Annotated in this window: 54 protein-coding genes and 1 tRNA gene (2 of these 55 only partly in view); 18 read left to right on the forward strand and 37 right to left on the reverse strand. The window is 60.3% G+C overall.

Going from position 1 to position 56,899, the window contains the following annotated elements:
• The 11 genes from GYM47_RS16315 to salA all read right to left on the reverse strand — a co-directional run.
• Nucleotides 1-39: the 5' portion of a Rieske 2Fe-2S domain-containing protein gene (locus tag GYM47_RS16315; RefSeq protein ID WP_139525922.1), read on the reverse strand. It extends 1,329 nt beyond the left edge of the window; only the first 39 of its 1,368 coding nucleotides appear in the window; it begins with the start codon at nt 37-39; its stop codon lies beyond the left edge, outside the window.
• 82 nt (nt 40-121) lie between these two features.
• Nucleotides 122-1,096 (reverse strand): catechol 1,2-dioxygenase, encoded by a 975-nt coding sequence (catA, locus tag GYM47_RS16320; RefSeq protein WP_139525923.1) that lies wholly within the window; start codon nt 1,094-1,096, stop codon nt 122-124.
• 503 nt (nt 1,097-1,599) lie between these two features.
• Nucleotides 1,600-2,847: a benzoate/H(+) symporter BenE family transporter gene (locus GYM47_RS16325; RefSeq protein ID WP_139525924.1), complete on the reverse strand. Its 1,248-nt coding sequence runs from the start codon at nt 2,845-2,847 to the stop codon at nt 1,600-1,602.
• Nucleotides 2,848-2,921: 74 nt separating this feature from the next.
• A complete protein-coding gene (gene benD, locus GYM47_RS16330; RefSeq protein ID WP_231125687.1) occupies nt 2,922-3,722 on the reverse strand; it encodes a benzoate diol dehydrogenase BenD in 801 nt (266 codons plus the stop codon).
• Nucleotides 3,719-4,744 (reverse strand): benzoate 1,2-dioxygenase electron transfer component BenC, encoded by a 1,026-nt coding sequence (gene benC, locus GYM47_RS16335; RefSeq protein WP_139525925.1) that lies wholly within the window; start codon nt 4,742-4,744, stop codon nt 3,719-3,721. Before benC ends, benD begins: the two co-directional genes overlap by 4 nt.
• A gap of 24 nt (nt 4,745-4,768) precedes the next feature.
• Nucleotides 4,769-5,257, reverse strand: a complete 489-nt coding sequence (gene benB / locus GYM47_RS16340; protein ID WP_096921910.1) for a benzoate 1,2-dioxygenase small subunit — start codon at nt 5,255-5,257, stop codon at nt 4,769-4,771.
• A 32-nt stretch (nt 5,258-5,289) separates the two neighbouring features.
• Nucleotides 5,290-6,657: a Rieske 2Fe-2S domain-containing protein gene (locus GYM47_RS16345; RefSeq protein WP_139525922.1), complete on the reverse strand. Its 1,368-nt coding sequence runs from the start codon at nt 6,655-6,657 to the stop codon at nt 5,290-5,292.
• Between the two features lie 82 nt (nt 6,658-6,739).
• Nucleotides 6,740-7,714, reverse strand: coding sequence for a catechol 1,2-dioxygenase (catA, locus tag GYM47_RS16350; protein WP_139525923.1), 975 nt, complete (start codon nt 7,712-7,714; stop codon nt 6,740-6,742).
• 63 nt (nt 7,715-7,777) lie between these two features.
• Entirely contained in the window at nt 7,778-8,068 is a 291-nt protein-coding gene (gene catC, locus GYM47_RS16355; RefSeq protein ID WP_044630238.1) for a muconolactone Delta-isomerase, read from the reverse strand.
• A 48-nt stretch (nt 8,069-8,116) separates the two neighbouring features.
• A complete protein-coding gene (locus GYM47_RS16360; protein ID WP_139525926.1) occupies nt 8,117-9,232 on the reverse strand; it encodes a muconate/chloromuconate family cycloisomerase in 1,116 nt (371 codons plus the stop codon).
• Nucleotides 9,233-9,571: 339 nt separating this feature from the next.
• A complete protein-coding gene (gene salA, locus GYM47_RS16365; RefSeq protein ID WP_139525927.1) occupies nt 9,572-10,870 on the reverse strand; it encodes a salicylate 1-monooxygenase in 1,299 nt (432 codons plus the stop codon).
• A gap of 203 nt (nt 10,871-11,073) precedes the next feature.
• Between salA and GYM47_RS16370 the strand changes: the two genes are divergently transcribed.
• Complete coding sequence (locus GYM47_RS16370) at nt 11,074-11,979, forward strand: LysR family transcriptional regulator (protein WP_139525928.1); 906 nt, start codon at nt 11,074-11,076, stop codon at nt 11,977-11,979.
• Nucleotides 11,980-12,019: 40 nt separating this feature from the next.
• On the opposite strand, the gene GYM47_RS16375 is transcribed toward GYM47_RS16370, so the two are convergent.
• Nucleotides 12,020-12,907, reverse strand: a complete 888-nt coding sequence (locus tag GYM47_RS16375; RefSeq protein ID WP_139525929.1) for a LysR family transcriptional regulator — start codon at nt 12,905-12,907, stop codon at nt 12,020-12,022.
• Between the two features lie 167 nt (nt 12,908-13,074).
• Between GYM47_RS16375 and GYM47_RS16380 the strand changes: the two genes are divergently transcribed.
• The 3 genes from GYM47_RS16380 to GYM47_RS16390 are packed head-to-tail and all read left to right on the forward strand — an operon-like array spanning nt 13,075 to nt 16,055.
• Nucleotides 13,075-13,287: a DUF3311 domain-containing protein gene (locus tag GYM47_RS16380; RefSeq protein ID WP_139525930.1), complete on the forward strand. Its 213-nt coding sequence runs from the start codon at nt 13,075-13,077 to the stop codon at nt 13,285-13,287.
• On the forward strand, nt 13,280-14,734 hold the full coding sequence (locus tag GYM47_RS16385; protein ID WP_139525931.1) for a sodium:solute symporter family protein: 1,455 nt from the start codon (nt 13,280-13,282) through the stop codon (nt 14,732-14,734). Before GYM47_RS16380 ends, GYM47_RS16385 begins: the two co-directional genes overlap by 8 nt.
• A gap of 19 nt (nt 14,735-14,753) precedes the next feature.
• Entirely contained in the window at nt 14,754-16,055 is a 1,302-nt protein-coding gene (locus tag GYM47_RS16390) for an amidohydrolase (protein WP_153843748.1), read from the forward strand.
• Between the two features lie 70 nt (nt 16,056-16,125).
• Here the strand turns inward: GYM47_RS16390 and GYM47_RS16395 are convergent, their stop codons facing one another.
• The 3 genes from GYM47_RS16395 to GYM47_RS16405 form a co-directional block, all read right to left on the reverse strand.
• A complete protein-coding gene (locus tag GYM47_RS16395; RefSeq protein WP_139525933.1) occupies nt 16,126-16,527 on the reverse strand; it encodes a nuclear transport factor 2 family protein in 402 nt (133 codons plus the stop codon).
• Nucleotides 16,528-16,565: 38 nt separating this feature from the next.
• Entirely contained in the window at nt 16,566-17,387 is an 822-nt protein-coding gene (locus tag GYM47_RS16400; RefSeq protein WP_139525934.1) for a 3-oxoadipate:acetyl-CoA acetyltransferase, read from the reverse strand.
• Nucleotides 17,388-17,498: 111 nt separating this feature from the next.
• Nucleotides 17,499-19,016, reverse strand: a complete 1,518-nt coding sequence (locus tag GYM47_RS16405; protein WP_331272617.1) for an SLC13 family permease — start codon at nt 19,014-19,016, stop codon at nt 17,499-17,501.
• A gap of 672 nt (nt 19,017-19,688) precedes the next feature.
• Here GYM47_RS16405 and GYM47_RS16410 point away from each other — a divergent pair.
• A complete protein-coding gene (locus tag GYM47_RS16410; protein ID WP_044630232.1) occupies nt 19,689-19,961 on the forward strand; it encodes an antitoxin in 273 nt (90 codons plus the stop codon).
• Between the two features lie 158 nt (nt 19,962-20,119).
• Here GYM47_RS16410 and GYM47_RS16415 read toward each other — a convergent pair.
• Nucleotides 20,120-20,196 (reverse strand) — tRNA-Arg (locus GYM47_RS16415).
• Between the two features lie 154 nt (nt 20,197-20,350).
• On the opposite strand from GYM47_RS16415, the gene GYM47_RS16420 reads away from it, so the two are divergent.
• Genes GYM47_RS16420 through GYM47_RS16430 form a run of 3 tightly spaced genes read left to right on the forward strand, consistent with a single transcriptional unit; the run spans nt 20,351 to nt 23,129 of the window.
• Nucleotides 20,351-21,349 (forward strand): TRAP transporter substrate-binding protein, encoded by a 999-nt coding sequence (locus GYM47_RS16420; RefSeq protein WP_139525937.1) that lies wholly within the window; start codon nt 20,351-20,353, stop codon nt 21,347-21,349.
• Nucleotides 21,349-21,870 carry a TRAP transporter small permease gene (locus GYM47_RS16425; RefSeq protein WP_139525938.1) on the forward strand — a complete coding sequence of 174 codons (522 nt, stop codon included), beginning with the start codon at nt 21,349-21,351 and terminating at the stop codon, nt 21,868-21,870. Before GYM47_RS16420 ends, GYM47_RS16425 begins: the two co-directional genes overlap by 1 nt.
• Nucleotides 21,867-23,129 (forward strand): TRAP transporter large permease, encoded by a 1,263-nt coding sequence (locus GYM47_RS16430; protein ID WP_153843747.1) that lies wholly within the window; start codon nt 21,867-21,869, stop codon nt 23,127-23,129. Before GYM47_RS16425 ends, GYM47_RS16430 begins: the two co-directional genes overlap by 4 nt.
• 26 nt (nt 23,130-23,155) lie before the next feature.
• Here GYM47_RS16430 and GYM47_RS16435 read toward each other — a convergent pair whose 3' ends face one another.
• A complete protein-coding gene (locus GYM47_RS16435; protein ID WP_231125647.1) occupies nt 23,156-24,169 on the reverse strand; it encodes a GlxA family transcriptional regulator in 1,014 nt (337 codons plus the stop codon).
• A gap of 85 nt (nt 24,170-24,254) precedes the next feature.
• Nucleotides 24,255-25,331 carry a substrate-binding domain-containing protein gene (locus tag GYM47_RS16440; protein ID WP_139525941.1) on the reverse strand — a complete coding sequence of 359 codons (1,077 nt, stop codon included), beginning with the start codon at nt 25,329-25,331 and terminating at the stop codon, nt 24,255-24,257.
• Between the two features lie 138 nt (nt 25,332-25,469).
• Here GYM47_RS16440 and GYM47_RS16445 point away from each other — a divergent pair, with 138 nt between their 5' ends.
• Genes GYM47_RS16445 through GYM47_RS16465 form a run of 5 tightly spaced genes read left to right on the forward strand, consistent with a single transcriptional unit; the run spans nt 25,470 to nt 31,501 of the window.
• Complete coding sequence (locus tag GYM47_RS16445; RefSeq protein WP_139526236.1) at nt 25,470-25,964, forward strand: formate dehydrogenase subunit gamma; 495 nt, start codon at nt 25,470-25,472, stop codon at nt 25,962-25,964.
• Nucleotides 25,961-27,517: a formate dehydrogenase beta subunit gene (locus tag GYM47_RS16450; protein ID WP_139525942.1), complete on the forward strand. Its 1,557-nt coding sequence runs from the start codon at nt 25,961-25,963 to the stop codon at nt 27,515-27,517. The genes GYM47_RS16445 and GYM47_RS16450 overlap by 4 nt, the downstream gene beginning before the upstream one ends.
• Nucleotides 27,514-30,399 (forward strand): formate dehydrogenase subunit alpha, encoded by a 2,886-nt coding sequence (gene fdhF / locus GYM47_RS16455; RefSeq protein WP_153843746.1) that lies wholly within the window; start codon nt 27,514-27,516, stop codon nt 30,397-30,399. The genes GYM47_RS16450 and fdhF overlap by 4 nt, the downstream gene beginning before the upstream one ends.
• Nucleotides 30,324-31,244 (forward strand): formate dehydrogenase accessory sulfurtransferase FdhD, encoded by a 921-nt coding sequence (gene fdhD / locus GYM47_RS16460; RefSeq protein ID WP_231125646.1) that lies wholly within the window; start codon nt 30,324-30,326, stop codon nt 31,242-31,244. Before fdhF ends, fdhD begins: the two co-directional genes overlap by 76 nt.
• 11 nt (nt 31,245-31,255) lie before the next feature.
• The gene (locus tag GYM47_RS16465; RefSeq protein ID WP_139525944.1) at nt 31,256-31,501 is read left to right on the forward strand and encodes a formate dehydrogenase subunit delta; all 246 of its coding nucleotides are present in this window, start codon (nt 31,256-31,258) and stop codon (nt 31,499-31,501) included.
• Between the two features lie 73 nt (nt 31,502-31,574).
• Here the strand turns inward: GYM47_RS16465 and GYM47_RS16470 are convergent, their stop codons facing one another.
• The 6 genes from GYM47_RS16470 to GYM47_RS16495 form a co-directional block, all read right to left on the reverse strand.
• Complete coding sequence (locus GYM47_RS16470) at nt 31,575-32,525, reverse strand: D-2-hydroxyacid dehydrogenase family protein (protein ID WP_139525945.1); 951 nt, start codon at nt 32,523-32,525, stop codon at nt 31,575-31,577.
• Nucleotides 32,525-34,480 carry a TRAP transporter permease gene (locus tag GYM47_RS16475; RefSeq protein WP_139525946.1) on the reverse strand — a complete coding sequence of 652 codons (1,956 nt, stop codon included), beginning with the start codon at nt 34,478-34,480 and terminating at the stop codon, nt 32,525-32,527. Before GYM47_RS16475 ends, GYM47_RS16470 begins: the two co-directional genes overlap by 1 nt.
• 97 nt (nt 34,481-34,577) lie before the next feature.
• The gene (locus GYM47_RS16480) at nt 34,578-35,555 is read right to left on the reverse strand and encodes a TAXI family TRAP transporter solute-binding subunit (protein ID WP_139525947.1); all 978 of its coding nucleotides are present in this window, start codon (nt 35,553-35,555) and stop codon (nt 34,578-34,580) included.
• Between the two features lie 202 nt (nt 35,556-35,757).
• Nucleotides 35,758-36,666, reverse strand: a complete 909-nt coding sequence (locus tag GYM47_RS16485; protein WP_139525948.1) for a LysR family transcriptional regulator — start codon at nt 36,664-36,666, stop codon at nt 35,758-35,760.
• Nucleotides 36,663-37,388, reverse strand: coding sequence for a haloacid dehalogenase type II (locus GYM47_RS16490; RefSeq protein WP_139525949.1), 726 nt, complete (start codon nt 37,386-37,388; stop codon nt 36,663-36,665). Before GYM47_RS16490 ends, GYM47_RS16485 begins: the two co-directional genes overlap by 4 nt.
• Complete coding sequence (locus GYM47_RS16495; RefSeq protein WP_139525950.1) at nt 37,385-38,296, reverse strand: LysR family transcriptional regulator; 912 nt, start codon at nt 38,294-38,296, stop codon at nt 37,385-37,387. The genes GYM47_RS16490 and GYM47_RS16495 overlap by 4 nt, the downstream gene beginning before the upstream one ends.
• A 182-nt stretch (nt 38,297-38,478) precedes the next feature.
• Here GYM47_RS16495 and GYM47_RS16500 point away from each other — a divergent pair, with 182 nt between their 5' ends.
• Genes GYM47_RS16500 through GYM47_RS16510 form a run of 3 tightly spaced genes read left to right on the forward strand, consistent with a single transcriptional unit; the run spans nt 38,479 to nt 42,621 of the window.
• On the forward strand, nt 38,479-39,675 hold the full coding sequence (locus GYM47_RS16500; protein ID WP_139525951.1) for a CaiB/BaiF CoA transferase family protein: 1,197 nt from the start codon (nt 38,479-38,481) through the stop codon (nt 39,673-39,675).
• A 12-nt stretch (nt 39,676-39,687) separates the two neighbouring features.
• Nucleotides 39,688-40,596, forward strand: a complete 909-nt coding sequence (locus GYM47_RS16505) for a hydroxymethylglutaryl-CoA lyase (protein WP_139525952.1) — start codon at nt 39,688-39,690, stop codon at nt 40,594-40,596.
• A gap of 60 nt (nt 40,597-40,656) precedes the next feature.
• Nucleotides 40,657-42,621 carry an aconitate hydratase gene (locus GYM47_RS16510; RefSeq protein ID WP_139525953.1) on the forward strand — a complete coding sequence of 655 codons (1,965 nt, stop codon included), beginning with the start codon at nt 40,657-40,659 and terminating at the stop codon, nt 42,619-42,621.
• On the opposite strand, the gene GYM47_RS16515 is transcribed toward GYM47_RS16510, so the two are convergent.
• The 8 genes from GYM47_RS16515 to GYM47_RS16550 form a co-directional block, all read right to left on the reverse strand.
• Complete coding sequence (locus GYM47_RS16515; protein ID WP_139525954.1) at nt 42,618-44,405, reverse strand: methyl-accepting chemotaxis protein; 1,788 nt, start codon at nt 44,403-44,405, stop codon at nt 42,618-42,620. The two genes, GYM47_RS16510 and GYM47_RS16515, sit on opposite strands and share 4 nt — an antisense overlap.
• A gap of 307 nt (nt 44,406-44,712) precedes the next feature.
• Nucleotides 44,713-45,345 carry an urease accessory protein UreG gene (ureG, locus tag GYM47_RS16520; RefSeq protein WP_139525955.1) on the reverse strand — a complete coding sequence of 211 codons (633 nt, stop codon included), beginning with the start codon at nt 45,343-45,345 and terminating at the stop codon, nt 44,713-44,715.
• A 27-nt stretch (nt 45,346-45,372) separates the two neighbouring features.
• On the reverse strand, nt 45,373-46,086 hold the full coding sequence (locus tag GYM47_RS16525) for an urease accessory protein UreF (protein WP_153843749.1): 714 nt from the start codon (nt 46,084-46,086) through the stop codon (nt 45,373-45,375).
• Nucleotides 46,076-46,606 carry an urease accessory protein UreE gene (gene ureE, locus GYM47_RS16530; protein WP_139525956.1) on the reverse strand — a complete coding sequence of 177 codons (531 nt, stop codon included), beginning with the start codon at nt 46,604-46,606 and terminating at the stop codon, nt 46,076-46,078. The genes GYM47_RS16525 and ureE overlap by 11 nt, the downstream gene beginning before the upstream one ends.
• Nucleotides 46,607-46,754: 148 nt before the next feature.
• Nucleotides 46,755-48,470, reverse strand: a complete 1,716-nt coding sequence (ureC, locus tag GYM47_RS16535) for an urease subunit alpha (RefSeq protein ID WP_139525957.1) — start codon at nt 48,468-48,470, stop codon at nt 46,755-46,757.
• A gap of 111 nt (nt 48,471-48,581) precedes the next feature.
• Nucleotides 48,582-48,890, reverse strand: a complete 309-nt coding sequence (locus tag GYM47_RS16540) for an urease subunit beta (protein WP_139525958.1) — start codon at nt 48,888-48,890, stop codon at nt 48,582-48,584.
• Between the two features lie 23 nt (nt 48,891-48,913).
• On the reverse strand, nt 48,914-49,216 hold the full coding sequence (gene ureA / locus GYM47_RS16545; RefSeq protein WP_139525959.1) for an urease subunit gamma: 303 nt from the start codon (nt 49,214-49,216) through the stop codon (nt 48,914-48,916).
• 34 nt (nt 49,217-49,250) lie between these two features.
• Nucleotides 49,251-50,135 (reverse strand): urease accessory protein UreD, encoded by an 885-nt coding sequence (locus GYM47_RS16550; protein WP_139525960.1) that lies wholly within the window; start codon nt 50,133-50,135, stop codon nt 49,251-49,253.
• A 341-nt stretch (nt 50,136-50,476) separates the two neighbouring features.
• On the opposite strand from GYM47_RS16550, the gene GYM47_RS16555 reads away from it, so the two are divergent.
• Together GYM47_RS16555 and GYM47_RS16560 are read left to right on the forward strand one after the other, a co-directional pair.
• Nucleotides 50,477-50,848, forward strand: a complete 372-nt coding sequence (locus tag GYM47_RS16555; RefSeq protein WP_168444475.1) for a DUF2946 family protein — start codon at nt 50,477-50,479, stop codon at nt 50,846-50,848.
• 126 nt (nt 50,849-50,974) lie between these two features.
• Entirely contained in the window at nt 50,975-52,336 is a 1,362-nt protein-coding gene (locus tag GYM47_RS16560; RefSeq protein WP_139525962.1) for a PepSY-associated TM helix domain-containing protein, read from the forward strand.
• A 29-nt stretch (nt 52,337-52,365) separates the two neighbouring features.
• Here GYM47_RS16560 and GYM47_RS16565 read toward each other — a convergent pair whose 3' ends face one another.
• From GYM47_RS16565 to urtC, 5 genes are all read right to left on the reverse strand, one after another.
• Nucleotides 52,366-52,899 (reverse strand): copper chaperone PCu(A)C, encoded by a 534-nt coding sequence (locus GYM47_RS16565; RefSeq protein ID WP_139525963.1) that lies wholly within the window; start codon nt 52,897-52,899, stop codon nt 52,366-52,368.
• Between the two features lie 45 nt (nt 52,900-52,944).
• Nucleotides 52,945-54,318: a diguanylate cyclase gene (locus tag GYM47_RS16570; protein ID WP_139525964.1), complete on the reverse strand. Its 1,374-nt coding sequence runs from the start codon at nt 54,316-54,318 to the stop codon at nt 52,945-52,947.
• Nucleotides 54,319-54,493: 175 nt separating this feature from the next.
• Nucleotides 54,494-55,201 carry an urea ABC transporter ATP-binding subunit UrtE gene (urtE, locus tag GYM47_RS16575; protein WP_139525965.1) on the reverse strand — a complete coding sequence of 236 codons (708 nt, stop codon included), beginning with the start codon at nt 55,199-55,201 and terminating at the stop codon, nt 54,494-54,496.
• On the reverse strand, nt 55,201-56,037 hold the full coding sequence (urtD, locus tag GYM47_RS16580; RefSeq protein WP_139525966.1) for an urea ABC transporter ATP-binding protein UrtD: 837 nt from the start codon (nt 56,035-56,037) through the stop codon (nt 55,201-55,203). The genes urtE and urtD overlap by 1 nt, the downstream gene beginning before the upstream one ends.
• On the reverse strand, nt 56,034-56,899 hold the 3' portion of the coding sequence (urtC, locus tag GYM47_RS16585) for an urea ABC transporter permease subunit UrtC (protein ID WP_139526239.1). The gene runs 280 nt beyond the window's last position; the window shows 866 of its 1,146 coding nt (coding positions 281-1,146); its start codon lies off the right edge, out of view; its stop codon occupies nt 56,034-56,036. Before urtC ends, urtD begins: the two co-directional genes overlap by 4 nt.

The following is a 56,899-nucleotide window of genomic DNA, read 5'->3' on the forward strand; positions in this document are numbered from 1 at the left end:
GCGCACGCGGGCTTCGAGTTGATCAAGCTGTGTGGTCATGATCGCTCTCCTCGTTAGGATGTCACGCTGTTAGGGCGTCAAGGCGGGCCAAGGGGAAGGTCCGCCTCTTGAACAGGGGGGGTTATACCTTGGCCGTTCCGGCCAGTTGACTGGCCAGATCCTGCTCGTCTTCCTTGGCGCGGGGGCGGGCGTGGCGTACCTGCAGCTCGGCGGCGTCGGTGGGCGCTAACTCGACATCGAACACCACATGGGCGAAGGGGCCGTCCAGGTCGCGTTGGGCGATCTCGGTGGGATCGTCGATGCGCTCGGCGGGCACCACCAGCTCTTCGCGCGTGGCAAAGGCGAAGTCATCGAAGGTGTAGGGGTCACCGGCGAGGTTGATCTGAGTCGTCAGGTGTTGATGGCCGGGGGCCGAGACGAAGTAGTGAATGTGCGCCGGACGCTGGCCGTGGCGGCCCAGCGATTTGAGCACGACGTCCGTGGGGGCGCCTTCGGGCACACCGTAGCCCGACGGGACGATGCTGCGGGCGGTGTAGCGGCCGTCGCGGTCGGCATAGATCGTGCGGCGCATGTTGTACTCGTCCTGGGAAGGGTCGAAGAACGAGTAGCCGCCTTTGGAGTTGCAGTGCCAGATCTCGACCTTGGCGCCGGGGATCGGCTGGCCGTTCACGTCGCGCACTTGGCCGGTCAGCCACATGGTCTCGCCGTCGGGATCGCTGCCGTCGTCCATCCGGGCGAAGCCGTCAGCTTCCGGGGCGCCGGCCACGTAGAGCGGGCCTTCAATGGTGCGCGGGGTGCCGCCGGTGCGCTTGGCTTCGGCGTCGATGGCGTCGTGGCGCATGTCGAGGAAGTGGTCGAACCCCAGCCCCGGCGAGAGCAGGCCGAACTGGGTCTGGCTACCCAGCGCGTTGAGCAGGTTCACGGCGGCCCAATACTCTTCTTCGGTGACATCGAAGTCGTCGATCAGTTTGAACAGGTCACCTACCAACCGATGCACGATCTGCTTGGCGCGGTCATTGCCGCCTGCCTGATCCAGGCCGGCCACGGCGTTGAGAAAGTCTTGAACCTCGGGCGTGTCGAAGATTTTTACGGTCATGGTTAAAGCCTATTGTTAGTTTTATCGTTATTTATCTCCCAATCACCGAATGGACGTTTGTCGATGAAGTGATTGAGTATCTACTTAGGACATGAGGACACTGTGTCTCTGTACTCTTCACGACAATATCGAACAAACACCCATTAACAGACCAATATCGTTTGAGTTCTCACCCATACTTCGAAGGTATCTCAAGCAGCGTTCGTTTTTTGTGCGGTCGCACACAGGACATCACACGAAAAGCACAACCTTTTGTTTTTATTTAATAAAAAACCAAACACAAGGATAGCAAGCTAACAAATAAACCCACCTCTCAACGCATTATCGAGTATATCCCGTCGCGCAGGTAAGGATGGGCTAGGAACGGCCAACACACTCTGTCCAAAGTCGGGGTGGGATACGACCAAAGCACAAAGGTCTCAACGGGCATCCATAGAAAAAAGCCCGCACTGCCTAAGCATGTACGGGCCAAACGCATCAAAAGAGTAACAAAGCAGAACTTGCTATCCGCTATGTTTCTGGGCCGCTCTACGCGTAAACATGACGTCAAAATCTTTGGTTTCAAAAATGGCCGATACTACCACTCCAAGGACCAGGGCCCAGAACGTTGCGCCGATTCCCAATATTTGAATACCGGAAGCGGCAATTAAAAAGGCGAACAGCGCTCCTACTTCGTGTTTCTTGCCCGCAAACGCAATGGTCATGGAGGACGTGATGACACGCATCAGCGCCAAGCCAGCGATGATGGTGATGAAGTAGCGAGGCGTGGCTTCCAGCAGGCTGACCACATAACCATAGAAAGGCGCCGCCACGATAAAAATAGCCCCGGCAATGACCGCTGCGACCCAGCGTTTGTCATGGGCACCGGCCTCCGGTGAGGCGCATACCCCGGTCATGGGTGCCGCGATGCAAGTACTGTGTAGATTGAAGAACGATGACACGATGGTTCCGATGCCACCCACGGCCGTGATCGCGTTCGCGGGCGCGTCCTTATAGCCCATTCCTTTGACCAAGCCCACGCCTGCCGGCGTCTCCATCCCAACCAGAATAATCGCGAGCGGCAACCCATAGGTGAGAAACGCCTCCAGAGTGAACGTCGGCAGAGTGAACTCCGGAAACCGGATGGTCGCTTGGATTCCCGAAAGATCCACTCCGGTGACTGTCAGGTAAGCAAGCCCTGCCGCCATGGCGATGATGAGCGGGGGAATTTTGCGAAAGACTCTCGCCGAGATAAAGAAAGCCAACATCATGATCGCGGCTGGCACCATCGCGTTTTCCAGCGGCTTGACCATGTTGAGCCCAAAGCTAAGCAGCATACCGCCGACCATGCCCATCACGATTGGCATCGGTATCAACCGCATCACGATGCCCATGACACCGGTCACGCCCGCTATCAGCGTAATGATGCCAGCGATAAGACCAGCGCCCAAGGCCGCTTCTAGCCCGATCACCGGAATGACCGCGGCAAACATCAGCGCACCTGGAATGGAGTTTGCCATCGGCAGCGGTAGACGGTAGTAAGCGGGCATGAACAGCCCAAACAAACCGTTGATCATCAAATAGCTGATGACCCAGATCATGATGAAGGAGGGGTCGAGACCTGCTGACGTGCCCGCACTGATATGGACGACGCCAACGCTGAGACCTAAGATGCCGGCGACTAACCCAGTACTGGCATTCTCAGCATTGAGGTCACGTAGAAAATCGCGAGGCGCATGCAGTAAGCTCACGCCTTTTTCTATATGTTTCACGGTGTGCTCCAGGGGTTTTTGTAGTATTTAGCGTTATTTTGACAACGGGTTTACGACGATGGCTAACGGTTCGATTAGCCTTGATCACCCCCACCGACCGGTAGAACGCTCCCTGTGATGTAGCTCGCCTCATCGGACGCCAGAAACAGAATGGGGGCGGCCATCTCATCGAGCGTACCGTAGCGCTTCATGAGGCAGCTTTGCTTGGTCTGGTCGATGTGGGCTTGGAACCAAGCGCGCTCGGTGTCATTACTGGGCTCGGGCGTTCCACGAGAGATGCGGCGCGGTGGCGCTTCGGTGCCGCCAATGCCCGCCGCCACGACACGAATGCCCGCCTCAGCGTACTCAAAAGCCAGCGACTCAGTGAGTGCGTTGACACCGCCCTTGGCCGCCGAGTAAGGGATACGATGAATCCCTCGTGCCGCCACGGAAGAGACGTTGACGATCACACCCGCGCCCTGGGACACCATCGTTGGCAGCGCCGCGCGGCAGCACCATAGCGTCGGCATCAGGGAGCGGGTGATCTCTGCGGAAATTTGCGCTTCGCTAAACTCCGTGAAGGGTTTGAAATTGATGGCGCCCCCCACGTTATTGATCAAAATATCGATACGCCCAAACGCGGTGACCGCCGACTGCATCGCCTGCTCGGCACCTGCCCAGGTCTCCAGGTCTGCTTGTACCGCCACCACCTCACGACTGCCCTGACGGATGTCTTCCACGACCTCGTGGATATAGTCAGAGCGGTCTACCAGCACCAGGCGCGCGCCTTCCATCGCCGCACGTTCGGCCACCCGCCGCCCAATCCCTTGAGCGGCCCCGGTGACGATCATTACTCGGTCCTGAAATCGAGCCCTATCCAAACGTTGATCGCTCATGCTGACGCTCCCGCCTGGTTAGGCGTAAACTTTTCATAGTGGAAGCTTTGCGGTTCGATGCCTTCCGTGTCGAAATGCTTGAGCACTGCGTCGACCATCGGAGGCGGCCCACACAAGTACACATCCACATCCCCGTCATGCATCACGGCGGCATCCATATGGTGGGTCACATACCCTTTTCGCGGGTGCTCGCTGGCCTCGTCCACCACCACGGTGGCGTAGCTAAAGCTGGGCAGCTTCTCCGCGATCGCCTCCAAGGCATCGATTTTTACCAGATGATCGTCTTTATTGACACCGTAAATCATGTGGATGGACGCGTCACAGCCCTTCTCGACCAGCTGCGCTAGCATGGACAAAAAGGGTGCCAGCCCCGTACCGCCTGCCAGCATCAGTATCGGGCGCGTGACTTCACGTAGGTAAAAGCTGCCTAACGGGCCTGTCAGTGTAAGCTTGTCACCCACGGCGGCACGGTCGGTCAGATAGCCACTCATCACCCCATTGGGGATATTGCGAATCAGGAACGTGGCCCGCTGATCGCCTGGCTGAGAGCTAAAAGAGTAAGAGCGATGCAGCTCCGTGCCAGGCACGTCGATATGGATGTACTGGCCAGGCAAAAAGGCAAGCTCCTGACCCTCCTCCAGTTCGACTACCAGCTCGATGCTGTCTTCGGAGAGCTGCTCGACGGCAGCGACCGTTCCCTCGACCTTGCCCACCTGGGTTTTACACATCGTAGACGCGACGGGCACTTGGATAACGCAGTCTGAAGAGGGCACCATCTGGCAGGTCAGCACTTGGCCTTCGGCCGCTTCCTCATCAGAGAGCGCCTCCTCCAGATACTCGTCGCCCATATCGAACTCGCCCTGCTCGCAGTGGCCTTTGCAGGTGCCGCATACGCCGTCGGAACAGTCCATCGGAAGATTCACTTTCTGGCGGTAAGCCGCGTCAAGAACGGTTTCCCCTTCTTTACAGCCGATGAAACGCGTCACGCCGTCTTCGAAGTTGAGGGCAATGGTATAGCTCATGATGAAATCTCCTCTCCCATCGAGTCACACGTGATACACGTCGATGACTTGATGGATGTAGTCGTTGTTCAACTGCACGACTTTTCTTGTGATTAGCGGGCGCTCGCCCGAGACGTCCAGGGTGTAGAAGCTCGTGCCGAAGAAGCTGTCCGTCTTCTTGTAGCGGTGGCTCAGCGTGTGCCAGTTGAACCGCAGCTCGGCCGTCTGGTCGTCTTGCGACAGGATTTCGAGGTTGGTCACCTGGTGCGTGGTGCGCGGCTCCGGCGTGCTCGCCCCGCTGCGCTCGGTCTTGATCCGGTAGACCCGATCTTCCAGCCCTTCGCGGTTGGGGTAGTAGATCAACGAGATCTCGCTGTGCGGATCGCGGGTGAGCTGATCATCGTCGTCCCAGGCGGGCATCCAGAACTCGGCGTCCTTACGATACAGCGCAAGCCACTCGTCCCACTCGCGGTCATCTAGTAGGCGCGCTTCGCGGTATAAAAAGGCTTGGATGTCGTGATAGCTGATGCTCATGGCGTTCTCTCCTCTCTTCTGGCATCGGACGTTTAGGCGGTCGCCGTGGCGATGAACTGGCGACGCTCTTTGTCGATGGCGCGCAGCATTTCGCTGACCCAGTGTTGGTGGTGCAGCACGTAGAGCCCTTCGTCTTCGGGGGAGGCGCCGCTGAGCAGCGGTTTCATGTCGATGGCCTGGGCGTTCTCATCAGCCCCTTCGATCCATTGTTGGGCGCCGCGGGAGAGGTCGTTCCATTCGGCCAACGCGCCGTTGTAGCCTTCTTGGCAGGCGCGGAACTCTTCGAGGTCGTCCGGCGTGCCCATGCCGGAGACGTTGAAGAAGTCTTCGTATTGGCGGATACGTACGCGACGGTTTTCGGCCGACTCGCCTTTGGGGGCGAAGCAGTAGATCGTAACTTCGGTTCTGTTGACGTCGATGGGGCGCAGCACGCGGATCTGTGTGGAGAACTGGTCCATCAGGTAGACGTTGGGGTAGAGGCAGAGGTTGCGCGTCTGGTTGACGATGGCGTCGGCACGCGCCTCGCCTAGCTGCTCTTGGATCCACTCTTTTTCTTGGTAGACCGGGCGCACCTCGGGGTTGAGTAGCCGGGTCCAGAGCATCATGTGGCCGTTTTCGTAGGAGTAGAAGCCGCCTTTACTCTTCGACCAGCCGTCGGCGTCCACCGCCTTGGTACCACCGGCGTCGTAATTGCGGCGCTCCATGGTGGAGGCGTAGTTCCAGTGCACGGAGCTGACGTGATAGCCGTCGGCGCCGTTTTCGGCCTGCAGTTTCCAGTTGCCGGTGTAGGTGTAGGAGGAGGTGCCACGCAGCACTTCCAGACCCTCGGGGGCTTGGTCGACGATGTTGTCGATGACCTTGGTGGTTTCGCCCAGGTGCTGCTCGAGGGGCAGCACGTCGTCGCTGAGGCTGCCGAACAGGAAGCCTTTGTAGTTCTCGAAGCGCGGTAGGCGCTTGAGGTTGTGGGAGCCGTCTTGCTTGAACTGGTCGGGGTAGGCGCCAGTCTTTTCGTTTTTGGCTTTGAGCAGCTGGCCGTCGTTTTTGAAGGTCCAGCCGTGGAACGGGCAAGTGAAGGTGCCTTTGTTGCCGCGCTTGCGGCGGCATAGGGTGGCACCGCGGTGGGCGCAGGCGTTGATCAGGCCGTGCAGTTCGCCCTGCTTGTCGCGGGTGATGACGATCGGCTGACGGCCAACGGTGGTGGTGAAGTAGTCGCCCGGCTCGGCCACTTGGCTCTCGTGGGCCAGAAAGACCCAGTTGCCTTCGAAGATGTGCTTCATCTCCAGTTCGAAAAAGGCGGGGTCGGTGAACATGCTGCGGTGGCAGCGGAAAATGCCGTGATCCGGGTCGTCTTGTACCGCTCCGCGCACGCGGGCTTCGAGTTGATCAAGCTGTGTGGTCATGATCGCTCTCCTCGTTAGGATGTCACGCTGTTAGGGCGTCAAGGCGGGCCAAGGGGAAGGTCCGCCTCTTGAACAGGGGGGGTTATACCTTGGCCGTTCCGGCCAGTTGACTGGCCAGATCCTGCTCGTCTTCCTTGGCGCGGGGGCGGGCGTGGCGTACCTGCAGCTCGGCGGCGTCGGTGGGCGCTAACTCGACATCGAACACCACATGGGCGAAGGGGCCGTCCAGGTCGCGTTGGGCGATCTCGGTGGGATCGTCGATGCGCTCGGCGGGCACCACCAGCTCTTCGCGCGTGGCAAAGGCGAAGTCATCGAAGGTGTAGGGGTCACCGGCGAGGTTGATCTGAGTCGTCAGGTGTTGATGGCCGGGGGCCGAGACGAAGTAGTGAATGTGCGCCGGACGCTGGCCGTGGCGGCCCAGCGATTTGAGCACGACGTCCGTGGGGGCGCCTTCGGGCACACCGTAGCCCGACGGGACGATGCTGCGGGCGGTGTAGCGGCCGTCGCGGTCGGCATAGATCGTGCGGCGCATGTTGTACTCGTCCTGGGAAGGGTCGAAGAACGAGTAGCCGCCTTTGGAGTTGCAGTGCCAGATCTCGACCTTGGCGCCGGGGATCGGCTGGCCGTTCACGTCGCGCACTTGGCCGGTCAGCCACATGGTCTCGCCGTCGGGATCGCTGCCGTCGTCCATCCGGGCGAAGCCGTCAGCTTCCGGGGCGCCGGCCACGTAGAGCGGGCCTTCAATGGTGCGCGGGGTGCCGCCGGTGCGCTTGGCTTCGGCGTCGATGGCGTCGTGGCGCATGTCGAGGAAGTGGTCGAACCCCAGCCCCGGCGAGAGCAGGCCGAACTGGGTCTGGCTACCCAGCGCGTTGAGCAGGTTCACGGCGGCCCAATACTCTTCTTCGGTGACATCGAAGTCGTCGATCAGTTTGAACAGGTCACCTACCAACCGATGCACGATCTGCTTGGCGCGATCATTGCCGCCTGCCTGATCCAGGCCGGCCACGGCGTTGAGAAAGTCTTGAACCTCGGGCGTGTCGAAGATTTTTACGGTCATGAGATAGCTCGCTACATTATTATAGATGTTATGGATCAGTACCTTGGCGTGCTCCGCCGAGCATTAGCTGTCGTCGTCACGCACGGACGAGGGGTGGCGGCAAAGCGGCTTGACGCTGATCTCCATGTAGGGGAACAGCGGCAGGTTACTGACCAGCTCTTGAAGCTCGGCATTGTCCTCTACGTCAAAGATACTGACGTTCGAGTAGCTACCGGCCACCCGCCACAGGTGGCGCCATTTGCCTTGACGCTGTAGGTCCTGGGAGTACGCTTTTTCGGTTGCCTTGATACTCGCGGCCTGCTCGGCGGGCATATCGGTCGGCAATTTGACGGTCATCTCGACTTGAAACAGCATATCGATGGCTCTCCTTTTCGTTTGCGGTCTTTGCGTGCGGCGCGTTGGCTAGCGCGCGTAGTGCGCCAACTTATCTTCATCCAAGGTGATCCCCAGACCTGGCCCAGGCGGTAAGGCCACCCCAAATTCGCTGTAGTCGAGAGGCGACACCACGATATCGTCTTGCAGCAAGAGCGGGCCGAACATTTCCGTTCCCCAGGTCATGGTCGGTAGCGTTGCCCACGTATGCAGCGACGCGGCGGTACCGATCGTGCCTTCCAGCAAGGTGCCGCCATACAGGCCGATGCCAGCCGCCTGGGCGACATGCGCGAGCTCCAGTGCGCCATAAATCCCGCCCGACTTGGCGAGTTTCAGTGCAAAGGCTCCGCTGAAGCCGCCGCATACCAAATCAAGGCCGTCACGCGCATCCTGGACGGCCTCATCGGCGAGCATGGGCACATTGAAGCGGTTCGCCAAACGCACCAACCCCGCATGCTCACGCGCGCCGATGGGCTGCTCGATCAACTCGATACCCGCCTCTTGTAACGACTGAATACCGCGAACGGCGGTGGATTCGTCCCACGCTTGATTGACATCGACGCGCACGCTCGCCCGGTCTCCCAAGGCCTCCTTGATGGCCGCTACGTGGCGGACGTCCTGGCCCACGGGATTGGCGCCAATTTTCAATTTGAAGTCGCAGTGCCGACGCTGCTCTAAACGCAGCATGGCTTCATCGATATCTTTCGCGGTATCGCCACTCGCGAGCGTCCATAGCACGGGGATATGATCCTGACGCACGCCTCCCAGCAGCTCGGCCACGCTCAACCCCAGGCGCTTGCCTTGGGCATCGAGCAGCGCCATTTCCAGTGCGGATTTAGCGATCATGTTGCCGCGCGCATGCCGATTGAGCAGCGCGCGGGCGTGGTGAATGTTCTGGGAAGGCTGGCCAATCAGCAGAGGTGCCAAGTACGTATCGATGTTGCGCTTGATGCTCTCGGGACTTTCCGGGCCATAGGCTAGGCCGCCGATGGTCGTGCCTTCGCCCAACCCCTCGATACCGTCTGAGTGATGCATGCGGATGATCACCATGGTCTGGCAGGCCATGGTGGTCATCGATAGTTTATGAGGACGGATGGTCGGTAAATCGACCAGAAGCGTCTCTATTCGTTGGATAACAGTTGACATGGCGGCTCCGGCATCAGGCAATCGTTTCGCTATCGAGCAGTTTGCGTGCCCGTGCAAGCCGGAACCAATATTGTTTAAGTGCGCGTCCATACCAAGGAGGTATCACAAGCGCATGACAGGCTCGGCTATTCAGCCACTTTTTCCCCATAACCCCGAGTGCGAGAGCCGCTGCACGAGACGTGCCCTCGCCAGGGGCGCTCAGCGCCGGATAAAGCGCGTATCGATACGCAACCGCGTGTTAAAGAGCCACGCAATCACTTCGCCGTGATACAGAGCGCCATAAGACAAAAGAATGATCCAAGCGTGTTGCTCGACGCGCACTCGCCTCAAGCGGAGTTTCTAGAGACGGTCTCGAGATACGGTTTCGAGATACTGCCGAGCCGCAATGACATCGTCGTGTGGATCGTGATTCCACAGCCAGTCGAAGCGATTTTCCAGATCGTGGATGAGCTTGCTCTCATCGCCCCCAATGCCTTTTCCCGAATATTCATAGACATCGCCGGCGTCGTGGGAAGTACGCTGCGCTCGACACGTGCGTGCATGGCGCACGTGCTCGAAAGCGGCCAACACATCGCTCACGGGGCGGTGATCGCAGCGGACGTCTGTCAGTAGTGTCGCCAGCACGTAGGCATCTTCGAGCGCCTGTCCAGCCCCCGCCCCTTGGTGGGGCACGAGCGCATGGGCGGCGTCGCCGACAACCATGACGCGCTCGCGCCGATAGAAGGGAAGCTCGGGTAGCTCATGCAGCGCCCAGCGCGTTGGTTCGGCGATGGATGCGAGAATGGCCTGGCAAGCCGGGCTCCAGCCTTGGAAGACGTGTAACATTTCCTGCTGGCTGACGGCCTGAACCCACTCCTCCCCGTCGGGTAGCCGCGGGTGAGGAACCGAGCGGTCCGTGATGAAGGCTACGACGTTGACGAGCTGGGACTGTTTGACCGGAAACGTCAAAATATGGCGATCTTTACCGAGATACATTTGCGGCACCCATGCCAAACGTTTCTCGCTGCCATTAGCCTCGAGCGCTGTCTCTAAGGTGTGGGTGGGGATCATGCCACGATACGCGTAAGTACCGCTCCAGAAGGGCGCAATATCGCCAAACTGGTCGGGCGGTAATACATGGGAGCGAACCGCCGATTTGATGCCGTCAAAGCCGATGATGACATCCCCCGTAAAGTGCGTGCCATCATCGAAGTGGGCAGTGGCGCTAGCGGCGTCTTGCGTCACCGCGACACAGCGTTTGCCGAAATGCGCGATGCCCTCCGGCAGATGGGCCACGATCGCATCCAGGAAGTCGGCACGGTGTACCGAGGATTGGCCAACGCCCGGCGCTAGGCTGGCCGTCAAGTAGGTATCATCACTGCCTCGGCGCCACTCGAACCACACATCTTCGAAGGGGGCTGGTGAGGCGTCGGCAATACGTTGATAGGCCGCTTCCAACCCCAACAGCTGAATGGCTCGTACCGCATTGGGGCCAAAGGAGACCCCAGCGCCGATTTCGGAGAACTGGGGAGCGGCTTCGAATAGCTGGACATCAAGGCCGCTATCTCGCGACAGCGCAACGGCAAAGGCGACGCCACCGATCCCGCCCCCCACAATGCCAATGGAGAGACGTTTTGGCTGGGTATGTTTGACGTGCATGCTTCACTCCCTTTCACAGTGTATCGTTATCATGTCGAGCCTCACGCTCTACTGATAACGCTATTAGGAGGAGGCAACGGTCACCACACAGCCCTCTTCATGTAAACTATAAACGGCGCTAATAACGATATGAAACAAAGAGTTGAGCTAGCACTCCGCGACAGAAGTAGACAATCGTCGCATGCCCGTCAGAGGCCATTGTGATGATCAAGCTTGCCGATATCGATCTCAACTTGCTGGTGGTGTTCGATCTGCTCTACCAAGAGCAAAACACACAGCGTGTCGCGCTACGCCTGGGCATTACCCAGCCTGCGGTCAGCCATGCCTTGAAGCGTTTACGTCTTCTATTGAACGACGAACTCTTCGAACGCACCTCGCAAGGGTTACAGCCCACGCCCCGCGCAAGCCAGCTTTATCCCGGGTTTGCCGACGCGTTAGGGAAAGTGAATGACACGCTGAACCTACACAACGATTTCAACCCAGCCCTTAGTAGCCGTACCTTTCACCTCAACATGACCGACATTGGGGAAATCGTTTTCCTGCCCCGTTTACTGCAGCATTTATCCCAGGTGGCTCCCAGCGTCTCGCTCCACACCGCTCGCAGCAGCCATCACGCGCTGAAGTATGAGATGGAAGAGGGGCAGATCGATCTAGCCGTTGGGCTGATACCGCAGCTGGGCGCTGGCTTTTATCAACAGCGGCTATTCGAGCAGCGCTATGTTTGCCTGATGCGTGACAACCACCCACTCGCCAAGGGCGATTTTGGTCTCGAGGAGTTTCGCTCAGCCCATCATGCCGTCATCGTCGCGAGCGGTACCGGTCATGGCGTGGTAGAGGAGCAGCTCGCCAACGCGGGCATTCAGCGCCCGGTGAGATTGACGCTGCCGCATTTCGCTGCCATTCCCTACATCGTGGGCAGCAGCGATCTCGTCGTGACGGTTACGAATAAATTGGCCGAAGCGACTTGCGAACGATTTGGCCTCACCGTTCGCGAGCACCCGCTGGCCTTTCCAGACATTCCCATCAATCTTTTCTGGCATCGCCGTTTCCATCAAGACCCCGGCAACCGCTGGCTAAGGGGGGTTATATTTAGCATGTTTTCCGAGTAAGCCACCTAGAGCGGCATCTGCCTTAAAGAGGACGGTCTTGTTAAAACCCCTCTGTCGCCATTTGGATAAAATTATCGAGCACCGGCAATACATTACCAGCTCGCCACGCTAACCACAGTGGCATATCGCAGGCGGTTAGCTCATCCAGCTCAATAAAATGAATGCCGGGCATGGGGTGACTTCGGCTAGCGGCCGGTACGATTGCCAACCCTAATCCAGCCGCCACCATGCTAAGAATCGTAATATTATCAGCGCCATACTGCACCACACGAGGCTCAAAGTTGAACCGCGAAAAGTGCGCCACCACCCGATCGTAATAGACCGGTGAAATGCTGCGGTACCCCCAGACAAATTCAGCATCGGCAAGCTCTGCTAGTTTTTTAGGTGGCACTTGCACCCATGTCGAGGTAGTGGGGACGGCAAGTATCAGGTGGTCGTGCTGGAGTAAACGTGCTTCGATATCTGACTGTGCATGATCATCAAGATAAAGAATACCGACATCAAGGGTGCCCTGTTGCAGCCTATCCAACTGTGGGCCGGAAAGTAGCGGAAAGACATCCAGCGCCACATGAGGAAAGCGACCACGATAGCCGCCCATGAGCTTAGCTACTCCGGGAACCCATAAGTGCGTGACGGTGACTCCTAGACTGAGCTTGCCCGTTTGACCGCTACCAAGTGCCAGTAGTCGCGCTTTGATATCAGAGCGCTCGTCTAGCATCCGTGTGGCTTCACTATAAAGTGCTTGCCCCGCAACCGTCGGCCGAATCCCCCGAGCATGGCGATATAGAAGCTGGGTACCTACATCCTCTTCCAACAACCTCATCTGGCGAGTCAGCGCTGGCTGCGCAACATACACTTTCCGGCTAGCAGCGGAAATTGAGCCTGTTTCTACCACGGCAATAAAGTACTCCAACTGGCGAAATTCCATTGTTGTTATCTCCCCCCAATCAGTCACTTTTCTTCTTCAACTTACTACTTAACATACCTATATGATATGGCTAGCATCTAAAATCTATATTTTTGGTATCTCTATTCTTGTTTCATAGTGACACAACAACTCATAACAAGACTCGCCATGGCGAGCAGGACTCTGCTATGAACAACAAGTACCACCTTGTAACGGGGTTGCATTTTGCGGTGTGCACCCTGGCGATGATCTGGCCCGGCGCACTGATCGCCAATCGTATCGAACCCACCGTGCTCGGACTGCCCTTTCTATTTTTCTGGTACATCCTATGGATGCTGATCCTATTTATCGGCATGTGGGTCGCCTTTGCCGTTCGCCACGGAGGTGGACGCCATGAATGATTCGATCATTGTTGTCGGCATCACTTTGACCTATCTCGCCTTGATTCTATGGGTGGGGCTTCGCGCTCGCGGTCAGGAAAACTCCAGCTTGGAAGGTTATGTCGCGGGCGGTCGCCACGTGGGCGTCGTGATCCTGTTCTTCATTCTTGGCGCTGAAATCTTCTCCGCTTTCGCCTTCCTGGGCGCTCCGGGCTGGAGCTATCAGCATGGCGCGCCAGCCTTCTATATTCTCGCCTACCTCTCCCTGGTTCCCATCACCATCTGGGCCATGGGGCCGCGTGTAGCCAAGCTAGGTCGCGAGCGAGGTTACCTCACCCAAGGCGATATGATTGCCGATTACTACCAAAGCAAATCGCTGGGCATGTTGGCGGGCGTGATTGGCGTGTTAGCACTGGTGCCCTACCTCACCATCCAGATTGCCGGTGCAGGCCTGCTGTTTCAGGCAGCAACGGATGGGGTGATCCCCTTCTGGCTGGGTGCGCTGCTGGCTTTCTTAGTGGTTGCTGCTTATGTCTTCTGTAGTGGCCTAAACGGCATCGGTTGGACCAACCTCATTCAGGGCATCATGATGATAGCCATCGCTTGGTTCCTGGGTCTTAGCATCTCCGAACGCCTCTACGGCGGCGTGGGCGACATGTTCAGCCAAATCCAACTGACGATGCCCGAGTACCTCACCATGCCAGGCGCAACGGGCATGAACTGGGGCTACTTCAGCACGGCGGTATTGGTCAGCGCGTTCGGCGGCGCCATGTGGCCGCATCTGTTTATGAAGTTCTACTCGGCTGATAGCGGCAAAACGCTGCGCAAAGTCAGCGTCTTTTACCCCCTCTACGCCTACCTACTGGTACCGCTGCTGTTTATTGGCTTTGCTGGCATCATAGTGTTTGCTGACACACCGTTAGAGCGCTCCGACACAGTGCTACTGCGCATGGTGATGGACGTGGCCAACTTCTCGCCCTGGGTTATCGGCTTAATGCTCTCTGGCGCGCTGGCCGCCGCTATGTCGACCGGCGCCAACTTAGCGCATACCGCGGCGGTGGTATTAGTCCGCGATGTGGTCGGCCCAACCATGATGAAAGACGCCAGCGAGAAGGCGGTCGTCAGCGCAACACGTTGGAGCGTACTCGGCCTGTCGCTGATTGCTTACCTGTTTGCACTGGCTAACCCCTCATCCCTGGTACTGCTGCTACTCGGCGCTTACGGGTTGATTGTCCAGCTATTCCCTATGGTGATCGGCGCGCTGTTCATGCCACAGCTGCGCCGCGCCAGCGTGATGGCGGGTGCTCTTTTCGGCAGCGTGGCCTACCTGTTGATGGAATTCGCCTGGAGCTCACCTTTTGGCTGGCACGCTGGCGTCTGGGCGATGCTGCTCAACGTCGCTGTCGTGGTGGTTTGGCAGTGGCTCACCAAGCCCACTGTTACCAACCCCACCCCTTCCCATACTTAAGAAGTGCCAGGAGAACAGCATGAGTATCCAGACAGATCACTTAGATTTAAAGAGTGCCATCGCCTCTCAACTAGAGGCAGCATTCGACGATATTCAGTCGCTCTACCACCAGTTACATCAAACGCCCGAGCTGCCCTTTCAGGAACATAAGACCAGCGCACGGCTCGCCGACGCTTTGGAAAGTTTTGGCTATGAGGTGAGCCGCAACGTTGGCGGTACGGGTGTCGTGGCATTGCTGCGCAACGGCAAGGGCCCTGCCGTCATGCTCCGCGGCGATATGGATGCCTTACCCATCAAGGAAGAAACGGGGCTAGATTTTGCCAGCTGTGAAATGGCCACCTCAGAAACGGGTAGTGAAGTGCCATTGATGCATGCCTGCGGACATGACCTACACAGCAGCTGCATCGTCGGCACCGCGGCCGTCATGGCAGGACTAAGGGAGCAATGGGTCGGCACCTTGATGCTGATTTGTCAGCCCGCCGAGGAGATATTTGGCGGGGCAAAAGCAATGCTTGATGACGGCCTCTATACGCGCTTCCCTCGCCCAGACATTATTCTTGGCCAGCACAATATGCCCGCTCTTGCAGGCACCGTTGGACACCGTCCGGGTAGCGCTATGGCCGCTTGTACCAATTTGGCCGTTACCATACACGGCAACGGGGGCCACGGCTCCATGCCCGCCCAAACGGTGGATCCCGTGGTCATTGCCGCCCATGTGGTCACCCGCCTGCAGACCGTCGTTGCTCGCGAGGTTCCGCCGGAGGAGACCGTGGTGGTCACGGTTGGCAAGCTTCACGCTGGCACCCAGGCCAACATCATTCCGCACTCGGCAGAGCTTGAGATCAATATCCGCAGCTTTGATGACGCATTACACAGCCAAGTGGTTGAGTCGATCGAGCGTATCGTTCGTGCGGAGTGCGATGCGGGAAGAGCGCCCAAGCCCCCGACCTTAAAGGTGCTCAATGAAACCATCGCCTTGAACAACGACGCGATAGCGGTTGAGCATGTACGTCGCGCCCACGCAGAGCATTTCGGTGACGCCAACCTTTATGACATGCCACGGCTTAACGGCAGCGAGGATTTTCCGTTTTTTGGGAATGCAAAAGCAGCCGGTTTTGGTGGCGAGGATATTCCATACGTGTACTGGTTTATTGGCTCCACCCCCGCAGAACGCTGGGCAAACACCCCAGGAACGAACGTCTCACAGAAAATGCGTCATCTAGAAATGCCTCATTCGCCCTACTACTTCCCAGGCAATGACGTAACAATGCGCACAGGTATCGAAGCCATGGTCGTAGGCGCAATGGCATATCTAACGTAGCAGCGTTAAAAACGAAACGGCAGTGCGAGGCCCTGCCGTTTCATTCCGTCGGTATGCCTTTGCCGCGCGTTTACGGCTGGGCCCAGGATGCGCGGCTGCTGTGCGCAGCCGTCTTATTGGTAATTTTCCATTTACCATCGATTTTGATCAGCGCAATCACATCGACCCAAGAATCTTCAAGGTTGTCGCTATTATCGAAGCCTAATAGCACGCTGGCGACCTCTCCGGCCTGGGTGATGGCAATGAAACGGCTCTTGACCTGCCGCTGGCTATTCGCCCATCGCTCAAAACGGTCGCTAATGAGATCGGTTGCCAAGGCACCCGCCGCGTCCAGCGCAAAAATCCACGCCTCTTGATGAAACGCCTCCTCCAGCTTCTGCCTACTGCCTCGAAAACCATCGACATATAGCTGCACGACTCGTTTAATCTCGTCGATGTCAGGTGCATCACCGACCATCGTGGTATCTACCATCTCGTCACTCCTGCTTATCAAGTGGTTGTTTCTTATCGTTATAACCCAAGCATCTCACGCGCTTGCTGCCAAGTAGCCACCGGGCGCTGATACTTTTCGCAAAGGGCTACGGTGCGCTCGACCAACACCGCGTTGGAGGGCGCCAAGGTGTCACTATCCAAGCGCACATTATCTTCGAGCCCCGTACGGGTATGGCCGCCAGCCGCAATCGACCACTCGTTGAGTAGGTACTGATGGGCACCAATGCCTGCACCGCACCACTGCGCATCCGGCGCCAGCCGCTTGAGCGTCTCGATGTAGAAATCGAAGGTGGGCTTGTCCGCTGGCATCGCATTCTTCACCCCCATGACAAACTGCACATAGAGCGGCGTCTTTAGCTTGCCTTGCTGGGAAAGACTCACGGCTTGATGGATATGCGACAGGTCGAACGCTTCGATTTCAGGCTTGACGCCGTACTTGAGCATCTCATCGGCCAACCACTCCACCAGTTGGGGCGGATTCTCGTAGACACGATTGGGGAAATTATTGGAGCCCACCGAGAGGCTGGCCATATCAGGCTTCAGCGGGAGCATCCCACCCCGGGCTTCTCCTGCCCCGGAACGCCCGCCGGTGGAGAGCTGAATAATCATTCCCGGGCAGTGCTTCTTAAGCCCTTCCATCAGGCGGCCAAACTTTTCTGGGTCAGATGAGGGGGTTTGGTCATCGTTGCGCACATGGCAGTGGGCAATGGTCGCCCCTGCTTCGAACGCTGCCTGGGTGCTCTCAACCTGCTCCTCGACCGTAATCGGTACGGCTGGGTTGTTCTCTTTGCGTGGCAGGCTGCCGGTAATGGCGACACAGATAATGCAGGGCTGGGACATGGGAGCCTCTTTGTTCTTATTGCGAACATTAATTTGTATAACGAACACTTTAGGCTGTCTATCCGGTATCGTCAAATCAACAGGGCGACCAACGACATTGAGCATCACGGTTTAGAAAGAGACATCGAAGACCAGCGGTACGATGGTGTAGAGCGCCACCATGATCACCAGCAGGCCGATGACATTGAGCCAGACACCTGCTCGAATCATGCTTTGGATAGGCAGATCTCCCGTGGCGAACGCCACGGCATTGGAAGGCGTTGCGACCGGCAGCATGAAGGCACAGCTCACAGCAAAGGTGACCACGATGGTCATCAGGAAGGGCTCGATACCCAGCCCCACGGCAATCGATCCCATGATCGGGAAGAAGGCCGCCGCCGTCGCCGTGTTACTGGTGAGTTCGGTCAATAGAATGATGACGAAAGCCGTGATGGCGAGAATCAGGATCGGCGGTAGCCCCGATAATCCCGATACGCTTTCGCCCACCCAGGCACTCAAGCCAGTGGCAGTGAACTGGGCTGAGAGTGTTAGGCCACCGCCAAACAAAATCAGGACTCCCCAGGGCACATCGCGGGTGGCCGACCAATCCAGCAATGCCCCCTTTCCCTTAGAGGCGGGAATCACGAACATCAGAATCGCCGCGAGGATCGCCACACTGGTGTCGTTGATATTGGAGAGCCAGGGTAAGACGTTCTGCACCGACAAGATTCGCGCTATCAAGGGTAAACATACCCAGCAGAACACGGCCCCGCCAAACACCATCAGTACGCGCGCCTCTTCAGGCGATAGGCGGCCCATCCTTTCGAGCTCCGACGCGATCATCGCTCGACCGCCCTGAATGTTTTCGACTTCCGAGCGGAACACCAGCTTGTTCAGAACGAACCAAGCCAACACTAGCATGGTGAATGAGAATGGCACTCCCACCAGCATCCAGTGGCCAAACCCGATACTCAGCCCGTGGGTATCTGCCATGTATGCGCGCATTAGCGCCATCGGCGGCTGACCAATCAGGGTGGCCATGGAGCCGATGGTGATGGCGTAGGCAATACCCAGTAAAACAGCGGCGGAGAACTTGGGCGTGTCATCACCGTTACCCAGTGATGCCACCAGCGCGATGATCGAGCCGCCGATGGGTACCATAATGACGGCGGTGGCGGTATTGCTCACCCACATGGTGATAAACCAGCTAGCGAACATCAAACCGAAAACGATTTGCGCAGGCTTGGTACCCACCGTTAGCACCGTCAGTAGCGCAAAGCGGCGATGTAAATTCCAGCGCTGCGTTGCCAAGCCCAGCAATACGCCACCCAAGACGAGAAAGACGATGCTATGGGCATAGGGCGCAGCGGTCACACCGACCGACGCAATATCGAAAAAGGGGAACAGTACGAGCGGAAGCAGCGATGTCGCCGGAATGGGAATCGCCTCTGTCATCCACCAGGTGGCCATCAGCATTGCAATGCCAGCGACGAGACGCGCATTGAAGGTCAGCGTTTCGGGCAAAAGGAAGAAAACTCCCAAACTTACTAGAACGCCCAGAACAAGAGACATCGGCTTGAAAGCCGAGGCTTCAGTAGAGGGCGCTGGCTCAACGGCCCCAGTGGAGTGCGACATGGCAATGACCTGCATCGGAATAGAAATAACGTGCAAATCAGTGTCACGACGGACGCGCAATGCCGCCAATACCTCTCAGGTTGATGTGCATACCCGGACAAACCGCACCGCCCAAGCACACACCCTCCCTACACAACAGAAACGATGAATCGAGCTTCCAGGGGCTATCCACTTCCCATCTTTTTGGGAGAAGACTGCCAACACATCGTCTCCGTGCTCATCCGTGCGACGTATGGCTTACGACTAATGGATTTTACGATTAGTCCTTATTGCCGAGCGAGGGCCATTGACGTATCAACGCGCTCCCTTTTGGTACAGGTTGAGGCATTAAAGGCCCAACTGAGTGGTAAAAAGTCCTAACGAGGCGCCAGGAATTGAGTACAAAGAGCACACAACGTGCTACGCTCTACCTATGAAAACGATCACATGGAACCCAGAGAAGAACAAACTTCTCCAAGTGGAAAGAGATATCTCGTTTGAGGATGTGGTTTTTCACATCTCGATCGGAGGTATCCTAGATACGTTTGAGCATCCGAATCAGGAGCGGTATCCGGGTCAACAAATCCATGTGATTGAGATAGAGGAGTATGCATACCTCGTACCCTTCGTGGAGTCAGAGGATGAGGTTTTTCTGAAAACGATCATCCCGAGCCGGAAGGCGACCAAAACCTATTTGGGAGGTCCGAAATGAGCAGGTTGGATAAAGAAGAGCTGGAAATCCTGGATGCTTTTGAAGCAGATGAAATGCAGCGCGCACCAGATGTAAAGGATAGGAAAGCGCGGCATCAACAGTACGCCGACGCTATGTTCAAAAAAGATGCCCGTATCAACATCAGGCTTTCTTCCAAGGATCTCAGGGGGCTCCAGAAGAAGGCGCTGGCCGAAGGTATTCCCTATCAAACACTGGTTGCCAGTATCCTTCACAAGTATGTGGAAGGTCGCTTACATGAGGATCGGTAGCTAATACACTGTTGCGGCGCCTATTACGTAGCGCCTTAGGTTTCATTACATGGGGCACATGCTACAAGGGCTGCATGGGATTATCTAAATAATCGCTCATAAGCGAAGCCAGCCAAACAAAAATGGCCTGCGAGAAATCGCAGGCCATTTTTTCAATTTGGCGCGCCCGGCAGGAATTGAACCTGCGACCTTCGGCTTCGGAGGCCGACACTCTATCCAACTGAGCTACGGGCGCTTTGGATGCGTATCGTACCCGTGTGGGCGGGCCGTGTCTAGCGGCGGGGCGGTTTTAGGCCGCCTTGTGATTGACCGTTTTCCCTGCGGTGGTGCATGCTCTGTGGGCACTTTTGCACCTCTTAACCCCCTTGGTCATATTGGGAACATAATAAATGAAAACATTTGCACGTAGTACGCTGGCACTGGGCATCTCACTGGCGCTGGTCAGCGCCGCGAACGCCAACGATTTTGCGGATATGGACCCGGTCACGCTGCGCCTGGCCCACGTGGTCAACGAGCAGGATGGCTTCCATATCGCGGCCACCAAGTTCGAAGAGCTGGTGGAAGAGCGCACCGATGGCAAGGTGAATATCGAGATCTTCCCCAACGCCTCGCTGGGCGATGAGCGCACGCTGCTGGAAGGCATGCAGATCGGCACCGTGGACATGGGCGTGATCACCAACGGCCCGGTGGCCAACTTCGTGGAAGAGATGGCGGTCTTCGAACTGCCCTTCCTGTTCCCCACTCCCGAAGCCGCCTATGGCGTGCTGGATGGCCCCATCGGTCAGGAGCTGCTGGACAAGCTGGCCGACGTGAACCTGAAAGGCCTGGCCTACGCCGAGCGTGGCTTCCGCAACCTGACCAACAGCGAGCGCGCCGTGAATTCGCCGGAAGACCTGGATGGCCTGCGCATTCGCGTGATGGAAAACCCGGTCTACACCGACACCTTCCGCGAGCTGGGGGCCAATGCGATCCCCATGGCCTGGACCGAAGCGCTTACCGCCATGCAGCAGGGCACCATCGACGGCCAGGAGAACCCGGTGAACGTGATCCACTCGTTCAACCTGGATGAAACCCAGAACTACATGACGCTCTCGCGCCACACCTACGCACCGGCGATCTTCGTGATGGGCATGCCCGCCTGGAACCAGCTCCCCGAGGCTGCCCAAGCAGTATTGGAAGAAGCCGCCCAGGAAGCTGCCGAGCACGAGCGCCAGGTGAACGCAGAGATGGAAGCGGAGCAGTTGCAGGCGCTGCGCGACGCGGGCATGGAGATCAACGACACCCCGGACATGGAAGCCTTCCAATCCGCCGTTGCGCCGGTGTACGAGAAGTACGGTGAGCAGTTCGGTGACTACCTGCCGCGTATTCAGGAGGCGCTGCAACAGTGATGTCGTTTGCACAGCCTCTGTTGACGCTGCTGCAACGCATTGAACGCGGGCTGGATGCCATCATCCAGCCCGTGGTGTTTGCGGGCATGGCGGCGTTGATCGGTGTGATCACGCTACAGATCGTTTCGCGGGTGCTGTTCAGCGCCGTGGGTTGGACCGAAGAGGTCGCGCGGTTTCTGCTGGTGTGGATCACCTTTCTCGCGGGCACGCTGGCGTTTCAGCGCGGGCGACATATCGCGGTCAGTTTCGCAGTGGATGCCTTGCCCCTCCCGATGCGCAAGCTGGCCAGGCTGGCGGCGCTGGCGATTGTGGTGGCGTTCATGATCACGCTGATCGTCATCGGCTACCGCTATATGCAGGTGCAGAGCTTCCAGAAATCCGCTTCGCTACGGCTCTCGATGACCTATGTCTACGCCGTGATGCCCGTCTGCGCGGCGATCATGGCGTGGTATGCGCTGGTCGATATGGTCGAGCTACTGGTGAACGGCGAGATGCCCCCGTCCCAGGAGGCGTCGTTATGACCCTGCTGCTGTTCGGGCTGTTCTTTCTGTTCATGCTGCTAGGCGTGCCGATTGCCTTTGCGATTGGGGCCAGTACACTCTACGCGCTGTATCAATCCGGCGTGCCGCTGATGGTGGTCACCCAGCAGATGTTCCAGGGCATCAACTCCTTTGCTCTGGTGGCCATTCCGATGTTCATTCTGGCCGGGGATTTAATGGCCCAGGGCAAGGTTAGCGAGCGCCTGGTGAGCTTTGCCGATTCGCTGGTGGGCTTCATGCGCGGCGGCTTGTCGGTGGTGTCCGTCATGGCGGGCATGTTCTTCGCGGCCATTTCTGGCTCCGGCGCGGCCACCACGGCGGCGGTGGGCTCAAGCCTGGTGCCGGAGCTCAAGCGCAAAGGCTACGACCCCGCCTCGGCGGCCAGCCTGATTGCCGCCAGCGGTACCATTGGTGTGGTGATTCCCCCGTCGGTGCCGATGATCATCTACGCGGTCATCGCCCAGCAGTCGGTTTCCGAACTGTTCTTGAACGGCTTTTTGCCGGGGCTGGCGATGGGCGTGGCCCTCATGGCCATCGCCATTACCCAGGCGTACAAACGCCAGTACCCGAAAGGGACCCCGCTGTCGCTGGCCACCATGTGGCGCACGTTCAAGGCCGCGAGTTGGGGCTTGATGACCCCGGTGATCATTCTAGGGGGCATCTTTTCGGGGATTTTCACGCCGTCGGAAGCGGCCGTGGTGGCGGTGAACTACGCCCTGCTGGTGTCGCTCTTCGTGTATCGCGACTTGACCCTGCCCCAGGTTTACAAGCTGTTGATTCGCTCGGCGATGACCACGGCGGTGATCATGCTGGTGATCGCCATGTCGGCGGTGCTGAGCTGGACGCTCTCTAGCTGGCAGGTGCCCGGCGCGATTGCCCAAGCGGTGCTGTCGCTCTCCACCAACCCTTACGTGATCATGCTACTGATCGTGGGAATCATTCTGCTCACTGGGGTATTCATCGAAACGGCCAGCGCTTTGATCATCCTCACACCGGTACTGCTGCCGCTGGTGCTGCAGCTGGGCATCGACCCGATCCATTTCGGGCTGATCATCGTGGTGGGGCTATCGATTGGCATGATTACCCCGCCCGTGGCGATCAACCTGTACGTGGCGTCGTCCGTGACCCAACTGCCGCTGGAGCGGATCACCCGCGCCATCATCCCCTATCTGCTAGGGCTGATTGGCGTGCTGCTGCTGGTGGTTTACGTGCCTATCCTGCTGGGCTGGTCGGGAAGCTGACGCCAAGCACCGAGCTCACGCGCGGTTTACTGCGCTTGGCCACTGGCTTGGCACGACTTCCGAAACTGGCCGGGCGTGACGTCGAACAGTTGATAAAAACAGCTGCGAAAATGGGAGATACTGACGAAGCCCGTGGCCACCGCCACCTCGGCCACGGGCTTGTTGGTTTGCTGCAGCAGCTGCCGCGCGCGGGTCAAGCGAAGCTCCATGTAGTAGCGCGAGGGGCTGGCATCGACGTACGTGCAAAACATACGCTCTAACTGACGTCGCGAAATGTTGACCCAGTTGGCGATTTCGGCAATCGTCAGCGGCTCTTCGATATTGTTCTTCATGAGCTGCAAAGAGACTTTGAGCTTTTCGGGTAGGGTCGGGTTTTGGTCGACGTTGAGCGTCGAGATATCCGGCGAATCGAGCCCCTTGTCGCAACTCAACATCTCCTCCACCGCCGCGACCACGGCGTTGCCGCAGTCCGCGCGCACCACCTCGAGCATCATGCTCAGCGAACTGCTGGCACCGGCGCAGCTCAGCCGGTTGCGGTCCACGATGAAGCTACGGCTGGTCACGGCGACATCCCAAAACTGCTCGGCCATCATCGCCCGGCCATCCGGATGATAAGCGCACTGATAACCGCTCAGCAGTCCCGCCTCCGCCAGAAAATAGGCACCGTTCCACAGCCCACCCAGCACGATGCCCTGAGCATCAGCACTTCTCAGCCGGTTACGTAGCAGCGGCGTCGACTTGGGCTGCACGCGCAGCCCCCCGCAGACGATCAACACATCGACCGGCGGCGAGGCGCTATCGAACGCGTCGAGCGATAGGTCGGTGGCCACCTCGATGCCCAAGTCGGACATCGTGGCGCCCGACTCGCCGCCCACCACCACCACGTCGTACAGCGTGGCGGCTTTCATCAGGTTGGTGGTCACCAGCGCATCCACCGCACCGGTAAACGCCATCATCGAAAAGTGCTCCAACAGAACGAATGCGACGCGACGCGTGCCGTGGGGCGTATCACGCTCCTCGGAAGGCGTAATGTAGGGCAAATTCTTGCTCTTTAACGTGCTAGAGAACCGGTCTCGCATGTGCCCTCGGTGTTCATTGGCAGCCGTGGTTTTTCTCGAACGTCGTTCACGAAGGAGGGTCGATCGCGTCGAGCACTTCGTCTACCGACATCACCTCACCGCACCGGCTGGGGGCGTACCCCGGTAGTTGGCTAACGGCCTCCTGGAAAGGCGTACCGCGCAGCGTCTTCAAAAAGAGCTGAACGCGGGGCTCTTTCAAGGCGCGGTGGTGGCAGGCCAGCAGGTAATCCTCGGTGGCCAGCGGAAGGAAATCGAGCCCAAATTTTTGGGCGGCTGCCTCCACCCCAAAACCGACGTCGGCCATGCCGGCCGCCACGTAGGCGGCGACGGCGGAGTGGGTGTACTCCTCGATATCAAAGCCGCGAATCTGATGACTAGGCACGTGCGACTCTTCCAATAGGCAGTCTAGCAGCGAGCGTGTACCTGACGAGCGTTGACGATTCACGAAGCGAATGCCGCTCGCGTTCAGCGAGGTGATCGCGTCGATACCCAGCGGGTTTCCTGGGGCCACCATCAGTCCCTGGGTGCGGGCAATGAAGCCGATCACCCGATGCTGCTGAGGCTTGAGTAGACCGTCATACGTGGCCCGCACACGCTCACCGACCGACCCACGCGGCAGATGAAACCCTGCTACGTCGCACGCCCCCCGTTCGAGCGCGGCCAGCGACTCATGGGGGCTGCAGTACTGCAGGTCCAGCGGCAGCGCTTCCAGGTGCTTGGGCAACAGCTCCACCGCAAAGCCGTGGCTGGCGTGCAGCCGCAGCACCGACGAGGCTCCCTGGCAAAGCTGCTGAATGGTGAGGTTGAGCTCCGAGCCGAGACTCTCCAGCTGTGGCCCTAGACGAGCCATCGCGCGCTGTTCGGCCCACAGCAGTTTTTCGCCGAGCAGCGATAGCTTGGCACCGCGTCCCCGTTGGAGTTCCACGAGCGGCACGCCAAAAAAATCGTCGCCCTGACGCAATAAGTTCCAGGCATGCCGGTATGAGACACCCACCTCTGCGGCGGCTTTGGTTAACTTACCCCGTCGATAGACCGCGCCCAGCAGGCGAAGTAACTGTACGTCGAGCTGATGTCCCGCCTCGTCTCGAAAGCACCAGCTAGGAATGACGGAGATTTTTTTCATTGGCACAAACTTTCATATTTTTTAGCTCGTAACTTGATGCTAGCGTGAAATTAACCGTGATGCACGCGAAATGACCATTCAAATATAGGCAAAAACGTGCATATTTATAATCAACAATTTGCACCGGGGAGAGACATGATGAACGGGTCTCCAAAATGGTCGCTGCCGTCGATCCAAGCCGAGATCGATGCGCTCAAACACCTACCAGGCGCGCTGCTACCGATCCTCCACGCCTTGCAGGATCGCTTCGGCTTCGTGCCATCAGACGCCATTCCCCTGATCGCCGAGTCGCTGAAGACGACCCGCGCGGAGGTGCACGGCGTCATTACCTTTTATCACCATTTTCGCACCACGCCGCCAGGCCGCCACGTAGTACAGGTGTGCCGCGCCGAAGCCTGCCAGGCGGTGGGTGGGCGGGCGCTCGAAGTCCACGTTAAATCTCGCCTGGGGATCGATTACCACCAGACTACCCCGGATCGAGAGATCACCCTGGAAGCCGTTTACTGCCTGGGCAACTGCGCCTGCGGCCCGTCGGTCCGCGTGAACGACGAGGTACGCGGCCGCATCACGCCCGAGGCGTTCGATACCCTAATGGACGAGCTACAGACGCAGCCCCTGGAGATGATCTCATGAGCGTGCGCGTCTTCGTTCCCCGGGAAACCACCGCGCTGTCATTAGGTGCCGATACCATCGCGCGACGCCTGGAGCGCGACGCCGCCGCCCGGCACGAAGGCATCACCCTGGTACGCAACGGCTCGCGAGGGCTGTTCTGGCTCGAACCCATGATCGAGGTGGAGACCCCCAAAGGGCGCTTCGCCTACGGGCCGGTCACGCCTAGCGACGTCCCCGAGCTGCTCGATAGCGGCATGCTGGAAGGCTGCATTAGTCACCCGCTAGCGCTGGGGCCGGTCGACGAGATCGAGTACCTCGCCCGTCAGCAGCGCCTGACCTTTGCCCGTATCGGTATCACCGACCCGCTCTCCATCGACGACTATCAAGTCCACCGCGGTTTCGCCGGTTTGGAGGTCGCCTTGGCGCTGACGCCCCAGGCCATCGTCGATGAAGTGAAGGCCTCCGGGCTACGCGGGCGCGGCGGCGCGGCGTTTCCCACCGGCATCAAGTGGCAGACGGTGCTGGATGCCCCCGCCGACCAGAAGTACATCGTCTGCAACGCCGACGAGGGCGACTCCGGCACGTTCGCCGACCGGCTGGCCATGGAGTGCGACCCCTACATGCTCATCGAGGGCATGACCATCGCCGGGCTCGCCGTGGGCGCCACACAGGGCTATATCTACCTGCGCTCCGAGTACCCGCTGGCGAAAAAAGTGCTCGACGAGGCCATCGCCCGCGCCGAACGGGCGGGCTTCCTGGGTGACGACATTCGCCACAGCGGCCACACCTTCCACCTGGAAGTCCGCCTGGGGGCCGGTGCCTATATCTGCGGCGAGGAAACCTCGCTGCTCGAAAGCCTGGAGGGCAAGCGCGGTCTGGTACGCTTCAAGCCACCGCTGCCCGCCATCGAGGGGCTCTTCGGCCGCCCCACCGTAGTCAATAACGTTCTCTCCTTAGCAGCGGTGCCGTTCATTCTGGCCGAAGGGGGCGACGCCTATGCGAACTACGGCATGGGCCGTTCGAAGGGTACGCTGGCGCTTCAGCTAGCGGGTAACGTCAAGCGCGGCGGACTGGTGGAGCTGGCCTTTGGCACCACTTTGCGCACGCTGATGGAGGAGTTTGGTGGCGGCACGCTCACCGGTAAGCCGTTGCGCGCCGTCCAGGTAGGCGGCCCGCTATGCGCCTATCTGCCCGAGAGCCAATGGGACATGCCGCTGGATTATGAAACCTTCGCCGAGGTAGGCGCAGGCATTGGTCATGGCGGCGTGGTGATGTTCGACGACAGCGTCGACATGGCCGAGCAGGCGCGCTTCTCGATGGAGTTCTGCAAGGTGGAGTCCTGCGGCAAGTGCACCCCGTGCCGCATTGGCTCGACCCGTGGCGTGGAGGTGATCGACCGCATTCGCGCGGACGATGATCGTGAGGCCAACCTCGCGCTGCTCAGTGACCTTTGCGACACGATGGTGGATGGCTCGCTCTGCGCCATGGGCGGCATGACCCCCTTCCCGGTACAGAGCGCGTTGAAACACTTCCCCGGCGACTTCCAGCGCCCGGCGAATGGAGAGTACTCATGATCCAACATTTCGATCCCCGCCGTCAGGCCAACAGCGTCGACTTCAGCCGCGACTTCGGCACCCCCGCGCCAGCCCCCGGTGCGGCCAACGTCAACCTCGAGATCGACGGTGTCACGCTCAGCGTGCCGGAAGGCACCTCCGTACTGCGCGCCGCCGCCCTTGCCGATATCAGCACCCCCAAGCTCTGCGCCACCGACAATCTCGAGGCGTTTGGCTCTTGCCGCCTGTGCGCCGTCGAAATCGAAGGGCGTCGCGGCCTGCCCGCCTCCTGCACCACGCCAGTCGCGGAAGGCATGAAGGTAACGACGCAAAACGCGCGGCTCGCCAAGCTGCGCCGTAACGTGATGGAGCTCTACATCTCCGACCACCCGCTGGACTGCTTGACCTGCCCGGCCAATGGCGACTGCGAACTGCAGGACATGGCGGGTAGCGTCGGCCTGCGCGAGGTGCGCTACGGCTTCAGCGGCGAGAACCACCTGGAAGCGGTCAAGGACGAGTCCAACCCCTACTTCACCTTCGACCCGAGCAAGTGCATCGTCTGCTCGCGCTGTGTGCGCGCCTGTGACGAGGTGCAGGGCACCTTCGCGCTGACCATCGACGGCCGGGGCTTCGACTCCAAGGTGTCGGCGGGCCAGAACGACGCCTTCATGGACTCGGACTGCGTCTCCTGCGGCGCCTGCGTGCAGGCCTGTCCCACCGCCACGCTGATGGAGAAGAGCGTAATCGACCAGGGCGTGCCGGACAGAAGCGTGGTGACCACCTGCGCCTACTGCGGCGTGGGCTGCTCCTTCGAAGCGCAGATGAAGGGCGACAAGCTGATCCGCATGGTGCCCTACAAAGGCGGCGACGCCAATCACGGTCACTCCTGCGTCAAAGGGCGCTTCGCCTTCGGCTACGCCACGCACAAGGATCGCATCCGCGAGCCCATGATCCGTGACAGCATCGACCAGCCTTGGCGCAGCGTCTCCTGGGAGGAGGCCATCGGTTTCGCCGCCCGCCGCCTACAGGAGACCCAAGCGCGCTACGGTCGTGAAAGCATCGGGGGTATCACCTCTTCCCGCTGCACCAACGAAGAGACCTATTTGGTTCAGAAGCTGATCCGTGCGGCGTTCGGCAACAACAATACCGATACCTGCGCGCGGGTATGCCACTCGCCCACCGGCTACGGCCTGAAGACCACGCTGGGCGAGTCGGCCGGCACGCAAACCTTCGACTCGGTGATGAAGGCCGACGCGATCATCGTGATCGGCGCCAACCCCACCGACGCCCACCCGGTGTTCGCCTCGCAAATGCGCAAGCGCCTGCGCCAGGGCGCCAAGCTGATCGTCGCTGACCCGCGCCGTATCGATCTCTTGAAAACGCCGCACATGGGCGAGGCCCAGCACCTGCCGCTGCGCCCGGGCACCAACGTAGCGCTGGTCAACGCGCTGGCCCACGTGGTGATCAGCGAAGGCCTCGAAGACACGGCGTTCGTCGCCCGTCGCTGCGATAGCGAGGCGTACCAGAGCTGGCGCGCCTTCATCGAAGACCCGCGCCACTCGCCGGAAGCCAGCGAAAGCATCACCGGCGTGCCCGCCGAGGCCGTGCGCCAAGCGGCACGCACCTACGCCACCGCCGACAACGGCGCGATCTACTACGGCCTGGGCGTCACCGAGCACAGCCAGGGCTCGACCATGGTGATGGGCATCGCCAACCTCGCCATGGCCACCGGCAACATCGGCCGCGAAGGCGTGGGCGTGAATCCGCTGCGCGGCCAGAACAACGTGCAGGGCTCCTGCGACATGGGCTCTTTCCCCCACGAGTTGCCGGGCTACCAGCACGTCGCCGACCCCATCGCCCGTGGCCGCTTCGAGGCCGTGTGGGGCGTGAAGCTCGACGACGAACCGGGCCTGCGCATTCCCAACATGTTCGATGCCGCCATCGAAGGGAGCTTCAAGGCGCTCTACGTACAGGGCGAGGACATTGCCCAGTCCGATCCCAACACCCAGCACGTCGAGGCAGCGCTCTCGTCGCTGGACTGCCTGATCGTGCAGGATATCTTCCTCAACGAGACGGCCAAGTTCGCCCACGTACTGCTGCCGGGATCGAGCTTTTTAGAGAAGAACGGCACCTTCACCAACGCCGAGCGGCGCATCAACCGGGTACGTAAAGTGATGCCCGCCGTAGCCGGTATGGAAGATTGGCAAGTCACCCAGGCGCTGGCCAACGCCCTGGGCGACCCGATGCACTATACCCACCCCTCCGAGATCATGGATGAGATCGCGCAGCTCACCCCGAGTTTCGCGGGCGTTAGCTACGCCAAGCTGGAGGAGCACGGCAGCCTGCAGTGGCCATGTAACGCCGACTACCCGCTGGGCACGCCGACCATGCACGAGCATGAATTCCCCATTGGCCTGGGCCGCTTTGCGATCACCGAGTACGTGGCGACGGAAGAGCGCACCAACCGCCGCTTCCCGCTGCTACTCACCACTGGCCGCATTCTCAGCCAGTACAACGTGGGCGCCCAGACCCGGCGCACCGACAACCAGTACTGGCACGACGAGGATGTGCTGGAGCTACACCCGTCTGACGCCGAGGTACGCGGCGTGCGCGACGGCGACTGGCTGGGTATTACCAGCCGCTCAGGCCAGACGGTACTGCGCGCCCGACTCAGCGAACGTATGCAGCCCGGAGTCGTCTATACGACCTTCCACCATCCAGGTAGCGGGGCGAACGTGATCACCACGGACAACTCGGACTGGGCCACCAACTGCCCCGAATACAAAGTGACCGCCGTGCAGGTAGAAAAAGTCAGCCAGCCATCGGCTTGGCAACAGCGTTTCAACGCCTTCGATCAGGCCCAGCGCGACCATTTGGCCAAGGCGCACCAGGAGGCGCCATGAGCGCAGCGGACACCCGCCATGCCTCGGCTTCGGCCGAGGCCGCGCTCATGCGCCTGCCGGTGGAGGAGCGCCGCGGCAGCAACGGCTGGCATGCCGACACCCACGAGGATGGCCTGGCCCTGGAGCAGCCGGTCGCGCTGGTCTACAACGGAATTTCGCACGCGGTGATGATGGCCAGCCCGACGGATTTGGAGGCGTTCGCGCTGGGGTTCAGCCTGACCGAAGGCATTCTGCACAGCGCCGACGAGTGCTACGACCTAGAGGTTCACGAAGCTCCAGGCGGTTTGGCCATTCACCTCACCATCGCCAGCCAGCGAATGGCCGAGCTCAAGCAGCGACGGCGCAGCCTGACGGGGCGGACCGGCTGCGGGCTGTGCGGCACCGAAGCGCTGGAGCAGGCCATCCGCCCGATCCCAGCAGTCACCGCGCCGTCGCTGAGCGACGCCGCCATCCAGCGCGCGCTTCAGGAGCTGTTCGCCCACCAGCCGCTCCAGGCCGTGACGGGCGCCAGCCACGGCGCGGCCTGGTGCGATCTTCAGGGGCGCGTCCAGTGGCTCTGCGAGGACGTGGGTCGCCATAACGCCCTCGACAAACTGGTTGGCACTTTAGCGCGCGAGAACGCGCCTTTGGCCAGCGGCTTCGTACTGGTCACCAGCCGTGCCAGCTACGAGATGGTCCATAAATGCGCCAGCGTGGGCATCGGTGCCCTGGTGGCCGTCTCGGCGGCGACGTCGCTGGCCGTTGAGCAGGCCCAAACCGCAGGGCTCTTTCTGGCAGGCTTTGCACGGCCCGGCCGCCACCTGATCTACCATCGCCCCGCCACGGCGGCGGTGGCCCACGGCTAAGGAGCCACATCATGTCGTCGAATCACACCACGCAACTAATCAGCATGACCAACCAAATCGCCGCTAACCTAGGCGGCGGTCGCGATGAAGAGGCCGCCGCCGCAGCCACCTGCCGCCACCTGGAAACCTTCTGGGCACGGTCGATGAAGCAGCGCCTGGTCGCCACCCTGGAGCACGACGATACCGAGCTCTCTCCACTAGCGAAACGTGCCGTCGTTCTACTCAGTGAGCGGCTCGCCGAGCGCCAGGCGGGGTAGTAAATCGGGCGCGCAGATACAAACGGGGGTGGCCAGTCGACCACCCCCGTTTGCATCGTCATGATGGGACAGATCAAGCCTCAGCCAAATTATGCCCGGTCTGGCCTGCGTCGAACGCCAGTACGTTATCGAACGCATCGCCAAAATAGAGCTCGTAGCTATCTTTCTCTACATAGCCCAGGTGAGGCGTGGCCAGAAAGTTGGGCAGCGCCAGCAGCGTATGTTCCACCACCGGTTCTTCATCGAACACATCCACGGCGGCCATGCCAGGGCGACCCGCTTTCAGCGCTGCTTCCAACGCGCCCGCCTCCACTAACGGCGCGCGGCTGGTATTCACCAGCACGGCGGTTGGCTTCATGCTGGCCAAATTCGCGGCCGTGACGATGCCGCGGGTTTCCGGGTTCAAGCGCAGGTGCAGGCTGAGCACATCGCTGCGCTGGAAGAAATCCTCTTGCGAGGCCGCGACCTCAAGCCCCGCCGCAGCGGCCCGCTGGCGGGTGCCTTCACGTCCCCATACCAACACGTTCATCTCGAACGCCTGGCCGTAGCGGGCGACCAACTGACCAATTTTGCCGTAGCCAAATACGCCCAGCGTGCGCCCTTTCAAGCCAGTGCCCAGGGTCCGCTGCCAGCGGCCTGCCTTGAGGTTTGCCATCTCTTCGGGAATGCGTCGCATGGCCGAGAGCACCAGCCCCCAGGTCAGCTCGGCCGCCGCAAAGGGCGAGCCGGTACCGGCCAGTACCACCACACCGTGCTCGCGGCAGGCGGCCATGTCCACATGGGCCGCGCCGCCGCCGGTTTGGCTGATCAGCTTGAGCTTGGGTAGCCGCGCCAGCAACGACGCGGTGATCGGCGTGCGCTCGCGAATCAGCACTAGCGCGTCGGCGTCTTGAAAGCGCTCGACCAGCGCGTCTTCCTCGCTGACGGTGTCGTTGTAAATGGTGACCCGGTGCCCCGCCAGCTTGGCGAAGGCATCGAGTTCACGCACGCAATCCTGGTAATCATCGGGAATGACGATGTGCATCAAAGCGGCTCCTTGCTCGGTGAACGCGCTAAAGAGCGATCCCCTTTAGCGGAATGGCTGAAAAACCGCTGCCAGGCGAAGATGCCGACGATGACGGCAATACCTACGACGTCCGTCATGACCTGACCGTTGATCAGCATCAGCGCGGCAAACAGCAGCAAACCGCGCTCTATCCAGGAGCAGGGGCGGGCAAAGTAGCCGATCGTCGAGGCCGCCAAGGCGATGATGCCCAGCACTCCCGAGGCCACCGCCATGGCGATGTCCAGCTTGGAGCCCTGCCCGAGCAGCGGTGGATGGTAGATAAACATAAACGGAATCAGGAAACCGCCCAAGGAAATTTTCGTCGCTGTCAGTGCCGTACGGAACCAGTGGGATCCCGCAATCGCCCCGCCAATGTAGGCCGCCAGCGCCACCGGAGGCGTCACACCCGACAAAATTGCAAAGTAGAGAATGAAGAGGTGAGCAGAGAGGCTCGGCAAGCCCGCCTCGACGAACGCAGCGGCGACCACTGACGCCGCCAGCATATAGGCGGCCACGGTGGGCAAGCCCATACCGAGAATGATGGCCACCACCATCGCTAGTAGTAGTGTGACCAGCACGTCACCGCCGCTCACCATCAAAATCAGCGAGGAGACTTTCAACCCTAGCCCGGTGATGCTGATCACCGCCGCAATGATCGCTACGCTGCCGATGATGACCGCAATCATCGCCGCGGTCATTGCCCCAGCTTCCAACGCGGCCGGTAGCGATTTCACCCGCTCCCAGAGCGTGCCTTGGCTGCGCGGCGACACCAGGTATAGCCCCATGGCGGTGAAGTAAGCCGCCACGGCGGCGGTAGTGGGCGTGTAGCGCAGCACCAGCATGGTAATCAGTACCACTAGCGGCAGCAGCAGGGTTTCGACATTGAAAAGCCCCTCCCGCAGCGTCGGGCGCTGGTCTTTCGGAATCGGGTTCAACCCCAGGCGTTTGGCTTCGAAGTGAACGCTCATCCAAATGGCAAGGTAGAACAACAGCGCAGGAATCAGCGCGGCGCTGATGATATCCAAATAGCTCGTGGAGATGACATCGGCCATCACGAACGCCGCGGCGCCCATGATCGGCGGTAGGATTTGCCCACCCGTCGAGGCAGAGGCCTCCGTGGCGGCCGCAAAGCGCGCGCTGTAGCCGTTTTTCTTCATCAGCGGAATGGTGAATACGCCGGTAGTGGCGACGTTGGCGGCGGTACTGCCGCTGATGCTGCCGAACATCGCGCTACACAGCGTAGCGGCTTTGGCAGGGCCACCTGCCATACCGCCCGTCGCGGCATTGGAGAGACGCATGAAGGTGTCACCGCCACCGGTGGTGACCAAAAGCGCGCCAAACATGATGAACACGACAATGACGGTGGATGAGGTGCGCATCAGACTGCCGAAAATGCCGGTCGGCCCTAAATAGAAGGTGGCAACGAGGTCATCCCAGCGGAACCCACCGTGCCCCCAGACGCCGGGCAGATGTTGCCCAAAGGCGGCATAGGCCAACGCAATCAACACCAAAATGGGGAACGCGAGGCCAATCGCCCGACGGCAGGCTTCCAGCAACAGTAGAATCGCGCTCACGCCGAAGACAAGATCCAGCGTCGTGGGCATTAAGTAGCCCAGCTGATAAATGATGCGATCAAAGTGATAAACGTAATAGGCGCTGATCACCACGCTCAATAAAATCGGAATGACATCGAACCACGGAATGCGCTGGGTATCCCGCACGCGGCAGTGGTACGCCAGAAAGATCAACGGCAGCGCAAACAGCAAATGCACCGCATTTTGGGTGTTCACCGGCCCAGTGACGGCGGTATAGAGGTGGAAAATGGCCATTGCCACCGCCGCCGTGCGGGCCACCATAAACCAGGCGCCGGTAAGCTGCCGCTTGCCTGCATCCTCCTGGTATTTTTCGACGACTGATACTTTTGCGGTTTCCATGGGGAACTCCCGCGCCGCCTATCAAGGGGAGGCTAGGCGGCGCGTCAGGCTAGTAGCAAACCACCCCGCCCGTAAAGGAGCGGGGTGCATGGGCGGGTTACTGCGCTTCAGGTGGAATGATGTCGGCGGGGATCTCCAGCCCTAATTCCTGGTAGTAGCGCAGCGCGCCAGCATGCAGCGGGAAGGTGGCCGTATCGACCACGGTTTGAGGATCGACGCTGCCCGCAGGTTTGAAGGAAGCAGCCACTTCGTCGTGATTTTCCCAGTAGGCTTTGGTGAGTTCATACACGGTGTCGGCATCGAGGTCGGTGGTGGCCGCAATGCCCATGTAAATGCCCAGCGACTGCGCTTCGCTCATGCCGGTGTAGGTGTCGGCCGGCACGATGGCGGGCGACAGGAAGGGCAGCTCAGTGGTCACCGTCGATACTTGCTCATCGGTGAGTGACAGCAGCTGTAGCGGCCGCGAGGAGTGCACTTCGGTGAACAGCGGAATGGGCGGTACGCCGTTATAGCTAAAGCCCACTAAACGACCATCGGTGACCCCTTCCGCCGCATCGTTGACGCGCATGCGCTGGAAATCGGGCTCGATGCCTAGGATGCCGAACACCTGCTCGGTGATGTACTCGCCACCCCCGCCGATGCTGCTGGGGTTGAAGCGCTCACCGTTGAGGTCTTCGAAGGTCTCGATGCCACTGTCCTGACGAACGGCCCAGTGCATGGTCGAAGGCGCAATCCAGTACACCAAGCGCACATCGGGGTTGGGCATATCGGCAAAGCGGCCTTCTCCGTTGTACTGCTCGTAACCCACTAGCGCCTCGGTGAAGGCCAGATCCAGTTCACCGTTGGTGAGGCGAATGGCGTTTTCGCGGGTGCCGCCGGTTTCCCGCACGGTAATTTCGTAGGGCGTGTTGGCGCTGATCACCCGTGCGCCTTCAGAAATACCAAAGAACCATCCCGTGCCCGTCGGCACCGAACCCATGTTGAGTGCCGTTTGCGCTTGGGCAGTCGCAGCGGTCAGCGCGCTGACGGCTAGCAGAGAAGCAGGAAGTACGTGGCGTAATTTTAGCGTCATCATTGTTATGTCCTCAAAGCGTCGGGAAGCATGTTGTGATGTTGTGTGCTGTGGGAGGCCTGGACTGCACCTCTCCCGAGAACCGAGTCAGCAAGGGGAGTCGCTTAACGGTGACTAAAGTGATACCGCCAATCCAGAGAGCTGTACATTGGTCATTGATGAACCTGCCTTCTCCAAACGCGAAAGCAGCGCCGCCAACGTGGCGTCAAAGCGTCGTTGCAGCGCCGTTGGCGGCCTGAGTCAAATGCTCCACCAGCACTCGCGCCGCCATGGAAAGCCGGTCTAAATCTTTGACATAAATACTCAGCTTGCGCCGTGCCCAGTCGTCCTCGATCGGTAACACGGTCACGTTGAGCCCATCCACGTACTGACGAATCGCCCCACGAGGCAGCACGCCGACGCCTAGCCCCGCCTGAACCATCAGGCAGAGCGCATCGTAGCTGGTCACCTGAATACGAATACGTAGCGTTTTGTTGGCTAGGCTGGCCGCCCGCATGATCTCTAAGTTAATTGCGCTGGCGGTGTGTAGACCCACGTGGGGGTAGTCCAAACATTCTTGAAAAAACACCCTCTCCCGCGTGGCCAACGGGTGATGCTGGGGCACCACCAGCACCAAATCATCGACATGGTAGGGGAACTCGATCAGGTCATAGCCGTGTAGCATCTGCGCGCAGACCCCGATGTCGGCGTTGTTGTTCATCACTTCACGGGTGATGATCGGGCTGACCTTCTCTTCCAACTGCACGCCAATATCCGGATGCCGCTCGAAAAAGGCACGCATTTCATGGGGCAGGTATTGGGTGATCGCCGACATATTGGCGAAGACCCGCACGATGCCTCGCTGGCCGCTGGCGTAATCGCGCATCTGCAGGTCGAGGTCTTCTAAGTTGTGCAGAACGCCTCGGGAAAGATTGAGCAGTGCGCTGCCCGCAGGCGTTAGCTCGATGCCCCGGTTATTGCGCTTGAGCAACGGCGTATTGAAGTACGCCTCCAGCTCGCTCAGGCGCTTACTCACCGCAGAGGTCGCCATGAACGATGCATCCGCCGCGCCAGTGATGGTGCCCAGCTCGGCCACTTTCACGAACAGCTTGAGCGAGGTGGGATCGAGTTTCATGAGAGCTGCCGCGCCAAGTCGATAAAATCTTCTGCGACCAGATCAAAGCAGGGGTCGACGCTCAAGTCCGGCGTGGAATCGGGCCCAAACTCTAACGGGCGCTTCACGAAGGCGGTGCGCATACCCTCCCGGTGAGCGGCCTGTAAATCGTCTTGATGGGCGGCGACCATCAATATTTGCGACGGCTTCAGGTCGAGGAGATGGGCCGCCATGTGGTACACCTCCGGGTCGCGTTTATAGTGCCCGGCAAGCTCCGAGGAGAGCACGCAGTCCCAGGGTAGCCCCGCATGGCGCGCCATGTTCACTAGCAGCGAGATATTACCGTTGGAGAGCGTGGCCAAAATATAGCGCTGCTTGAGCTGCGTTAGACCGTCCACGCTGTCTGGCCAGGGCGTCAAGCGGTGCCACACGCGGTTGAGATGCGCTTTTTCGGCGTCATCCAACTGCTCGGCAATATCAAAGGCGACCAGCAGACGGTCGAGGGTCATGCGGTGCAGGTCATCCAATTTGGTCCAGGGCAGCTCGCCTTGGCGGACACGGTTCATCGCGGGGGCGTAGCCTGCCCGCCACTCATCGGCAAACCGCGCCCAGTCGATAGTCAGCCCTTTGGCCTGGTTCAACCGTTCGCCTTCGCGGATGACGCTACCGCGCCAATCCACCACCGTACCGAACACATCGAAAGTGAGCGCTTTAATCTCGTGGGCAATGCCTGTTGTTGTCATGGAGTCTCTCCGATGGCGCCTGTGGAAGTGAGCAAGTGATCGACCAAGTGGCGAGCCACTACGGGCAGCGCTGCGTAGTGGCGCATACCGATCACCAGCTCGCGGGTGGCCCAGTCGTCGGCCAGCGGTATCATGCGCAGCTTGAGATCGTTCAAATCGCGGTACAGCGTGCGCTGCGGCAATACGCCGATGCCCATCCCGTAATGAATCATGCGGCAAATGGCATCGAAGCTGCGCACCTGTATACGCATGCGCAGGGTGCGTCCCGCTTGGCTCGCTTGCTCGTGGAGCAGGGATTGCAGCGAGGCATCCTGCTGCAAACCGACAAAGTCGTACTCAGCGGCCTGATGTAAATAGAGTTTGTCATGCACCGCCAGCGGATGGTCGTGGGGAGTCACCAGCACCAGCTGATCGCGCCGGTAAGGACGCACTTCCAGCTCGTCGGCAGCGACGTGGCTGGCGAAGATGCCAATATCCGCCACGCCATCGCGTACGGCGGTAATCGCCTCGCTGCTGGTGCGCTCCTGCAAATCGATTTTGATTTGCGGGTACTCCATGGCAAAGGCGCTCAAGTCTTGCGGCAAAAACGCAATGATGGCCGAGGTATTGGAGTGAATGCGCACATGCCCCCGCACCCCTTCCCCATACTCGCTCAGTTCCGCCTGTAGCCGTGCCACGTCTTCCAAAATACGTCGGGCGTGGTGTAGAAATGCGCGCCCCGCCGGGGTCAGCTCCACGCCGCGGGGGCGGCGATAGAGAAGCTCGGTGCCCACCAGCGTTTCTAAATCGCTCACCCGCTTGCTCACGGCCGCCAGCGCCAAGTGTTCGCGCTCGGCAGCGGCGGTCAAACGCCCTTCGTCGGCAATAGCGACGAACAGCCTTAGCGTTACAAAATCGAATCGCAGCATCACGTTTACCACGTCGTTATGGGGTAGGCCGTACCGGTCGCCTGCGAAAGGGTTCGTCGCTGGCGAACGTCTAGTTCCTGATTGCCTAATTGTGATGCTCAGCAGGCTCACAGATGCTTGAGGAACAACAAGGCATACAGACACGCTGACGCGACGGCTCAGCATTACCAGGAGCGTTCATTATGACCACCCGCCAGCTTCCTCTCGATGGCCTTAAAGTCGTAGAGCTTGGCCAGCTCATCGCCGGGCCGTTCGCCACCAAGCTGTTGGGCGAATTTGGCGCCGACGTGATCAAAATCGAGCCGCCCGGCACCGGCGATCCCCTTCGCAAATGGCGTATTCTCGAAGAGGGCACCTCGCTGTGGTGGCATGTGCAAAGCCGTACCAAGCGCTCGGTCACGCTGGATCTGCGCAGCGAAGAGGGGCAAGAGATGGTGCGCCGCTTGGCCGCCGAGGCCGATGTCATTGTCGAAAACTTTCGCCCGGGCACGCTAGAGGGTTGGGGGCTGGGGTATGAGGCCCTCTCCACGATCAATCCTAAACTGATTATGGTGCGCGTATCCGGATTTGGCCAAACCGGCCCCTACCGCAACAAGCCAGGCTTTGGGGTCATTGGTGAAGCCATGGGCGGGCTGCGCTATTTAACTGGCCACGCGGGTGAGCCGTCGGTACGCGTAGGCGTGAGCATTGGCGATTCGCTCTCGGCACTTTACGCGGTCATTGGCACGCTGCTGGCCCTACAAGAGCGCCAGCGCAGCGGCCTAGGGCAAGAGATCGATGTCGCTCTGTACGAATCCGTGTTCGCCATGATGGAGAGCCTGCTGCCGGAGTTCGATGCCACCGGCCAGGTGCGGGAACCGAGCGGCAGCGCGCTGCCCGGCATTACCCCCTCCAACGCCTACCGTACCTGCGAAGGCGAGTATGTGCTGATTGCCGGTAATGGCGACAGCATCTTCAAGCGTTTGATGGGCGTGATTGGCCGTGACGACCTCGCCAACCATCCTGCCATGGCCCACAACGATGGCCGCAGCCAGCACGCCAACGAGATCGACGCGGCCATCGAAGCCTGGACCCAGACCCGCCGCCGCGACGATATTCTCAGCGCCTTGGACGACGCCCGCGTACCGGCGGGCTTCCCCTACACCGCCGCCGATATCGCCAACGACCCCCACTACCTCGCCCGGGAGATGATTCAAACCGTCACCCGCGCCGATGGCCGCCCGCTCAAGGTACCGGGCGTACTGCCCAAACTCAGTGCCACGCCCGGCAGGCTGGGGCAAGGCGGGCCGTCGCTCGGCGCGCATACCGATGACGTACTCGACGAGCTGGGCATCGATGCCGCCACCCGCGACAAGCTACGCCAAGCGGGCATCATCTAAGTGGAGACCCCCATGACGACGTTACAAATCAACGAAGTGGCCCCGCGTGATGGCTTTCAGAGCGAAGAGCGCTTCATCCCTACCGAGCAGAAAATTGCGCTGATCGATGCCCTCACCGCCACCGGCATTGCGCGTATCGAAGCGACGTCTTTCGTTTCGCCCAAAGCCATTCCCAACCTGCGCGATGCCGCCGACGTGGTGAGCGCCATCCAGCGCCGCGAGGGCGTGGACGTGACCGTGCTGGTGCCCAATCTCAAAGGGGCCGAGCAGGCAATGGCGTGTGGCGTGGACGAGATCAACCTAGTCATGTCGGCCAGCAACGCCCACGGCCGCGCCAACCTGCGCATGACCCCGGAAGAGTCGCTGACACAGTTCGGCGCCATCCTTCAGGCGGTGCGCGGTAGCGGCGTCTTCATCAACGCTTCGCTCTCCACCACCTTTGGCTGCCCGTTCGAGGGGCACGTGCCCGAGGCACGCGTGTTCTCCCTCGTCGAGCAGCAGCTAGCGCTGGGCGTCGAGGGCGTCACGCTGTGCGATACCACCGGCGTGGCAAACCCCGCCCAGGTAGAGGCGCTTTGCCGCCAAGTGCTCGAACGCTTTCCCGGCGTGCCGTTTACGCTGCATTTTCACAACACCCGCGGCATGGGGCTGGCCAACGCCTTAGCGGCGTGGCAAGCGGGCATTACCCGGTTCGATGCCTCGCTGGGCGGCTTGGGCGGCTGCCCGTTTGCCCCTGGTGCCACGGGCAATGTTTGCACCGAAGACCTCGTGCATATGTTCGAGCAAATGGACGTTGCCACCGGCGTGAATTTGCCTGCCTTGCTGGACATATCCGCCACGCTACCGGCATTGATTGGCCATGAAACGCCCGGACAAGTGGTGAAAGCCGGCAGCGCAGATCGTCGTTACGCCCTGCCTTGAATACGTTTTTCCCCTACCTCCTCTGAGCTTTCGATAACAACGACAATCGGATAACTGACCATGACCTCAACCTCCTCTGCTCAACCGTTAAATCTTGCCCAGCAACTGCTCCAACGCCATCTCGTCAGCGGTGAGCTAACCCCGGGCAGTGAAATTGCCCTTCGCATCGACCAAGCCCTGCTGCAAGACGTGCTAGGCACGCTGGTCATGTTAGAACTAGAAGCCATGGGGCTCGATCGTGTGCATACCGAGCCCAGCGTGCAGTACATCGACCACGGCTTGGTGCAGGCCGATAACCTGAACGCCGAAACTTACTTGTTTTTGAAAAGCGCCTGCGAGCGCTTTGGCGTGTGGTATTCAGGCCCCGGTAACGGCATTAGCCACCCGGTGCATATGGAAAACTTTGGCGTGCCGGGCCAATCCATCGTCGGTTGCGACAGCCACACCACGGCGGCGGGTGCGCTCGGGATGCTGGCGATTGGTGCGGGCGGCATCGAAGTAGCCATGGCGATGGCCGGCGAACCGCTGTATGTCACCATGCCGAAAATTTGGGGCATCAAACTGGAAGGCCAATTGCCCGATTGGGTCTCGGCGAAGGACATCGTGCTGGAACTTTTGCGACGCCACGGCGTGGCGGGTGGCAAAAACACCATGATCGAGTATTACGGACCGGGGCTTGCGCATCTTTCTGCCATGGACCGCCATGTATTGGCCAACATGGGCACCGAAATGGGCGCCACGGCCACGGTCTTCCCCAGTGACGAAGAGACCCGGCGCTTTTTAGCCTCCCGAGGCCGGGAAGCCGACTGGGTGGCGCTGGCCGCCGAACCCGGCTGCCACTACGACCTGCACGAAACGCTCGACCTCAGCCAGTTGGAGCCCATGATTGCGCTACCTTCTAGCCCCGATAACGTCGTCACCGTGCGCGAGGCAGCAGGCCAGCCGCTGCATCAGGCCTACATCGGGTCGTCGGGCAACCCGGGGTTTCGAGATTTTGCCGTGGTGGCCGAGATTGTACGCGGCAAGCAGGTGGCCGACGGAGTTTCGCTCGATATCAATCCCTCTTCCCGCCAGGTGCTGACCTCGCTCATCGAGCAGGGTTACCTGGCCGACCTGGTCGCCAGCGGCGCTCGGCTGCACCAGGCGGGCTGTAATGGCTGTATCGGGATGGGCCAAGCACCCGCCGTGGGGCTCAACAGTCTGCGTACCGTGCCGCGCAATTTTCCCGGGCGCTCCGGCACGCGGGAAGACAGCGTGTTCTTGTGCAGCCCTGAAACGGCGGCGGCCTCGGCCATCCAGGGTGTCATCACCGACCCGCGAACCCTCGACATGCCTTACCCCCGCCCCCAGGAGCCCGTCCAGGTCAAGGTGGACCGTGACATGTTCAAGGCTCCGCTTCCCCTTGAAGAAGCCCGGTTGAAAGCGCTGCAGAAAACCGACAACACCCCCGCGCTGCCAGAACTCAGCCCGCTGCCCCATCGTCTCGACATTCCCGTCCTGCTGGTCACGGGAGACAATATCTCCACCGACGACATCATGCCCGCCGGACAGCGGGTGCTGCCGTATTGGAGCAGCGTGTATGCGTCGGCGCCGTTCACGTTCGAGGCGGTCGACCCGACCTACGCCGAGCGCGCAGACAGCACCCGCACCCAGGGCGGGCACGCAATTATTGGCGGGGCGAATTACGGGCAAGGCTCCAGCCGCGAGAATGCCGCACTGGTGCCACGCTATTTGGGGCTACAGGTGGTGGTCGCGAAGAGTTTTGCGCGGATTCACTGGCAAAACCTGATCTGCTTCGGGGCTCTACCACTGACGTTTACCCGCGAGCAAGACAATGCCCTACCCGCAGAGGGCGACCGCTTGGTGATCGAAGATCTCTATGAGCAACTGGAGTGCGGGGACACGCTGACCGCGCATGTCCCCGGTAAAGGCGAGCTGACGCTACATCATGGTCTCAGCCCCCGCCAGCGGGAGCTGATCGCGCAAGGTGGCGTGATCAACCACCTGCGCCAGCGTCACGCTTAGAACTCTTCCCAGTCGTCTGCGCTATGCTCGGCAGACGACGGCTTGGCGGCCAGGGCTGGACGCTTGAGCTCCTGGCCCGCCCCCGTGCCGTTGGCGCCGCTGGCGGGCAACGCTTGGCGCGCCCCGCTGCGTGACGGCGCTGAGGCGCTGTCTTCTCCTAGCACGAACGAGTTGATCAGTTCGTTCAGGTGCTCGGCGTGGCGGCGCATGTCCGCTGCGGCGGTGGTGGCCTCTTGCACCATGGCGGCGTTTTGCTGCGTCATGGTGTCCATCTCGGCCACGGCGGTGTTGATCTGACCAATGCCACTGCTCTGCTCTTTGGCCCCCGCGCTGATTTCACCGATCACGTCAGTGACCTTCGAGACGCTTTCGACGATGTCACGCATGGTGGCCCCTGCACTGCGGACCAGCTCCGCACCGGTGTGGGTGTGCTGTACGGATGCATCGATCAGCTCGCGGATCTCTTTCGACGCGTTACTGGAGCGACTGGCTAGCGTGCGAACCTCCTGAGCCACCACCGCAAACCCACGACCGTGCTCCCCTGCGCGGGCGGCTTCGACCGAGGCATTAAGCGCCAGAATATTGGTCTGGAAGGCAATCGCGTCGATCATCGTGATGATGTCACTGATACGCGAGGCGGAGTCGTTGATATCGCGCATGGTGCGCTCGACCTGCCCCATGGCCTCTTCGCCTTGGTGCGCCACTTCGGCGGTGGACTGCACTAACTTGTTGGCCTGCTGGGCATTATCGGCGCTGTGGTTCACGGTGGACGTGATCTCTTCCATGGAAGCCGAGGTTTCTTGCAAGTTGGCCGCTGCCTGCTCGGTGCGCGTCGCCAGTTCTTCCGAGCTGTGGGAAATGTCGCCCGCCGAGTGGTAGACGCTTACGGTGCTGCGGCGTACGTCGCGCAGGGTATCCTGCATGCGGCCAGCAAAGGCGTTGAACTGGACAGCGAGATTCCCCACTTCGTCGTTGCTCTCTATGGTAAGACGACGGGTTAGGTCACCACGACCCTGGGCAATATCAAGCATGGCATCAGCAGCGCGTTTAATCGGGCCTACCAAACGACGAACGAAAGCATACGTCAGCATGGCTATCGCGATGAACAAGGCAGCCGCCATCAGGACAGTGATCCCGATAGAGTCACGTAAATCGCTCATTGCCCGTGTTTCGATCTCGGCCAAGGCGTTTTCCATATCCACCACATAGACCCCCGCACCGATCAGCCAATCCCACTTTTCGAGGCGCCCCACGAACGAGTGCTTCGTTTCCATGGCTTGCGTGCCGGGGTGATCCCATACGTAGCTATAATAACCACCTCCGCTACGAGCAAGCTCGATGATGTCACGAATCAAATAGGTGCCATCGGGCGTTTGCGCATCGATCATATTGGTTCCCTCTCGCTCTGGAGCGGGTGCCGTGACGATATTGTTACCGTCGAAGTCATAAATGAAGAGATAGTTGTTATCTTCAAACCGCATAGCACGGATGATACTGGCCACTTCTTGTTTCGCCGCTTCATCGTTAGGCCCTGCTGCCTCATAGATCGGGGCAATGGCCGTCATGGCCACTTGGACAATGTCTTGGACGGCTGCTCGGCGCTCTTCGATCAACATGTTGCGCTGTTCGGCCAACATCTCCTGAGTATCTTGCGTGCGGCTATACGCATCAAACGACACCAGCGCAACGGTGACCAGCAGCAAAGGAAGCAGCACCAACATCAGTACTTTGGTTTGCAGACTCGAACGGCGCTTTTTCAGCGTGGAGGGGGGATTACTCGTCATGACGTTTCTTCCAATGGAGTCGTGGTCAGATATTTGAATTTTTGTAAATTCATTATCGACCTACTTGCCATCAGCTTTAGCTTGGGATGCGTTTTTTAGTTTATGGACAGTAAATTAGCGTATGAACAGCCGTTTCATAACATGGGTTAAGGTTATCGATCGATTATCGGTTCATGGTGTCGAAGTGGTGGCCAGGGACGGCCCGTTTTGGCGCGGTGCCAGCCACGAAACAACGCTGCCCAGCACCGGGTTTCCCGGGCTGGGCAGCTTTTTTATGCGTCTTTTATGCGTCGAGCGTCGTGAGCAGTTAGGCCGTGGCCACCTGCGGGCGTCGCTCCTCCAGCATGCCTTTATCGAGAATGAAGCGAATGATCTCTTCGAGGCCCACGCCGTCGTAGAGATTGGTGAACACGAACGGCCGCTCGCCGCGCATTTTCTTCGAGTCGCGCTCCATCACCTCCAGCGAGGCGTGTACCTGCTCGGCGATGTCGATCTTGTTGATGATCAGAAGGTCCGATTTGGTGATGCCCGGGCCCCCTTTGCGGGGAATCTTATCGCCAGCGGACACATCGATGACGTAGAGCGTCAGGTCGGAAAGCTCGGGGCTAAAGGTAGCAGAGAGGTTATCCCCGCCGGATTCGACCAGCACCAGCTCCAACTTAGGATGACGGGCGTGTAACTCATCGATGGCCGCCAAGTTCATGGAGGCATCTTCCCGAATCGCCGTGTGCGGGCAGCCGCCGGTTTCGACACCGAGAATGCGGTCGGCGGGCAGCGCATCGTGCTTGAGCAGGAAATCGGCGTCTTCGCGGGTATAGATATCGTTGGTGACCACGGCGATATCGTAGTGGTCGCGCAGTGCCGAGCAGAGTTGCTTGAGCAGGGCGGTTTTGCCGGAGCCGACCGGGCCACCCACGCCAACGCGTAAACAGTGAGTCATGATGTTTCTCCTAATGGATAACGCCCGCTAACTTCGAAACAGGCGGGAGTATTGGGTTTCGTGTAGAGCGCTGGCGATCGCGACGCCTGGCAGAGCGGGGCCAAGCTCGTCATCGTCGAGTTGATGCGCTTGGTCGACCGCCGTCACCAGCTCTCCCCGTAACCGTTCGATGATGCGTTGCGCCGCCGTATGGCCCAGCGGTAATGCCTTACAGGCCACCGCAAGCTGGTTTTCCAGCCACGCCCAGCCAAACCCCAGCAGCGCTTGACGCACCGGAATGCCACGCTGGTAGGCCGCCCAGGCAAACAGCGTGACATAGCCTGCCTGAGGCGGCAGCAAGGGCGTGAGTGAGTCTTCACTAGGCAGCCGTTCATGTTGGGGTAACAGGTCGAGACTACCCAGCAGCCGCTTGAGCGAGGCGCCAAGGCGGCTATCTTCGGCGGCGAGTTCGGCGGTTTCACGGGTAGCGGCCAGCCAGTCATCCCATTCGGCAACGGCGGTGCCATCCTGCTGTTCGAAAGCGCGATGTAGCCGCTCGATCACGGGCAGCTCGCAGCGGCTCAAGCCATCGTCCAGCACGCCGGAGAGCCACTCGGCTAGGCTCTGCTCGTCACTCACCCAGCCCAGCTCAAAGGCGCTCTCCAGCCCTTGCGAGAAGGCAAAGGCACCGATGGGCAGCGCGGGGCTAACGAGCTGCATCAGCCCGAGCAGCGCGAGGTCGGATGGCGGCTCAGTGGGCATGGTGGTGGTGCACATGGTCGTGGTCGTGGTCGTGGTCGTGGGAATGAGCGTGGTGATGACTGTGCGAATGCCCACCACCCACTTGATTATAGGCGCCGGGTTCGGGGTCGAAGGTGGCGTTGTGGTGCTCGAGCGTCGCGCCTAGCAGCTCGGCCAGCTCTTCGAGGACGTGGTCGGGTGGAAAACGTACCCAGCCGCCCTGCTCGTCTTCACCCAGTGCCAGCTGCACATGGCGATTGCCGAGGTGGTACGCCAGCCGGGCCAGGGGTAAGCCAGTACTCACTCGCGCGGTCACTACAGGCTCGATCGCGGCGCACACGCGGACGACCTCCCCATTGTCGGCCTTCAGGCCATCGCCATCGCGCAATACCGGGCCGCGATCCAGAAACAACCCCAGCTCGCGGCCGCTATCGCTCTCGGCTTTCAAGCGGCCACGAATGCGCAGCTCGAAGGGCAGTGTCAGCGTGTCGCTGGCGGTGCTTTCGTCTATCGGCCCTAAGCGCTCAATTAATTTCAGCATGCTCTCATCCTTTCTCGATCCTTGAAGGCTGAGCCGGGGGTAGGCCGTAGAGAGGGTCTTTTGCCATGGATGGCAAAAGTAGCGTACAGGGACGTATTTACAGCGCCCTCTCGTAGGCCTACCCCCGGCGCCCCGGGCAACAACTCAATCAAAACAAGTGATACCGCTGCGCCAGCGGCAGTTCGTTGGCGGGCTCGCAGGTGAGCAGTTCGCCGTCGCAGCGCACTTCGTAAGTTTGCGGGTCGACGGTGAGCTCTGGGCAGGCGTCGTTGAGCTTCATGTCCTTTTTACGCACGCCGCGCACGTTCTTGCAGGCGGACAACGTGCTTTGTAGGCCAAGCCGCTCCTGGATGCCCGCATCGATGGCGGCCTGGCTGACGAAGTTGAGCCTTACCTGACTGGCCGCGCGGCCAAAGGTGCCGAACATGGGGCGGTAGTGCACCGGCTGCGGTGTAGGAATCGAGGCGTTGGGGTCGCCCATGGGTGCAGCCGCAATCATGCCGCCTTTCAAAATCAGCGATGGCTTCACGCCGAAGAACGCGGGCTTCCACAGCACCAAATCCGCCAGTTTACCTACCTCAATCGAGCCCACTTCATGGGCGATGCCGTGGGTAATCGCAGGGTTGATGGTGTACTTGGCAATGTAACGCTTGGCGCGCAGGTTATCGGCCCCCATCGCCTCGTCTTCCGGCAGCAGGCCGCGCTGCACCTTCATTTTGTGCGCCGTTTGCCAGGTGCGGCAGACGACTTCGCCCACCCGGCCCATGGCCTGGGAGTCGGAAGCGATCATCGAGATCACGCCCAGGTCGTGCAGGATATCCTCGGCGGCGATGGTTTCGCGACGAATACGTGAATCGGCAAAGGCCACGTCTTCGGGAATATTGGGGTCCAGGTGGTGGCACACCATGAGCATATCCAAGTGCTCGTCGATGGTGTTCACCGTGTAGGGACGTGTGGGGTTGGTGGAGGACGGAAGCACATACTCCTTGGAGCAGGCGGTGAGAATGTCCGGGGCGTGACCGCCGCCTGCGCCTTCGGTGTGGTAGGTGTGGATGCCGCGCTCTTTGAAGGCCGCCAGGGTGTCTTCCACGAAGCCGGATTCGTTGAGCGTATCGGTGTGGATGGCGATCTGCACGTCGTACTTTTCCGCCACGCTCAGGCAGTTATCGATAGAGGCCGGGGTAGTCCCCCAGTCTTCGTGGAGTTTGAGGCCCATGGCACCGGCTTCCAACTGCGCTTCGAGCCCCTCCGGCAGGCTAGCGTTGCCCTTGCCGAGCAGGCCGATGTTCATGGGCAGATCGTCCACTGCTTGCAGCATCTTGCCAATGTGCCACTCGCCGGGGGTGCAGGTGGTGGCGTTGGAGCCGGTGGCGGGGCCGGTGCCGCCGCCGAGCATGGTGGTGACGCCGCTCATCAGCGCTTCTTCCACCTGCTGGGGGCAGATGAAGTGGATATGCGCGTCGATGCCGCCTGCAGTGAGAATTTTGCCTTCGCCCGCGATCACTTCGGTGCCAGGCCCGATCACGATCTCAACATCGGGCTGGGTGTCGGGGTTGCCGGCTTTGCCGATGGCGGCGATGCGGCCGTTTTGCAGCCCCACATCGGCTTTGACGATGCCCCACCAGTCCAGAATCAGCGCGTTGGTGATCACGGTGTCCATCACCGAGGCATCCTGGCGCTGGCTTTGGCCCATGCCATCGCGGATCACCTTGCCGCCGCCGAACTTCACTTCTTCACCGTAGTGGGTGGCGTCTTTTTCGACTTGGATCCAGAGTTCGGTGTCGCCTAGGCGCACGCGGTCGCCTACCGTGGGGCCGTACATATCGGCGTAGGCTTGCCGACTGATCTTGTTTACCGATTTCATATTTGCCTCTGCCTCAAGCGTTGAGTCCAGTGCTGGGCGGTCATCGGCTGTGTGAACAGTCACCCAGCCGATGCCCGCCCTACCGACGGTTGTTCTTTATTAATCCGTTGGCTAATCGAGCGGCCCCATCACATCGCCACGGAAGCCGTAGATTTCCCGCTTGCCGACGAACGGTATCAGCGTGACGTCGCGGGTTTGGCCAGGTTCGAAGCGGATGGCGGTGCCGGCGGCGACGTCCAACCGGTAGCCACGGGTCTTGTCGCGGTCGAACACCAGCGCCGGGTTGGCCTCGGCAAAGTGGTAGTGGGACCCCAGCTGAATGGGGCGGTCGCCGGTGTTGGCCACCTCGACGGTGATGCGTTCTCGGCCCGCGCACAGCTCGATATCACCTTCTTGCAACTGATACTCACCGGGAATCATGGCGCTCTCCTAGCGGTGGACGGTTAATTGATTGGGGTGTGAACGGTGACCAGCTTGGTACCGTCGGGGAAGGTGGCCTCCACCTGCACTTCATCGACCATCTCCGCCACGCCCTCCATCACGTCGTCGCGGGTCAGGATCTCGCGGCCGTAACTCATCAAATCGGCCACGCTCTTGCCATCCCGTGCGCCTTCCATGATCTCGAAGCTGATCAGCGCCACGGCTTCGGGGTAGTTGAGTTTCAGGCCGCGCGATTTGCGGCGTTCGGCAAGCTGAGCCGCGGTAAACAGCATCAGCTTGTCTTTGTCTCGTGGGGTTAACTCCATAGGGCTGCTCTCCAGCAGTGCTCGAAAGATAGATTCAGGTTAGCCAAATACGCGGCGTGTGCGCCTTGCGCTCGATCCAACGGGGCCGCAGTAGGTGCCAGGCCTGCTCACACAGCGCCCAGGCCTCATTTCGGGATGCACCTAAATAGCGCAATAGCAGTACGCCATGGCGAACGGTCACCGCCCAGCGGGAGTTGCTCGGCAGCGCTTCACGCAATGCTTCAATAGCCGCAGCGGCATCGTCGATGCCCACCGCCCAGAGCGTGGCCTGCACCGTTGCGCCGCCTTGGCCCCAGCGGCCCACAAAGCGTGGGTGCCCGGGGTCGAGCGGCTGGCGTTCAAGCCACAGCGGTTTGCCATCCAGAGTCAAGCGAAAGTGCTGCTCGATGCGCCCGGAGACATAGGGCAGGTCGCTTGCCGGGCGGCCGAGGGCCATTACCTCCCAGCCTAAGCAGCGGGCTCGGCCCTGTAGCGCGATATGGGTGCGCTGAGTGCCCTTTGAGCCATCGAACGCGATGGTTTCCTGGGGCAGCCACTCCAAGGCGCCGCCCTCTTCGACCGTCAGCTCGGTGTTCTGGGTCCAAGCCACACCTTGGCTGTCAGCTTTGTAGAGCTTGTTGGCAGCGGGGGTGGTGAGCAGCGCGTGTGCGCCGCGCTCGACATGGGCACGAATGGTCAGCGCATCGCCGCTCACCAGCCCCCCGGGCGGGTGTAGTACGTATACGTGGCACGCCTCATGGCTGCCCTCTGGATAGAACGGGCGCTGCACCCGTAACGGTCCTTGGTGGCGCGCCTGCACTAGCCGGGTAACACCATCGCGATGGGCAAAGCGTAGCGCCAGCGAGGCGGCCCAGCGGCGCTCGGCATCGAAACGGTGGCCTGAATCGGCGGCGGGTGGGGCAAGTTCGCTCAGCATCATGGGGCGCTATCGCTTCCTTGTGGATACATCATTGCCTTACGAATGCAAAGAGTGCGCCAAAATGGTGAAAGCGTGGTATCGGCGCTGCGCAGCCACCCACATCGCGGTCTACCTCTACCGACATGCGTTTCATTACCGCTCTCAAGCACCAAAAAAGAGCACCGCCATCCGATATTGCACCAAATAGTCTCAATGACCGAAGGCGTCCTTCGCGGCAATACACCACAGCGTTCATATACGGCACTGAGTGCGCTGCTCACGCGTCAAGCTGTACAATTCTCTCTCTTTAAGCCGCTTACAAAGCATAGTGTGAGATGCGACCTTTCCGCTCGGCAAATTCCATGGGGTACCGTATAGCGCTCTACTTGGCGTTCGCGGCGCTCTTTCTGGTATTTGCCGGGCCGCTCCTCTCGCAGTTTCAAGCGCAGGGCCACGCTACCGCGCATGCCCATGGCCAGCATGCCACGCATTCTACGACGTCGCCCGCCCCGTCGCCGCACGACCATGATCCGCTCCACCGCTGGTATCACCCCTGTGATTATTGCGGCTTATGGCAGCATACGCCGACCGCCCCTCAACACTTACCCGCCATTGGCAGCACGGCATTTCCATCGCGTACACCCCTGCCCTCGGTGTTCGCTTCGCGCGCTGCAGTGTCACGTCACTATCCCCACGCTCACTCCCGCGCCCCACCGTCGCCACGCCTCATTTAACGCACCGATCTTTCCCCTTTGCCACCCCATGACGGGCCACCCCATAACGGGTGTGGCTAACCACTTATTTTGCCCGTGACGTCGCTGGTACGCCCGGCGCGGCGCCACGGGCACTTGGAGCGTTGTATGACGATGCCGTCTTCCCAGGTGGCGCGCAAAGCGTCACTCGATCTGTATCGCGCCGTTTGGCGCTGGCACTTTTATGCAGGCCTGTTAGTCCTGCCTTTTTTGATTACTCTGTCGCTGACCGGAGCGCTTTACCTGTTCGATGACGAGCTGGATGGCCTCATCCACTCCGATCTCAAGCGCGTGGAGGCACAGCAGGACGTGCAGCTACCCGCAACGCTCGTGAGCGCCGCGCTGCAGGCGCACCCCGGCACGGCGGTGAAGTACACCTCCCCCACCACGCCGGAAAGCTCGGCTGAAATTACCGTCAATGCCCTTAGCGGAGAACGGTTGGCCGTCTATGTGAACCCGTACACTGCCGAGGTGCTGGGCTCGCTGGATGACCGGGGCACGGTGATGTGGACCGTGCGCTACCTGCATAGCTTTAAATTTTTCGGGCAAACGCCGCGCAAGCTGATCGAGATGGCCGCGGGCTGGTCGATCTTGCTGGTCGCCACGGGCATCTATCTGTGGTGGCCACGCAAAGGTAGCGGCGGCGTGGTGCGCGTGCGCGGCAAGCCCAAAAGCCGCGTATTCTGGCGCGACCTGCACGCGGTGCTGGGGCTCTTTGTCGGCGGGTTTATCGTCTTTCTGGCCATTACCGGCATGCCGTGGTCGGGGGTGTGGGGCGCGCAGGTGAATGAGTGGGCCAACGGCAATAACTTTGGCTACCCGTCCGGCGTGCGTGTTGAAGTGCCGATGTCCAACGCCTACCTGAGCGACCAGGGCAGCACGAGCTGGTCGCTGGAGCAGGCGCAAGTGCCGGAATCGACACCGCCCGCCGCGCCCACCCCGCGCATTGGGTTGAACAACGCCGTGGCGCAGCTGGAAGCGCTGGGCTTGCAGCAGGGCTACACGGTCAACCTACCTACCACGGCCGCCGGGGTGTACACCGGCTCGATTTATCCCGATGACTTGTCCCAGCAGCGCGTGGTCCACCTCGACCAGTACAGCGGCAAGCCGCTAATCGATATGCGCTACGCCGACTACGGCCCGCTCGGTCGCTGGCTGGAGTTTGGAATTAATGTACATTTGGGGCAGGAGTTTGGGCTGATCAATCAGCTCGTGCTGCTGGCGGTGTGTATCGCGATCATCGTGATGTGCGTGGCGGCCGGTGTGATGTGGTGGAAACGCCGTCCTTCGGGGGGCATGGGCGTGCCGCCCTTGCCCACTGATAAGCGCGTGTTTCGTGGGCTGATCGCCATGTTAGTGATAGGCGGCGTGCTGTTTCCGCTCGTTGGGGCGTCGCTGCTCGTGATGCTGATCATCGACTGGCTGATCGTGCGGCCATTGCAAGAGCGCCGCCCCGCTCGCCAAGGCTAGCGGGGCGGTAGACTGACGCGGCGGGCTGCTTAGTGCGCCGCGTGATTATGGCCATGACTATGACCACTTTCATGGTGGTGACCCTCTGGAGACTCCCCTACGGGCAGCACCCGAAGCTCGATCTCCATCGGCTCGGCGTGTTGGAACTCCAGCGTCACGGGGACGGGCTCACCCTCGACGATGGGTGAGTCCAGTTCCATCAACATCAAGTGCAAGCCGCCCGGCGCGAGCGTCACGCTCCCACCTGCCGGTAACTCGATGCCACCGGGCAGGGGGGCCATGCGCATCACATCGCCGTCCATCTCCATGATGTGAATCTCGACACGCTCGGTGACCGGACTGGTCGCTCCTATCAGCATGTCGTCGCCATCGCCGTGATTGGTAAGGGTGACGAAGCCACCGCCCGCCCCCGCTCCCGGCGGCGTGGCACGGGTCCAGGGTTGCTCCGCTTCGATAGCGGAGTGCCCTGCCATCGCCTCAGAGGAATCGCCACCGTGATGGGCCGCCAACAGCGGGGTACTCATCATCAACAGTGCTGTAAGTAGCGTAGCGCGCATCGACATGGTGTTCTCCGTAGATAAATGACCGAAACAAGGCAGACAGCGATATTACTCAGTGGCAGCGGCCACCACCACCCGGTCGCGCCCACTGCGTTTCGCTTGGTACAGCGCTTGGTCGGCACGCTGCATCGAGCGCTGGTAATCGGGGTGACCATCGTGCAGCGTGACACCGATACTCACCGTGACGTTCAGCAGCGTATCGGCAGCGGCCAACATCGGCTCTTTGGCCACGGCGTGGCGCAGCCGCTCGGCAAACAGGCGGCTACCGTCTTGGTCCGTATCCACTAGCACGATCAAAAACTCTTCACCGCCCATGCGGAACACGTAGTCACCGCCCCGGGTCGAGCGGTCGAGAATGCTGGCCACCTGCTGCAGCACATGGTCGCCCGCGTCATGGCCGTGGGTATCGTTGATCGCCTTGAAGTGATCGATATCCACCATGAGAAGCGCAAAACACTTTTCCGAGTGGCGCGCGATCTCTATTTCACGGTTCAGCACCACCGAGAGGAACTTGCGATTGAGCAAACGCGTCAGGCTATCGCGGCCTGCTTCGAGCCCCGAGGCGCGATCCAGAACGTCATCCAACAGCATCAAGATCGTGCGAGCCGCATCGCGAATGCTGCTCAACGCGGTCAGGCGACGCTGGCTGTCTGAGTCGCCTAGCTGGGCGAGCCACTCCTCGTCCACGCGGCGAACATGCCGTGAAATGGTGGTAATTTCCGGCGCGCCCTCAAAGGCGTGACACGCCTTGTGGTGATACCAAAGCCCAAACTCGGAACTGGCTAATCGGGGTAAAGCCGTCGTTGCCTGCTGCGCAGCGACGGCAAACATCAGTGCGTTTTCCCAATCGAGCAGCGCCGAACGCTGCCGCTCGCGCTCATCGCCGATGCTCTGGGTCAAAGAGAACAGCTTATAGGCTTCTTCGGTGCGGGTATTGCGATTGTTGGCCACGGAGTAGGCGTGGCTCATGATTTCCATCGCCATATCGATATGATCGGACACATACACCGCCGCCTCGCCGGAGGAGAGTTCCGCCCCCAGGGTAGCGTGAATGTGCGCATACAGCGCCTGCTTCAACTGTCGCGCGCCGTTGAGCACTAAATTCACGGGAATATCGATACGCGCATGCACTTGGCCAACCTTTTCCTGCTGCTCGACCAGCGATTCGAAATCCGCATGCTCGACGGCAAACATAGCACTGAGCCAGCGCTGCATGGAGGGGTGCAGCCGGTTTTTTACCTGCTCATTGGAGAGAAACAGCGACGCGTGGGGGTCTTCCAACATCACTTGATAAAAATGATCGGCAAAGATATCGCGGCGGGATTCCACCAGCGTCTCCACCGCCTGGCGAAGCGCCACCGGCGTGCGCTCCAGGAGTGCCTGCCACTCGGCAGCGAGCTGATGTTTGTCTTTATAACGCATACCCCACCCAACGATTGTTGTTGAAACTGGCCATGTTACACATAAAACGCAGCGCCAAAACCTACTCAGCGCAGGGTTTTAAGCAAAAAGCCCCCTCTTTTCTACATGAAACGAGAGGGCTATTAGAGTGTGCTCAGTAAACAGGAAAAGAAAGGTTAAAGGGGGTGTGGATAACTCAAACCGTCAAATGCTGCTTGATCAGCTCGTTGGAGAGTTCGCTGATCTCGCCTTTGGCCACCGGACGGCCGCGGTCCATGATGACGAAGCGATCGGCGTATTTGCGGGCAAAGGGCAGCTTTTGCTCGACCAGCAGCACCGTCAGGCCGTCCTCTTTGATCAGTTGGCGAATCACCTGGCCGATTTGGGCGACGATATTGGGCTGAATGCCCTCGCCGGGCTCGTCCAGAATCAGCAGCTTCGGTTCGATCACCAGCGCGCGGCCAATGGCAAGCTGCTGCTGTTGCCCGCCGGATAGGTCACCGCCACGGCGGTGCTTCATCTCCTTGAGCACTGGAAATAGCTCGTAGATGCGCTCGGGAATTTTCTTCAGCCCGTCGCCTCGGGCGGCCAAGCCGGTGCGCAGGTTCTCCTCCACCGTGAGCAGCGGGAATATCTGCCGCCCCTGTGGCACGAAGCCGATGCCCAGTCGCGAGCGCGCTTCCACGGCTTTTTTGGTGAGTTCGATCTCGCTGCCGTCGCCCTGGTAGCGCAGCTGGCCACTTTTCACCGCGACTTCGCCCATGATGGCTTTCATCAGGGTGGTTTTACCCACCCCGTTGCGGCCCATCACGCAGGTGCACTGCCCGGCGGGCACGTCTAGGTCTAAGTCCCACAAGGTGTGGCTCTCGCCGTAGAACTGGTTGAGCTTTTCAATGGCTAGCATCAGGCGCTCTCCTCTTCATCCGACCCTAGATACACCTCGACCACTTTAGGGTCGTTGGAGACCTGATCCATGCTGCCCTCGGCCAGCACGCTGCCCTGGTGCAGCACGGTCACCTTGCGCGCAATCGAGCGCACGAAGCCCATGTCGTGCTCTACCACCACCACCGACTGCTTGCCCGCCAAGCCGGTGAGCAGCTCGGCGGTGCGCTCCATCTCCTGCTCGGTCATGCCCGCCACCGGCTCATCCACCAACAGCAGACGCGGGCGCTGCATCAACAGCATGCCGATCTCCAGCCACTGTTTTTGGCCGTGGGAGAGGATCCCGGCGGGCTGAAAGCGCAGCTCGGTCAGGCCGATGGTTTCCAGCACGTCGTCGATGCGGTCTTTGATCTCCCCAGTCATGCGGGCGGTCAGCGTGGGGAAGATGCGCTTGTCAGCGGCCATCGCCAGCTCCAGGTTCTCGAACACGCTGAGCGCTTCGAACACCGTGGGCTTCTGGAACTTACGGCCAATGCCGAGGCTAGCAATGTCTGGCTCGTTCATTTGCAGCAGGTTGTGGCGGCTGCCGAACCACACGCTGCCCTCGGTAGGCCGCGTCTTGCCGGTGATGATATCCATCATGGTGGTTTTACCGGCCCCGTTGGGGCCGATGATGCAGCGCAGCTCGCCGTCGTCGATGGTCAAGTTCAAGTTGTTGATCGCCTTGAAGCCATCGAAGCTGACGGTGACGTCTTCCATATACAGAATCGGGCCGTGGCGCACGTCGACCGGCGAGGACTGGGTCGCCATGAAATCGAACACCCTATCCCGCGCTTTTAGCGATTGTAATAGGCTCATGCGGTGGCCTCCTTGGGTGGGTGATCCTCCTCTTTACGGCGCTTTAGGTGGCCTAACAGCCCCGCTACACCTTTCGGCAGCAGCACCGTGACCAGCACGAACAGCGCACCCAGGGCGAACAGCCAGGCGTCGGGCATGATGCCGGTGAAAATGGTTTTGGCGTAGTTGACCAAAATCGCGCCGATCACCGCGCCGTACAGCGTGGCCCGGCCACCCAACGCCACCCACAGCACGATTTCGATGGAGAACAGCGGCGAGAACTCGCTGGGGTTGATGATACCCACCTGCGGTACATAAAGCGCCCCGGCAAGGCCTGCCAGCATGGCCGAGACCACGAACACGAAGAGCTGGAAGCGCTCGACGCGATAGCCTATGAAACGCGTGCGCGCCTCGGCATCCCGCGTGGCCACACAGACCCGGCCCAGCTTGCTGGTGACGATGGCGCGGCAGAGGATATAGCCCAGCGCCAGCGCCACGCCGGTGGCAATGAATAGCCCCAAGCGGGTGGCGTCGCTACGCAGGTTGAAGCCCAGCAGCTCGCGGAAATCGGTCAGGCCGTTATTGCCGCCAAAGCCCATCTCGTTGCGGAAGAAGGCCAGCATCAGGGCAAAGGTGAGCGCCTGGGTGATGATCGAGAGATACACCCCCGTGACCCGCGATCGGAAGGCCAAAAAGCCGAACACCAGCGCCAGCATCCCCGGTGCCAGTAGCACCATGGCAAAGGCGAACCAGGCCATGTCGAAGCCGTGCCAGTACCAGGGCAGGCTGTCCCAGTTGAGGAACACCATGAAGTCCGGCAGGACCGGATGGCCGTAGGTGCCTCGGTCACCGATTTGGCGCATCAGATACATGCCCATGGCGT

This window comes from Vreelandella piezotolerans (genome assembly GCF_012427705.1).
Classification (GTDB): domain Bacteria; phylum Pseudomonadota; class Gammaproteobacteria; order Pseudomonadales; family Halomonadaceae; genus Vreelandella; species Vreelandella piezotolerans.

Coding starts and splice junctions, on each gene's coding strand:
- catA (WP_139525923.1), bottom strand. CDS start 1,096: ATGACCGTAAAAATCTTCGACACGCCCGAGGTTCAAGACTTTCTCAAC.
- benD (WP_231125687.1), bottom strand. CDS start 3,722: ATGAGCGATCAACGTTTGGATAGGGCTCGATTTCAGGACCGAGTAATG.
- benC (WP_139525925.1), bottom strand. CDS start 4,744: ATGAGCTATACCATTGCCCTCAACTTCGAAGACGGCGTGACGCGTTTC.
- benB (WP_096921910.1), bottom strand. CDS start 5,257: ATGAGCATCAGCTATCACGACATCCAAGCCTTTTTATACCGCGAAGCG.
- GYM47_RS16345 (WP_139525922.1), bottom strand. CDS start 6,657: ATGACCACACAGCTTGATCAACTCGAAGCCCGCGTGCGCGGAGCGGTA.
- catA (WP_139525923.1), bottom strand. CDS start 7,714: ATGACCGTAAAAATCTTCGACACGCCCGAGGTTCAAGACTTTCTCAAC.
- catC (WP_044630238.1), bottom strand. CDS start 8,068: ATGCTGTTTCAAGTCGAGATGACCGTCAAATTGCCGACCGATATGCCC.
- GYM47_RS16360 (WP_139525926.1), bottom strand. CDS start 9,232: ATGTCAACTGTTATCCAACGAATAGAGACGCTTCTGGTCGATTTACCG.
- salA (WP_139525927.1), bottom strand. CDS start 10,870: ATGCACGTCAAACATACCCAGCCAAAACGTCTCTCCATTGGCATTGTG.
- GYM47_RS16370 (WP_139525928.1), top strand. CDS start 11,074: ATGATCAAGCTTGCCGATATCGATCTCAACTTGCTGGTGGTGTTCGAT.
- GYM47_RS16375 (WP_139525929.1), bottom strand. CDS start 12,907: ATGGAATTTCGCCAGTTGGAGTACTTTATTGCCGTGGTAGAAACAGGC.
- GYM47_RS16380 (WP_139525930.1), top strand. CDS start 13,075: ATGAACAACAAGTACCACCTTGTAACGGGGTTGCATTTTGCGGTGTGC.
- GYM47_RS16385 (WP_139525931.1), top strand. CDS start 13,280: ATGAATGATTCGATCATTGTTGTCGGCATCACTTTGACCTATCTCGCC.
- GYM47_RS16390 (WP_153843748.1), top strand. CDS start 14,754: ATGAGTATCCAGACAGATCACTTAGATTTAAAGAGTGCCATCGCCTCT.
- GYM47_RS16395 (WP_139525933.1), bottom strand. CDS start 16,527: ATGGTAGATACCACGATGGTCGGTGATGCACCTGACATCGACGAGATT.
- GYM47_RS16400 (WP_139525934.1), bottom strand. CDS start 17,387: ATGTCCCAGCCCTGCATTATCTGTGTCGCCATTACCGGCAGCCTGCCA.
- GYM47_RS16405 (WP_331272617.1), bottom strand. CDS start 19,016: ATGCAGGTCATTGCCATGTCGCACTCCACTGGGGCCGTTGAGCCAGCG.
- GYM47_RS16410 (WP_044630232.1), top strand. CDS start 19,689: ATGAGCAGGTTGGATAAAGAAGAGCTGGAAATCCTGGATGCTTTTGAA.
- GYM47_RS16420 (WP_139525937.1), top strand. CDS start 20,351: ATGAAAACATTTGCACGTAGTACGCTGGCACTGGGCATCTCACTGGCG.
- GYM47_RS16425 (WP_139525938.1), top strand. CDS start 21,349: ATGTCGTTTGCACAGCCTCTGTTGACGCTGCTGCAACGCATTGAACGC.
- GYM47_RS16430 (WP_153843747.1), top strand. CDS start 21,867: ATGACCCTGCTGCTGTTCGGGCTGTTCTTTCTGTTCATGCTGCTAGGC.
- GYM47_RS16440 (WP_139525941.1), bottom strand. CDS start 25,331: ATGAAAAAAATCTCCGTCATTCCTAGCTGGTGCTTTCGAGACGAGGCG.
- GYM47_RS16445 (WP_139526236.1), top strand. CDS start 25,470: ATGAACGGGTCTCCAAAATGGTCGCTGCCGTCGATCCAAGCCGAGATC.
- GYM47_RS16450 (WP_139525942.1), top strand. CDS start 25,961: ATGAGCGTGCGCGTCTTCGTTCCCCGGGAAACCACCGCGCTGTCATTA.
- fdhF (WP_153843746.1), top strand. CDS start 27,514: ATGATCCAACATTTCGATCCCCGCCGTCAGGCCAACAGCGTCGACTTC.
- GYM47_RS16465 (WP_139525944.1), top strand. CDS start 31,256: ATGTCGTCGAATCACACCACGCAACTAATCAGCATGACCAACCAAATC.
- GYM47_RS16470 (WP_139525945.1), bottom strand. CDS start 32,525: ATGCACATCGTCATTCCCGATGATTACCAGGATTGCGTGCGTGAACTC.
- GYM47_RS16475 (WP_139525946.1), bottom strand. CDS start 34,480: ATGGAAACCGCAAAAGTATCAGTCGTCGAAAAATACCAGGAGGATGCA.
- GYM47_RS16480 (WP_139525947.1), bottom strand. CDS start 35,555: ATGATGACGCTAAAATTACGCCACGTACTTCCTGCTTCTCTGCTAGCC.
- GYM47_RS16485 (WP_139525948.1), bottom strand. CDS start 36,666: ATGAAACTCGATCCCACCTCGCTCAAGCTGTTCGTGAAAGTGGCCGAG.
- GYM47_RS16490 (WP_139525949.1), bottom strand. CDS start 37,388: ATGACAACAACAGGCATTGCCCACGAGATTAAAGCGCTCACTTTCGAT.
- GYM47_RS16495 (WP_139525950.1), bottom strand. CDS start 38,296: ATGCTGCGATTCGATTTTGTAACGCTAAGGCTGTTCGTCGCTATTGCC.
- GYM47_RS16500 (WP_139525951.1), top strand. CDS start 38,479: ATGACCACCCGCCAGCTTCCTCTCGATGGCCTTAAAGTCGTAGAGCTT.
- GYM47_RS16505 (WP_139525952.1), top strand. CDS start 39,688: ATGACGACGTTACAAATCAACGAAGTGGCCCCGCGTGATGGCTTTCAG.
- GYM47_RS16510 (WP_139525953.1), top strand. CDS start 40,657: ATGACCTCAACCTCCTCTGCTCAACCGTTAAATCTTGCCCAGCAACTG.
- GYM47_RS16515 (WP_139525954.1), bottom strand. CDS start 44,405: ATGACGAGTAATCCCCCCTCCACGCTGAAAAAGCGCCGTTCGAGTCTG.
- ureG (WP_139525955.1), bottom strand. CDS start 45,345: ATGACTCACTGTTTACGCGTTGGCGTGGGTGGCCCGGTCGGCTCCGGC.
- GYM47_RS16525 (WP_153843749.1), bottom strand. CDS start 46,086: ATGCCCACTGAGCCGCCATCCGACCTCGCGCTGCTCGGGCTGATGCAG.
- ureE (WP_139525956.1), bottom strand. CDS start 46,606: ATGCTGAAATTAATTGAGCGCTTAGGGCCGATAGACGAAAGCACCGCC.
- ureC (WP_139525957.1), bottom strand. CDS start 48,470: ATGAAATCGGTAAACAAGATCAGTCGGCAAGCCTACGCCGATATGTAC.
- GYM47_RS16540 (WP_139525958.1), bottom strand. CDS start 48,890: ATGATTCCCGGTGAGTATCAGTTGCAAGAAGGTGATATCGAGCTGTGC.
- ureA (WP_139525959.1), bottom strand. CDS start 49,216: ATGGAGTTAACCCCACGAGACAAAGACAAGCTGATGCTGTTTACCGCG.
- GYM47_RS16550 (WP_139525960.1), bottom strand. CDS start 50,135: ATGATGCTGAGCGAACTTGCCCCACCCGCCGCCGATTCAGGCCACCGT.
- GYM47_RS16555 (WP_168444475.1), top strand. CDS start 50,477: ATGGGGTACCGTATAGCGCTCTACTTGGCGTTCGCGGCGCTCTTTCTG.
- GYM47_RS16560 (WP_139525962.1), top strand. CDS start 50,975: ATGACGATGCCGTCTTCCCAGGTGGCGCGCAAAGCGTCACTCGATCTG.
- GYM47_RS16565 (WP_139525963.1), bottom strand. CDS start 52,899: ATGTCGATGCGCGCTACGCTACTTACAGCACTGTTGATGATGAGTACC.
- GYM47_RS16570 (WP_139525964.1), bottom strand. CDS start 54,318: ATGCGTTATAAAGACAAACATCAGCTCGCTGCCGAGTGGCAGGCACTC.
- urtE (WP_139525965.1), bottom strand. CDS start 55,201: ATGCTAGCCATTGAAAAGCTCAACCAGTTCTACGGCGAGAGCCACACC.
- urtD (WP_139525966.1), bottom strand. CDS start 56,037: ATGAGCCTATTACAATCGCTAAAAGCGCGGGATAGGGTGTTCGATTTC.